The sequence below is a fragment of the Kitasatospora sp. NPDC090091 genome (assembly GCF_044747365.1).
GTDB lineage: Bacteria > Actinomycetota > Actinomycetes > Streptomycetales > Streptomycetaceae > Kitasatospora.
Genome location: NZ_JBIVDY010000010.1, coordinates 282727 through 330210 on the forward strand (window position 1 = coordinate 282727; position 47484 = coordinate 330210).

The following is a 47484-nucleotide window of genomic DNA, read 5'->3' on the forward strand; positions in this document are numbered from 1 at the left end:
TGGCGCCGGCGGGCTGGTCGTAGCTGTCCATGCCGATGATGTCGACCACGTCGTCCCCGGGGTAGCACTTGGTCCACGGGATCGCGTCCAGCCCCCGGTTCGGGGCGAAGTCGAAGCGGAACCGCTGCCCGGGCACCGAGCGCATCACCGAGACGATCCGCCGCCAGTACGCCTTCCACGCCGTGGGATCGGGCTTGCAGCGGTGGGTGTAGGTGACGCCGTTCATCTCCCAGCCGAGGGTGAGCACGGTGTCCGCCCCGCCGAGCGCGACCAGCCGCCGGGCGAGTCTGAGGAAGTGCTGGTCGAAGTCGCCCCGCGCCCCCTGTCCGAGCAGCCGGGCCACCTCGCCGTCCGGGACGCCGGCCTCGTTGGGCACCAGCATCGGCACGCCGAGGACGAGCGTCCGGGACGGGTCGGCCAGCCGCCACTGCGACCAGAGGCCGAGCACCACGGGCTCGCCCTCGATGTCCGCCCAGCTGTTGCCGGCCAGGTAGGTGTGGCCGACCTGCAGGTTGGCGTTGCCCAGCCACTGCGCGTACCGGCCGATCTGCGGGATGTACCTGTCCCAGGAGCCGACGAAGGCGCCGAACGGCGGCTCGTGGCTCGGCCGCTGGACGACCGGCCGGGGCGCGGCGCCGCGCGGCTGGAAGGCGTCGGAGGAGAGGCTGTGCCGTTCCGTCTGGCTGAGCGGGGTCCCGGCGGGGACGCTGGCCGTGGTCAGCAGCAACAGGGCGGCGGCGGCCAGCGCCAGGCGGCCGATTCGCATGGTCTCTCCTCCGGGCTCCACGGGGGCGCGGGGCCGGGTGGACGGACCGTGGTGCCCCGTGCGCCGACAGTAGGCCCGGCGGGGGAGGATTAAGCAGAATGTCACCCTAAAGTGGGCGATATTCGAACGCCGTCCGCCGCAACCGCGTCGTGTATCACCTCTGTAACAGTCCTCCCGGCCGCGGGGGCGCTACCCGGCCCGCCCGCCGGAGGGCCGGTCGGCGCAGCGGCGGCCCCGACGGCGCAGGTCGGCGGGCGGGTCGGGACGAAGGTCGCGAATCGGCTGCGTACGGTCCCGCCGTCCGGACGGACGGCCGAGTCCGGCTGACTCGCGCGGGTGGTGAAAGGTACGCTCCGCCCGTGTCCTGGAAGCCGCTGCGTGTACTCACCCCCCGATCGATCCTCCCTGCCCTGGCGGTGCTGCTGGTCCTTGTGGCGGGCGCGGCCGCGCACGCCAACAAGCCGGTTCCGTTCGGGGACCGGGTCGCCGGGCCGGGCGGCGCGGAGGCGAGCCCGGTCAACGCGCAGTCGGTCAGCGCGGCCGATCTGGAGCTGAAGGTCGGCCCCGGCCTGGAGGCGTACGACCGCGCCACCGGTGAGCACACCTGGTCCTACCGGCGCGAGGGCGCCACCGCGCTGTACCTGTCGATGGCGGGCGAGAGCGCCGTGGTGGTCTGGGACGACGGTCTGGTGACCTCGGCCCGGCCGGGCGACCGGGAGGTCCGCTGGCACCGTGCGGTGCCCGGCCTGGCGGACTGGCTGCGCGGCGAGGGCGAGCCGGGCGCCGACAAGCGCACCGAGGAGCAGCGCCGGCAGCTGGCCACCGAGCGCGCCGCCGCGGCCCTGCACACCGTCCAGCAGTCCTCGCCCTGGGTGGCGGTGGTCACGCCGAACCTGACCATGGGCTTCCGCGACGCCGACGGCGACCTGCGCTACAACTCCAAGCCGGCCGGCAACTGCCTCTACGACCCGACCCGCACGGTGGGCACCGACTACGCCGTGCTGGTCCCGCGCAGCTGCACCAACAGCAGCGGCCAGCAGGTCTCCGGCGGCATCTCCGGCTACCGGCTGGACAGCACCGGCTGGCAGCTCAACGCCGGTCCGGCGGTGGCGCTGAAGCCGCTGGACGGCCGCCGGGTGCTGATCTCGGACGGCCCGATCGTCGGCCCCAAGGTGTTCGACACCAAGGCCGCCGCTCCGGAGTCGGCCTGCGGCAGCGCGGCCGAGCCGTTCGCGGCCGTCCGCCCGCAGGGCTCCTGCGCGGCCCCGGAGGCCGCCGGCGCCGAGCAGTAGCCGGTGCCGGGCCCGGTGGCACCGGGCCCGGGCAAGTACCCCCGACGGTGGTTCGCCGGGCCCTTCCGCGGGCCCGGTAGACTTGCCGCCATGGCTGTTCTCTCCGGGCACTAGCGGGCGAGCGCCGCCGCCTCGTGCGGTGAGCCGACCGCCGCGACGACGCCCCCATCCGCTGCCCAGGCCCTGTGACCCGTCCAGGGCCCGCCCACGTCCCAGGAGAAGTACCCAGCCATGATTTCCGCCAACGCCCTAGAGCTGCGCGCCGGTGCCCGGATCCTGATCGAGTCCGCGAGCTTCAAGGTCGCCCCCGGCGACCGGATCGGCCTGGTCGGGCGCAACGGCGCCGGCAAGACCACGCTGACCAAGGTGCTGGCCGGCGAGGGCCTGCCGGCGGCCGGTACGGTGACCCGCTCGGGCGAGGTCGGCTACCTCCCGCAGGACCCGCGCACCGGCGACCTCGACGTCCTCGCGAAGGACCGCATCCTCTCCGCGCGCGGCCTCGACACCGTGCTGAAGAAGATGCGCGAGAACGAGGACCGGATGGCCAACGGCAAGGGCGCCACCCGGGACAACGCGATGAAGAAGTACGCCCGGCTGGAGACCGAGTTCCTCACCAAGGGCGGGTACGCCGCCGAGGCCGAGGCCGCCACCATCGCCGCCGCGCTGGGCCTGCCGGACCGCATCCTGGGCCAGCAGCTGCACACCCTCTCCGGTGGTCAGCGCCGCCGCGTCGAGCTGGCCCGGATCCTCTTCTCCGACTCCGACGTGCTGCTGCTCGACGAGCCCACCAACCACCTCGACGCCGACTCGATCGCCTGGCTGCGGGACTTCCTGAAGACCTACAAGGGCGGCTTCATCGTCATCTCGCACGACGTCGACCTGGTCGAGACGGTCGTCAACAAGGTCTTCTACCTGGACGCCAACCGCTCCGCCATCGACGTCTACAACATGGGCTGGAAGCAGTACCAGCAGCAGCGCGAGGACGACGAGAAGCGCCGCAAGCGCGAGCGGGCCAACGCGGAGAAGAAGGCCGCGACCCTGAACGCGCAGGCCGACAAGATGCGCGCCAAGGCGACCAAGACGGTGGCCGCGCAGAACATGGCCCGCCGCGCCGAGAAGCTGCTCTCCGGCCTGGACCAGGTCCGGCAGAGCGACAAGGTCGCCAAGCTGCGTTTCCCGGACCCGGCCCCCTGCGGCAAGACCCCGCTGACCGCCAGCGACCTCTCCAAGTCCTACGGTTCGCTGGAGATCTTCGCCGGCGTGGACCTGGCGATCGACCGCGGCTCGCGCGTCGTCGTACTGGGCCTCAACGGCGCCGGCAAGACCACCCTGCTGCGGATGCTGGCCGGGGTGGAGCAGCCGGACACCGGTGAGGTGATCCCGGGCCACGGCCTGAAGATCGGTTACTACGCCCAGGAGCACGAGACCCTGGACCCGGACCGCACGGTGCTGGAGAACATGCGCTCCTCGGCGCCCGACACCGACCTGGTGCAGATCCGGAAGATCCTCGGCTCCTTCCTGTTCTCCGGCGACGACGTCGACAAGCCGGCCGGGGTGCTCTCCGGCGGTGAGAAGACCCGGCTCGCGCTGGCCTCGCTGGTGGTCTCCAGTGCCAACGTGCTGCTGCTCGACGAGCCCACCAACAACCTCGACCCGGCCAGCCGCGAGGAGATCCTCGGGGCGCTGCGCGAGTTCTCCGGCGCCGTCGTGCTGGTCACCCACGACGAGGGCGCGGTCGACGCGCTCCAGCCGGAGCGGATCATCCTGCTGCCGGACGGCGTGGAGGACCTGTGGAGCCCGGCGTACGCCGACCTGGTCTCGCTCGCCTGACCTGACCGGTAGACGCGTGGTCCCCTCTTTGGACCAGAAAATCTAGTCCTTACGGCGTGTCCGGGAATGAAGAGGTCCTGGATTCCGTTTAAGGAGCTTCCGTCGGCCCGCCACTCGATCGTGGTCGGGCCGACGCTGCTGATCAGCTCTTTCGCGGCGAACGGCGGAAGCCGCCCGGGGGCGTGCACTCTGCGTGAGCGCCCTTGTGCGCTCGGATCACCACCGAATGACCACGCATTCCCGACATCGACCTTGCCGAATGGGTGGCCAGGACGCTGTGGATGGGTGATCATGGGAATCTGACCGAGCAACGCTACGAGGAGGCACGGGTGGCCGAGACTCTGAAAAAGGGCAGCCGGGTGACCGGTGCCGCGCGTGAGAAGCTCGCGGCCGATCTCAAGAAGAAGTACGACTCCGGGGCGAGCATTCGCGCTCTCGCGGAGGAGACCGGTCGCTCGTACGGCTTCGTGCACCGGATGCTGAGCGAGTCCGGAGTGATCCTCCGGGGCCGCGGTGGTGCCACGCGGGGCAAGAACAAAGCTACTGCTGGAGCGAGCTCCTGACGATCCGTCAGTCCGTTGACGGATGACTCGGCGGCAGGGCGCCGACCGGGGATGCGGCGGTTGTTCGTCCGTCCTCGGCCCGTGCGAACCGGCCGCCGATCGTCATGTCCGCCGACGCCCCGGGCGGACGCCCTTTCCTTTCCTCCATCGGTGTGCGCCACCGCCCTGCCGTCGCGCGCCCGGTTTTGTTACTCTCCGGTAGCCAAGTCCCTCGCCATCGGAGGTCCCCGCATGACCGCCCCCGCCACCGACCCGCAGGCCTCCCCCTGGGAGCAGGACGGCGTCCGTCTGGAGATCGACGGCGAGCTCGCCGTCGTCACCCTCTGTCAGCCCAAGCGGCGCAACGCCCAGTCGCCCGCGATGTGGCGCGCCCTGAGCTCCGTCGGCCGCGAACTGCCCGGCAGCGTCCGGGTGGTGCTGCTGCGCGGTGAGGGCGTCTCCTTCTCGGCCGGCCTGGACCGGGCGATGTTCACCGCCGAGGGCATCCCCGGCGAGCGCAACTTCCTCCAGCTGGCCGCCGCCGAGGACAAGGACCTCGACGAGACCATCGCCTCCTACCAGGAGGCCTTCACCTGGTGGCGCCGCCCCGACCTGGTGTCGATCGCGGCCGTCCAGGGCCACGCCGTCGGCGCGGGCTTCCAGCTCGCCCTCGGCTGCGACCTGCGGGTGGTCGCCGACGACGTCCAGTTCTCCATGAAGGAGACCTCGCTCGGCCTCGTCCCCGACCTGGCCGGCACCAAGCCGCTCACCGAACTCGTCGGCTACGCGCGGGCGCTGGAGATCTGCGCCACCGGCCGCTGGGTCGGCGCCGAGGAGGCCGCGGCCATCGGGCTGGCCAACCTGGCCGTCCCCGCCGCGGAGCTGGACGCCGCCGCCCGCGACCTCGCCGCCGCACTGCTGGCCGCCCCGCGCAGCGCCGTCATCGAGACCAAGGCGCTGCTCCAGGGCGCCGGCGGCCGCTCCTACGACGAGCAGCGTTCCGCCGAACGGGTGGCGCAGGCCCGTCGGCTGCGCGACCTGGCCGGCATCGGCGACTGACCGCCGCCGCCCGCCGAAGGCCCGGCTCCGGGGAACTGCCCCCGGAGCCGGGCCTTCCGCCGTCCGGGCCCGCGTCCGGCGGTCCTCCGGGGGCGCGGATCGTGGCGAAATGCCAGAGTTGGAGTGATTTGCGATATAGCTGGAGCCGTACGACGGGAGAAGCGCCCATGCCTGACACTCCGACGCCTGCCACCCTTCACAAGGCCGCCCCGACAGCCACCCCCGCCGCGATGCCTTCCAGCAGCGGGAGCAGCAGGCCGCACGCCGAGCGCGGCCGCACCGCGATGGCCGTCGGCGTGGTCGAGAAGATCGCCGGCATGGCCGCCCGCGAGGTCACCGGCATCCACGCCCTCGGCTCGGGCCTCGCCCGGACCTTCGGCGCGATGCGCGACAAGGTGCCCGGCGGCAGGTCCAGCATCGGGCGCGGCATCAAGGCCGAGGTGGGCGAGAAGCAGACCGCCATCGACATCGCGCTGGTCGTCGAGTACGGCGCGGTCATCCCCGAAGTGGCCCACCAGGTGCGGGAGAACATCATCGACGCGGTCGAGCGGTTGACCGGTCTCGAAGTCGTCGAGGTCAACATCGCGGTCAACGACGTCCACCTCCCCGACGAGCCGGAGGTCGAGGAGGAGGAAGAGGCGAGCATTCCGTCCGGACAGCGGCCCAAGTTGAAGTAGCCCGCCGGTGGGGCGGGGCACAGCGGAAGACGAGGTGGAGTGGATGAACCTGGCCGTTCTCGGCCTCGCGGTGGGAATGGCCCTCGGCTTCGCCGGCTATTTCGGCGGGTTCGCGGCGTTCCTGCTGGTGGCCGCGCTGGGCGCGGTCGGCTTCGTGGCCGGGCGGCTGCTGGAGGGTGACATCGACCTCGGCGACCTCGGTGACCTGTTGCGCGGCCGCGACCGGCGCCGCTGATGGCGGCGCTCGCCACCCCCTCCGCCGGTCCCGCCCGCCGGGAACCCGGAGCACGCGGCCGGCTGCGGATCGCCGACCGGGTCTACGCCCGGATCGCCGCCCGGGCCGCTCGTGACGCGCTCGCCGACGCGTGGCGCGGGCGGGCGCAGCGCGGCGGGCCGCCGAAGGTCTCGGTCTCGGCGCCGGGCTCCACCGTCAGCGTCCGGGTCTCCGTCGACCTGCCCTTCCCCGCCGACCTCGCGGCGCTCGCCCGCACCGTGCGGGAGCGGATCACCGCGCAGGTGGGCGCGCTGACCGGGACCCGGGTCACCGAGGTGGTGGTGGTCGTCGAGCGGCTGGTGGCCGGGGGAGGGGCATGACCGGGCAGCCGCCCGGGGACCGGCCGGACGGCACTCCGCCCGCCGCAGGCGGGGTCCCGTCCGCTCCGGGCGAGCCGGAGCACGTCGAGCCCGGGGAGTCCGGTGAGTCCGGTGGGCCGGGCGAGGGCGGTGGGCCCGCCGGGGCGGAGCCCGCGCCGGAGCCGGAACCCGAGCCGGTCAGGGTGCCCAGGCTGCGGGCGCCGCGGACGGCCGCGGCCGCGGTGGTCGCCACCGCGGTCCTGGTGCTCGGCGTCGCACTGCTCTACGACGCGATCGCCGTGCGGACCGGGCACCCCGCGCGTCGCTGGCGCGCCGAAACGGCCGACGAACTGGCCACCCGGCACCTCGACGACACCTGGGTGCTGCTCGGCGCCGGGGTCGCCGTGCTGCTCGGCGGCTGGCTGCTCTGGCTCGCCTTCGCCCCCGGGCTGCGCCGCTGGCTCCCGCTGCGTCCGCGGGGTGACACCACCGCCGCCATCGACAAGGCCGGGGTCCGCATCCTGCTGTTGGACCGGGGTGCCGGGCTGCCGGGGGTGGACCACCTGACCGTCCAGGTCGGCCGCCGCCGGGCGAAGGCCACCCTCGTGGGCCCCGCCGATCCGGCGAGCGTGCAGCGGCAGCTGCGCGAGGAGCTGGCGAGGGTCACGCTGGCCAACCCCCTGCGACTGGACGTCCGGACCGGGGGACACCGGGGGCACGGCGGAGCGCAGGACATCGAGCCCGGCGGCGGGCCCGGTGGCGGGTCTGCTGCCGGTGGTGAGCCCGGCGCGGGCGCCGGTCCCGCCGCCCCCGGTCCTGCCGCGCCCGGGCCGGGGGCATCCCCGTCGGGGGCGTCGGCGTCCGGGACCTTCGGGACGTCCGGGGAGTCCGGGACGGGAGGGGCCGAGTGAACCGCGCGACCGTCAACCGGGTGCTGCTGGGCGTGGCCGGAATCGTGCTGCTCGCCGTCGGGCTGCTGGTGCTGGCTGGCGGCCTCGACCTGTACGGGCATCTGGGGGCCGACCCGCCGAGCTGGTGGCCGCTGGCCTCACCGGACCAGCCGGTGGTGAGCGCCCGGTCGCGGACCCGCTGGGTCGACGAGGAGTGGTGGTGGCCGGTGGTGATCGGCGGCCTCGCCCTGGCGGTGGCCGGATCGGCCTGGTGGCTCCTCGCCCAGCTGCACCGCAGCGGCCCGGCGACCATCCTCGTGCCGACCCCCGGCTCGCGGGGCCTGCGGCTGCGGCTGCGCACCCGGGCGCTGGAGGACGTGCTGGAGACCGGCACGGTCGCGCTCCCGGAGGTCGGCCGCACGAAGGTGTGGCTGATCCGCGGACCGGGCCGGCCGCGGCTGCGGGTGGTGGTCCGGCTGACCCCGGGCGGTGATCCGGCGGCGCTGGTCGAGCACTTCGAGACCGGTCCGCGCACCGACGCGCGGACCAGCCTCGGCCTCCCCGAGCTCCACGCCGAGCTGCGGGTCACGGTGGCGCGGGCGAAGCCGCCGGCCGCCCGGACACGCGGCGGCCGGCGGAAGCACCCGAGGGTGACCTAGCCCGCGAGCCGGTGTCAGAGGCCGCGCAGCGCGCCGCCGTCGACCGGGACCATCACACCGGTCAGGTAGGAGGCGGCGGGGGAGAGCAGGAAGGCGGCGACCTTGCCGAACTCCTCCGGGGTGCCGTAGCGGCCGAGCGGGATCAGGGCGCTGTTCCGCTCGCGGGCGGCGTCGGCGTCCCCGCCGAGGGCGTCCAGCTCGCGCACCCGGTCGGTGTCGATCCGGGCCGGCAGCAGGCCGACCACGCGGATCCCGCGCGGGCCCAGCTCGTCGGCGAGCGACTTGGCGGCCATCGCCAGGCCGGGGCGCAGGCCGTTGGAGATGCCGAGGCCGGCGATGGGCTGGCGGACCGAGCCGGAGAGCACGAAGCCGATCACCCCGCCCTCGCCGAGTGCGTCGGCCGCGGCGCGGGCGATCCGCAGGGCGCCGAGGAAGACCGACTCGAAGGCGTCGCGCCAGGCGTCCTCGGCGGTCGCCACCACCGGGCCGGCCTGCGGGCCGCCGACGCTGATCAGCACGCCGTCCAGGCGGCCGAACCGTTCGGCGGCCGCGGCCAGGAGGCGGCCGGCGGCCTCGGGGTCGGCGTTGTCGGCCACCGTGCCGTGCGCGGTGCCGGGGCCGCCGAGGGCGTCGAGCTCGGCGACGGCGGCGTCGACGGTCTCCTTGTTCCGGCCGCTGACCAGCACCTTGGCGCCGTCGGCGGCCAGTTCGCGGGCGGCGGCGAAACCGAGGCCGCGGCTGGCGCCGGTGACCACGTACACCTTGTCCTTCAGTCCGAGATCCATGGGCCCATCCTGCCGGTAGGCGGGCGGACGGGGTAGGGGCGGAAGGTGGACGCGCCGGCGCGTGGCGGCGGTGGCGCGAGGCGGTGCCGGTCGTCAGTGGCCGAAGTTGTTCGGTGAGTGGCTGAAAGTTGACGACAGAACAAAGTTAGGGAAACCTACCCTTGCTTAGCCCACCCTTACCCCCCCGAACGCGGAGCACCGTCATGCCCAAGTACCACGCCACCGTCCCGGCTCAGGGGGGAGCCGCGGACATCTCGGAGGATGCGCAGCGCAGACTCCGGCTCGCCGGAGCCGTCGCCGCCGTCCTGCTGGTCTGGGGGGCCAGCGCCTGGACCGCCGCGCACCTGCACACCGACCCGGCGCTGCACACGGTGGCCCTGTTCCTGCACCTCGCCGCCCTGGTGGTGGGCTTCGGCGCGGTGCTGGCGATCGACTACTACGGCCTGCTCTGGATGCTCGGCCGCCGCACGCTGCGTCAGGTGGTGGACTTCACCGCCCCGCTGCACGTCCCGGTCTGGGGCGGGCTGACCGGGCTGGTGCTCAGCGGCGTGCTGCTGGAGCCGCAGCTCTCCTCCGGGCTGACCCAGGTGAAGCTGGGGCTGGTCCTGCTGATCGCGCTCAACGGGGTGTACGCGAGCACCCTGCACCGCCGGCTGGAGGAGTACGAGGGGATCCGCCCGCCGGCCCGGCTGCTGGCCCGCGGCGCCGTCTCGGCGACGGTCTCGCAGGCCGGCTGGTGGGGCGCCGTCCTGATCGGCTTCTACAACACCCAGCACTGACGCGCGGCACCGCGACTCCCGGCACCGACGCTCGGCCCCGACATCCGACGCTCGGCCCCGACATCCGACGCCCGACGCCCGGCCCCGGCATCCGGCCCCGCCACCCGGCACCCGGCGGGGCCGGGCGTCGGACGTGCTGGCCTTGACGTCCGCGTGAAGGTCTACCGTCGTTCCCGAAGGCGTTCGGACGGCGGCGGCCGGAAGGCAGGGTGCGGTCATGCGGATCGGTGAGCTGGCGCAGCGGGCGGGGACGACCACCCGCGCGCTGCGGTACTACGAGCAGCTCGGGCTGCTGCCCGCGCGGCGGGCCGGCAACGGCTACCGCGCCTACGGCGAGGACGACCTGCGGCTGCTGGAGCAGATCCGCACCCTGCAGGACTTCGGCTTCGGACTGGAGGAGACCCGCCCGTTCGTGGAGTGCCTGCAGGCGGGTCACCCGGCGGGCGACTCCTGCCCGGCCTCGCTGGAGGTCTACCGGCGCAAGCTGGCCGAGCTGGACGGGTGCATCGCCCGGCTGCAGGAGGTCCGCGCCCAGGTGGCCGAGCAGTTCGAGCGGGCCGAGCAGGCCCGCGACGAGCTGGCCGCCGGGGCCGCCGCCGAGCCGCCGCGGTGCGAGTTGGCGATCGAGTGGGAGGGACGGTAGACGATGCAGATCGCAGGGGTGGCGGAGGTCACGGACGCGACGTTCGCGAGCGAGGTGCTGGCCGCGGACGGACCGGTGCTGGTGGACTTCACCGCGGACTGGTGCCCGCCGTGCCGGCAGATGGTGCCGGTGCTGGCGGACCTCGCGCGGGAGGAGGCGCACCGGCTGACCGTGGTCAGCCTGGACGTCGACCGCAATCCGGAGACGCAGGCCAGGTACGGCGTGCTGTCGATGCCGACGCTCATGGTGTTCCGCGGCGGTGAGCCGGTGCGGTCCGTGGTCGGCGCCCGGGCGAAGGCCCGGCTGCTGCGCGAGCTGGACGACGTCCTGTAGCGCGGGCGGGCGGTGGCCCGGACGGCGTGCGCCGTCCAGGTGCCGGGGCGCTACGCGGGCACGGCCACCGGCGGGAGTTCGGCCTCGGCGGCCGCCTTGGCGCGGTCCTTCGCCTCGCGGCGGACCAGCACCAGGACCCCGACCGGGATCATCGCGGTGAACAGCCACCACTGGATCGCGTACGCCATGTGCGGGCCGATGTCGGAGTGGTTGGGCTCGGGGAGCAGCTCCGGCTGGTCGGCCGGGGCCGGGGCGGTGGCGGTGAGCTCCAGGTAACCGCCGAGCAGGGCGGCGCCGGTCTCCTTGGCCTGCTGCGGGGTGCTGATCAGGTTGAACTGCCGGTCGGGGAGGCCGGCCCGGTCGCGGATGCCGCTGCCGGCCGACGTCTCGTCGGCGCGCAGCCGGCCGGTGAGGGTGACCTCGCCGGCCGGGGCGGCCGGCACCGGAGGGTAGGCGGCGGCGGAGTCGCCGGACGGCACCCAGCCGCGGTTCACCAGGACGGTGCCCTTGCCGTCCGCGAGCCGCAGCGGGGTGACGACGAAGTAGCCGATCTTGTCCCCGCCGGAGTCGGTCCGCTTGCGGACCACGAACTCGTGCTCCGGGTCGTACTGCCCGGTGGCCGTCACGGCCCGCCACGTCAGGCCCTTGGGAACCGTGAAGCCGGGTGCGGTCGACAGCGAGTCGAACGCCACCGGCTGCGCGGTGAGGGACTGGGCGATCAGGTCGTTGCGGGCCACCCGTGCCTCGTGGCGGTGGTACTGCCAGAACCCCAGCTTGATCGTCGTGGGGATCAGCAGCAGGGCGATCAGCAGGGTGATCAGCCAGCGCCGGGAGAGCAGAAAACGGTACACATGGGCACCGTACGCCCACCTCACAACTCCCTCACGCACCGGGGTGCGGGGCGACCTCGCGCAGCAACTGGAGGAAGGCGTCCTCGCCGATCACCGGGGTGCCGACCTCGCGGGCCTTGCGGGCCTTGCCGCTCCAGGTGCCGGGCTCGTTGGTGACCAGCAGGCTGGTGAGCCGGCTCACCGAGGTGGCGATGTGCAGGCCGGCCTCCACCGCTCGGTCCTCCAGCAGCTCGCGGTCGGTGGCGGTGTCGCCGGTGAACGCCACCCGCATGCCCTGCACCAGCGGCTTGCCGTCCTCCCAGCGCCCCGGGTTGGGGTACGGGCACGGCGGGCGCTTCTTGGCCTGCCGGTAGGAGGAGCCGGTCCACGAGCTGCGGGCGGCGGAGACGGGCTCGTCCTCGCCGAGGTCGGTGACCGCGACGCAGTTCTGCAGCGGCAGCGGCACGCCGCCGGAGCGGGCCAGGTGCAGGCTCGGGCGGAAGGCCTCGGCGAGCACCCGGGCGTCGTCGAGCGCGTTGTGCGCCTGGCGCTGCTGGACGCCGAAGTGGGCGGCGAGCGAGGCCAGCTTCCCGTTGGGCAGCGGCAGCCGCAGGTCGCGGGAGAGCACCATGGTGCAGATCCGCTGGTCCACGGGGGCGCGCAGGCCGGCCCGGGAGAACTCGCGGGAGATCATGTTCCAGTCGAAGAGCGCGTTGTGGGCGACCAGCACGCGGTCGCGCAGCCGCTCGGCGAACTCGTCGGCGATCTCCGGGAAGGTCGGCGCGCCGGCCAGCATTCCGCGAGTCAGGCCGTGGATCCAGACCGGTCCCGGATCCCGCTCGGGGTTGACCAGGGTGTACCAGTGGTCGGTGACGTCGCCCTCGGCGTCCAGCTGGTAGACGCCGGCCGAGATGACGCGGTCCGAGCGGCCGAGTCCGGTGGTCTCGACGTCCACCACCGCGAAGCCCTCGACGGGGGCGGCGGCGCGCTGGGCGGGGAGGGGGACGGCCCGCGGCGCGCCGGACGTCTCGGGCTGGATCGCATGCATGGTCCAACAGAATAAGCGCCGGACGGGGCCGGTCCGGCTCGGAAGGTTGCGCAGGCCGGGCCGGAATAGAGTGGACAGGGCATTCGTCGTACATCCAGTCGAATTCCCCCGGCCGCCCAGCACCCCCGTGCGGCCGTCTCCCGAAGGACGAACCACCATGCGCGCCACCGTGATCCACGGCCCCAACGACATCCGGATCGAGGACGTGCCGGACCCGGTCGTCCAGCACCCGACGGACGCCGTGGTGCGTGTGGTCAACGCCTGCATCTGCGGCAGCGACCTGTGGGCGTACCGGGGCGTGGCGGCCCGGGTGGCCGGCCAGCGGATCGGGCACGAGTTCCTCGGCGTGGTGGAGGAGGTCGGCTCCGAGGTGACCGGCTTCACACCGGGCGACCTGGTGGTGGCGCCGTTCGTCTGGTCGGACGGCACCTGTGACTTCTGTCGCGAGGGACTGCACACCTCCTGCCCGCACGGCGGGTTCTGGGGCCAGGTCGGTTCGGACGGCGGCCAGGGCGAGGCGGTCCGCGTCCCGTTCGCCGACGGCACGCTGGTGGCGCTGCCCAAGGAGGCGGCGGGCGAGGAGAAGCTGCTGCCCAGCCTGCTCGCGCTCTCCGACGTGATGGCCACCGGGCACCACGCCGCCGTCTCCGCGCGGGTGCGCCCGGGCGCGACGGTCGCGGTGGTCGGCGACGGCGCGGTGGGCCTGTGCGGCGTGCTGGCGGCCCACCGGCTCGGCGCGGGCCGGATCATCGCGCTCGGCCGGCACACCGCCCGCACCGACCTGGCCCGCCGGTTCGGGGCGACCGACGTGGTCGCCGAGCGCGGCGAGGCCGCGATCGAGGCGGTCAAGGAGCTGACCGGCGGCCAGGGCGCGCACGCGGTGCTGGAGGCGGTGGGCACCGAGGAGTCGATGCGCACGGCGGTCTCGATCACCCGCGACGGCGGCGCGGTCGGCTACGTGGGCGTGCCGCACGGCGGCAGCGCCGGTGTCGACATCGGTCAGATGTTCGGCCGGAACGTGTCGCTGAACGGCGGCGTCGCGCCGGCCCGGGCCTACATCCCCGAGCTGCTGCCGGACGTGCTCAACGGCGTCATCGAGCCCGGTCTGGTCTTCGACCGCACGGTCGGTCTGGAGGAGGTCCCGGACGGCTACCGTGCGATGGACGACCGCTCGGCGCTGAAGGTCCGGATCGCGTTCTGACGCTTCGTCACCAGGGGCGGCACCGTTGGTCGGTGCCGCCCCTCCGGCATGGTTCGTGCGGTGATTTTCGGCCAATTGAATAGTGCGAGGGGGTGAACGGCTGGCTGATCGCGGTCAACCCCTTTCGGGTCGGGCATGACGCTCCTAGCATTGCGCGGCGCGTATCCGGACTGTGACGCCGCTCACGTCGGATCGTTCCACTGGTGTGACCACGATGCCGAAGGAGTGAGGAGACAGAGTGGAATCGCCGCCGATCACCACTACCCCTACGGAAGTCCAACTCATCGAGGAGAGCGAGGAGTTCCGTGCCCTGCGGAGCTCGTTCCGGAGCTTCGCCTTCCCCGTCACCATCGGATTCGTCCTCTGGTACCTGCTCTACGTCCTGCTCTCCAGCTACGCGCCCGGTCTGATGGGCGCCAAGGTCGTCGGGCACATCAACGTCGCGCTGGTGCTGGGTCTGCTGCAGTTCGTCACCACCTTCGCCATCGCGGCCTGGTACGCCCGCTACGCGGACCGGCGGATCGACCCGCGTGCGGCCGCGATCCGCGCGGCGCGCGGCGCGGTCGTCCACGCCCCCCGGGAGGCCGCCGAATGACACAGTCCGTCGACTCCCCCCTCGCCGCCGCCGGCCTCGCTCCGTCCAGCCTCGCCGCCTCCGCCTCGGAGCACCGCGTCCTCACGCTGACCCTCTTCGGGCTCTTCGTGGGAGCCACCCTGGCCATCACCATCTGGGCCGGCCGGCAGACCAAGAGCGCCTCCGACTTCTACGCCGGGGGCCGCGGCTTCACCGGCTTCCAGAACGGCCTGGCCATCTCCGGCGACTACATGTCCGCCGCCTCGTTCCTCGGCATCGCCGGGGCCATCGCGCTCTCCGGCTACGACGGCTTCCTCTACTCGATCGGCTTCCTGGTGGCCTGGCTGGTGGCGCTGCTGCTGGTCGCCGAGCCGCTGCGCAACTCGGGCCGCTACACCATGGCGGACGTGCTCGCGTTCCGGATGCGCCAGCGGCCGGTGCGGACCGCGGCGGGCATCTCCACCATCGTGGTGTCGATCTTCTACCTGCTCGCCCAGATGGTCGGCGCCGGTTCGCTGGTGGCGCTGCTGCTCGGCGTCAGCGGGGAGAGCGCCAAGCAGGGCACCATCGTGGCGGTCGGCGCGCTGATGGTGATCTACGTGGTGATCGGGGGGATGAAGGGCACCACCTGGGTACAGATCGTCAAGGCGGTGCTGCTGATCGCCGGCACCGGGCTGATGACCGTCCTGGTGCTGGCCAAGTACCACTTCAACCCCTCCGAGCTGCTCGGCGCCGCGGCCGACGCCAGCGGCAAGGGGGCCGCGTTCCTGGAGCCGGGGCTGAAGTACGGGGCCAGCGGGACGAGCAAGCTCGACTTCCTCAGCCTCGGGATCGCGCTGGTGCTCGGCACGGCCGGCCTGCCGCACATCCTGGTCCGCTTCTACACCGTGCCCACCGCCAAGGCGGCCCGGAAGTCGGTGCTCTGGGCGATCGGCATCATCGGCGGCTTCTACCTGATGACCCTGGCGCTCGGCTTCGGCGCGGCGGCACTGGTCGGCCCCAAGACGATCAAGGACGTCAGCCCGTCCGGCAACACGGCGGCGCCGCAGCTGGCCGAGGTGCTCGGCGGCGGCGCGGGGTCGACCGGCGGCGCGATCCTGCTCGCGGTGATCTCCGCGGTCGCCTTCGCCACCATCCTGGCCGTGGTGGCCGGTCTCACCCTGGCCTCCTCGGCCTCCTTCGCCCACGACCTCTATGCCAACGTCATCCGGCGCGGGCGGGCCACGGAGAAGGAGGAGGTGCTGTCGGCGAAGTGGGCGGCGGTGGCGATCGGAGCGGTCGCGATCGTGCTCAGCCTCTTCGCGGGCAAGCTCAACACCGCGGCGCTGGTCGCGCTGGCCTTCGCGGTGGCGGCCTCGGCCAACCTGCCCACCCTGCTCTACTCGCTGTTCTGGAAGCGCTTCACCACCACCGGCGCGGTCAGCTCGGTCTACGCGGGCCTGATCACCTCGGTGACGCTGGTGCTCTTCTCCCCGGTGGTCTCCGGCGGGAAGAACGCGCTCTTCCCGCACTCCGACTTCCACTGGTTCCCGCTGGAGAACCCCGGCCTGGTCTCCATCCCGGTCGGCTTCCTGGCCGGCTGGATCGGAACCCTGCTCTCCAAGGAGCCGGCCGTCGGGGAGAAGTACGCTGAACTGGAGGTCCGCTCACTGACCGGACTGGGCGCCCACTGACGGGCACGCGATGACTAAGCTGGCCCGGCCCGCCGTTGCGGCGGCCGGGCCGGCCGCGTCATCGGCCACCACACTCGGGAAAGGACTGCCGTGCTCCTCGACACCTTCGGCCGGCAGGCCGTCGACCTGCGGGTCTCCCTCACCGACCGGTGCAATCTGCGCTGCACCTACTGCATGCCCGAGGAGGGCCTGCAGTGGCTGGCCAAGCCGGAGCTGCTCACCGACGAGGAGATCGTCCGGCTGGTGGAGATCGCCGTGCGCGACCTCGGGGTCCGGGAGGTCCGGTTCACCGGCGGCGAGCCGCTGTTGCGGCCGGGGCTGGTCGGCATCGTCGCCGCCTGCGCCGACCTCGAACCCCGCCCCGAACTCTCCCTCACCACCAACGCCGTCGGTCTCGCGCGGACGGCCGAGGCGCTGCGGGCCGCCGGGCTGGACCGGGTGAACGTCTCGCTCGACACCCTCGACCCGGAGACCTTCCGGACCCTCACCCGGCGCCGCCGGCACCAGGACGTGCTGGACGGCCTGGCCGCCGCTGAGGCCGCCGGGCTGCTGCCGGTCAAGCTGAACGCCGTGCTGATGCGCGGGATCAACGACCACGAGGCGCCCGACCTGCTCGCCTGGTGCCTGGAGCGCGGCTACGAGCTGCGGTTCATCGAGCAGATGCCGCTGGACGCCCAGCACGGCTGGGACCGCTCGTCGATGATCACCGCGGAGGAGATCCTGGAGCGGCTCTCGGCCCGGTTCGCGCTCACCCCCGAGCCCTCCGCCCGGCGCGGGGCGGCGCCGGCCGAGCGCTGGCTGGTGGACGGCGGCCCCGGCCGGGTCGGGGTCATCGCCTCGGTGACCCGCCCGTTCTGCCGCGCCTGCGACCGGACCCGGCTGACCGCCGACGGCCAGGTGCGCAACTGCCTCTTCGCGACCGGGGAGACGGACCTGCGGACCGCCCTGCGCTCGGGCGCCGGCGACGCCGAGATCGGCGAGCTCTGGCGTGCGGCGATGTGGGGCAAGAAGGCCGGCGCCGGGATCGACGCGCCGGAGTTCCACCAGCCCGACCGGCCGATGTCGGCGATCGGCGGCTAGGTCCTGTCCGGCCGATCTTGTCGGATCAGCGCGCGGCGTTGGGCGCCCGGCTGGGCGTGCGACCGGATCGTCCTCGTACTGGACGTACTTGGGCGATTCGGGCGTACGTCCAGCCGGGATGCCCGGCGTCGTGCGCCCGGCAAGATCGGCCGGACAGGACCTAGGCCCGGCGTGCGGTCAGGACGCGTCGCGCGCGTCCTCGGGGGTCCAGTCCGCGACGGCGACGACCTCCTTGAGGAAGCCGCGCACGCCAAGGAACTGGGAGAGGTGCTCGCGGTGTTCGTCGCAGGCCGCCCAGGTCTTGCGGCGGTCCGGGGTGTGCAGCTTCGGGTTGTTCCAGACCAGCACCCAGAGGGCGTCCGCCCGGCAGCCCTTGGCGGAGCAGATCGCGGTCTGCGGGGTGTCCATCGGAGCCGTCCTCGAACGTGTGGCGGGTGGGTCTGCACCGCCAGTCTTTCACGCGTGCGGCCGCGCCCTGCCCGGACGAGGGCATGGCGACGCCGGGCAGCCACGGGGGGAGCCGCCCGGCGTCGGTCCGTCGCTCCGACGGGGGATGCGGAGCGCGTACGCAGTATGTCACGACCGGGCCCCGGTATGGGGAGGTCTTGCATGATTAATCTGAGCTTCTTCTGAGGTTTCTGCTCGACAACTCGCCGCAAGGCGCCGCAAACCGGGCGGTCAGCTTGAGCTCTGTGAAGAATCGGTGGCAGTACCCTCCGTCGCGGCCGCCCCGTGCGTCGCGCCCGCCCCACCCGTTCCGCCGGGGCCGAGCATCAGCGGGACGTCCGGGGGCATGTCGAAGGTGCTCGGCAGCCCCGGGGCCCTCTCCCGGCCGGCATTGGCTATCAGCACGGCGAAGTACGGCATCAGCACCCCGCCCGCGAGCGCGGCGAAGGCCAGCCACCGCTGGATGTCCCACAGGACCACCGCCGCCAGGACGCACAGGGTGCGCAGGAGCATCGAGGCCACGTAGCGGCGCTGCCGCCCGCGGACGTCCTCGGTGAGGCTGCTGCGCGCCCCGGTGATCCGGTAGACCGGTTTGCCGCCGGAGCTTCTGTCCATGTCCAACCGCCCTCGTCCAAGCACCCGCGCTCGTCGCACGGCCTCCTCACGGTACGCCGCGAGGAGGCCGGCGACGAGACCGGGTCGGACGGACACGCGCTACTGCGGCTGGGAGAGGTACTCCGGTGGGACGGCGTCGGTCAGCCAGACGCCGTTCGCGCTGACCCGGAACGCGTGGCCGGCCGCCGCCATCGCGGCCGCGTCCACCGTCAGCACCACCGGGCGGCCGTGCCGCGAGCCGACCCGCACGGCCGTCTCGGTGTCGGCGGAGAGGTGGACGTCCTGCCGGGCCATCGGCAGCAGGCCGTCCCGGAAGATCGGGCCCAGGTTGCGGGTGGCGGTGCCGTGGAACAGCACCGCCGGCGGCTCGGTGGCGGCCAGACCGAGGTCGACCGCCACCGTGTGGCCCTGGCTGGCCCGGATCGAGAGGCCGTCCTCGGAGTAGGCGAAGCGGCGCTTGTTGTTGGTCTCGACCACGTGGTCCAGCTCGGCCCGGGTCAGCCTGGTGCCGCGGGCCGCCAGACCGGCCAGCAGCACGTCCACCCGGACCCAGCCGGCCGCGTCCAGGGTGATCCCGGCCCGGCCCGGATCGTGCCGCAGGATGCGCGACAGCATCTTGCTGGTCCTGACCGTGCGCTTCTCGTCCACTCTCTCGATCCTTCTCCCGGGCCGGGCCCGCCGCGACCTCCTACGAGGCCTGGCTGACCGAACTCATGTTGAAGTCGGGCACCCGCACCGGCGGCATCGCCGTCCGGGTGAACCAGTCGCTCCACTCGCGCGGCAGGCAGCGCTCGGTGCGGCCCACCTCGGTGATCCGGCCGAGCAGCTCGACCGGCGACTCGTTGAACCGGAAGTTGTTGACCGCGCCGACCACCTCGCCGTTCTCCACCAGGTACACGCCGTCCCGGGTGAGGCCGGTCAGCAGCAGCGTCGCCGGGTCCACCTCGCGGATGTACCAGAGACAGGTGAGCAGCAGGCCGCGCTCGGTGCGGGCGATCATCTCCTCCAGGGTCGGCGCGGCCGTCTGGTCGGCCGTCTCCAGGACGAGGCTGTCGATGGCCGGGCGCACCGGCAGGCCGGTCAGCCCGGCGGAGAACCGGTTGGTGACCAGGCCGGCCAGCTCGCCGTCGCGGATCCAGTCGGTCGCGTTCAGCCCGGCGCCGTTGTCGAACACCGAGGCGTCCCCGCCGGTGGAGTGCACCAGCACGAACGGCGAGGTCTCCAGGCCCGGCTCGGCCGGGTCGGAGCGCAGGGTCAGCGGCAGCTTGCTGAGCTTGTCGCCGATCCGGGTGCCGCCGCCGGGCTTGGAGAACACCGTCCGGCCCTCGAAGGCGTCGCGGCCGCCCGCGGACCAGCTCAGGTAGACCATCAGGTCGGCCACCGCGGAGGGCGGCAGCAGCGTCTCGTACCGGCCGGCCGGCAGCTCGACCTTGCGGGCGCCCCAGGCGAGCCGCCGGGTGAGCTGGGCGTGCAGGTCGGCGATGTCCACGTCGGTGAAGTCGCGGGTGGCGGCGCCGGCCCAGGCCGAGCCGGAGAGGTCGGCGGTCTTGGCGTTCACCTCGACCATGCCGGTGGGCTGGTCGTGGCGCAGCCGCAGGCCGGTGGACGTGCCCAGGTAGCTGGAGACCAGCTCGTGCCGGGCGAAGCCGTAGAGCAGCTCGCCCTGCGCGGCGGCGCGGGCGAAGGCCTCGCCGAGGGCGGGGGCGAAGGCCGCGAACACCTCGATCGAGGTCTCGGCGGGCGGGGCGGTGAAGTCCGGCGAGGACGGCCGGTCGGCGATCAGCGGCTGGGCGTCCTCGGCCGGTCCGGCGGCCCGGGCGGCCTCCTCGGCGGCCCGGACCAGGCCCTCCACCTCGTCCGGGACGACGGCCTCGCGGGAGACCACCCCGGAGGCGGTGCCCTCGGCGCCGGCCACCGTGGCGATCACGGTGAGCCGGCGGCCCCGGGTGACGCCGTTGGTGGTCAGCGCATTGCCGGCCCAGCGGAGGTTGGCGGTGGACTCCTCGTCGGCGATCACCACACAGCCGTCGGCGCGGGAGAGGCCGAGCGCCAGTTCGACGAGTTCGTGGGGCTGCGTCGCGGCCATCAGTGACCCGCCTCCTGCTGGGTGTTGAGCACGTTGACGTTGCGGAACAGCGCCGAGGGGCAGCCGTGGCTGACCGCCGCGACCTGGCCGGGCTGCGCCTTGCCGCAGTTGAAGGCCCCGCCGAGGACGTAGGTCTGCGGGCCGCCGACGGCCGCCATCGAGCCCCAGAAGTCGGTGGTGGTGGCCTGGTAGGCGAAGTCCTTGACCTGGCCGGCGAGTTCGCCGTTCTTGATGGCGTACGCGCGCTGGCCGGTGAACTGGAAGTTGTACCGCTGCATGTCGATCGACCAGGAGCGGTCGCCGACGATGTAGAGGCCGTTCTCCACGCCCGCGAACAGGCCCTCGGTGGACGGGCCGCCGGCGGCCGGCCGGAGCGAGACGTTGGCCATCCGCTGGACCGGGACGTGCGCGGGGGAGTCGGCGAAGGCACAGCCGTTGGAGCGCTCGAAGCCCTTGAGCCGGGCCATCGCGCGGTCCAGCTGGTAGCCGACCAGCACACCGTCCTTGACGAGGTCCCAGGACTGGGTGGCGACGCCCTCGTCGTCGTAGCCGACGGTGGCGAGCCCGTGCTCGGCGGTGCGGTCGCCGGTGACGTGCATCAGCTCGGAGCCGTACTTCAGCGAGCCGAGCTTGTCGAAGGTGGCGAAGGAGGTGCCGGCGTAGGCGGCCTCGTAGCCGAGCGCGCGGTCCAGCTCGGTCGCGTGGCCGATCGACTCGTGGATGGTCAGCCAGAGGTTGGACGGGTCGATCACCAGGTCGTAGCGCCCGGCCTCGACGCTCGGCGCCTTCATCTTCTCGGCCAGCAGGACGGGCAGTTCGGTCAGTTCGGCGTCCCAGTCCCAGCTGCCGCCCTGCTGCCCCGGCCCGTCGGGGGACGCCCCCCGGGTGCCCGCGAGGTACTCCCAGCCGCGCCCGACCGGCGGGGCCAGGGTGCGCATCGAGTCGAAGGCCCCGGTCCGCTCGTCCACCGAGGTGGCCTCCAGCTCCGGGTGCAGCCGGATCCGCTGCTGGGTGGTGACGGTGCCGGCGGTGTCGGCGTAGAACTTGTTCTCCTGCACCGTCAGCAGCGTGGCCTGGACGTGCGAGACGCCCTCGGCGGCCAGCAGCCGGGAGCTCCAGTCGGCGAGCAGCGCCGTCTTCTCCGCGTCCGGCACCTCGAAGGGGTTCACCTCGTACGCGGAGACCCAGGTGACGTCCCGGTGGACCGGCTCGGCCGCCAGCTCGACCCGCTCCGCCGAGCCGGCCGCGCGGCTGATCCCGCCGGAGAGGCGGGCCACGGCGACGGCCTGCTCCGCCACCCGGGCCGCCGCGGCCGTGGTGAGGTCCACCCCGGCCGCGAAGCCCCAGGCGCCGTCCAGCAGCACCCGGACGGCGAAGCCGAGCTGGACGCTGTCGGAGGTCCCGGCCGGCCGGGCGTCGCGCAGCCGCCAGGAGGCGCTGCGGACCCGCTCCAGCCGGAAGTCGGCGTGCGCGGCGCCGAGTTCGCGAGCCCGGGTGAGGGCGGCGTCGGCCAGGGCGTGCAGCGGGTAGGCGAGGAACAGCGGGTCGACGGCGCGTCCGTGCGGGACGCCGGGGCTGCTCGTCGGGGGCATCGCGGGCAATCGGGCTCCCTGATCGGCGGGATGGCGGTGCGGGCGGCCCCTGCACAGGGGTGCCCGCACCGCATCATGTCCGGTCCAGGGGGTTTGGGCCAGCGCATTTCCGCGCGCCCCGCCGGGCTTTCCCGCGGCGGTGCGGCGCCGGCCGGCGCGGCGTCAGACGACGCCCTCCCACCAGCCGTCCAGCTCCGGCGGGCTGTCGACGTCGACCCGCTCGCCGGGGCGCGGCACGGCGACCGGGACGGCCTGCTGCTTGGCCTCCACGAGCAGTCGCTCGATCGGCTCGGACCACGGGTGCGGGGCCAGGTTGAAGGTGCACCAGTGGACCGGGACCAGCAGGCCGGCGCCGAGCTCGCGGTGGGCGCGGACGGCGTCCTCCGGCGTCATGTGGATGTCGGCCCAGGCCGTGTCGTAGGCGCCGATCTGGACCAGCGCGGCGTCGAACGGGCCGTGCTCGGCGCCGATCCTGGCGTAGCCCTCGAAGTAGCCGGAGTCCCCGGTGTAGAAGACCCGGCGGGTCGGTCCGGCGATCACCCAGGAGCCCCAGAGGGTGGTGTTGCGGGTCAGGCCGCGGCCGGAGAAGTGGTGGGCGGCGGTCAGGGTGACCGCCAGCTCGCCGAGGGTGCAGGTCTCGTTCCAGTCCAGCTCGATGATCCGGTGCTCCGGGACGCCCCAGCGGCGCAGGTGGGAGCCGATGCCGAGCGGGACGGCGAACGGCGCGGACTGGCTGCGGACCAGCCGCTTGACCGTCGCCATGTCCAGGTGGTCGTAGTGGTCGTGCGAGATCAGCACCGCGTCGACCTGCGGCAGCTCCTCCAGCTCCACCGGCACCGGGTGCAGCCGCTTCGGGCCGACGTGCGCGGCGGGGGAGCAGCGGTCGCTCCAGACCGGGTCGAGCAGCACCCGGGCGCCCTCGACCTCGACCAGCGCGGACGCGTGCCCGTACCAGGTGACCTCGACGCCCTCGGCGGCCGGCTGCGGCCCGCCGGCCGGGCGGACGGTCGGCACCGGGCGGGTGGGCACCCGGCCCTCGCGCTGGAACAGCATCCGGCGCATGCCGTCCCGGTCGACGCCGGGGGCGGCCTCGGTCCCGGCGACGGTGGAGGGCGCGTTGTGGAAGACGCCGTCCCGGTACTGCGGCGAGTTGCGCACCCGCTCGTCCTGCTCGCCGTCCGGCCGGCGTCCGAACGCCGCCGGCAGGTCGCGCAGCGACCAGGCGGCCGCCCCCGCGCCGGCCACCAGGGCGGCCAGGGCCAGCAGTCGTCCGCGCCGGTGGGTGGTTCCGGGCCGTGCGTCGTTCATCCGCGGTCTGCCTTCGCTCGTCTGCCGTGCTCGCCGCGGGCCACGGGGCCGCGCGTGCGCCGGGGCCGGTCCAGGGGAGGCGGTACGGCCGACCCCGGTGGTGCCGCACCACCGGGGGCAACGGGTGCGTCCCTCCGGGTGTTCCCGCGACACCTGGGCGACCGGGCCCGGCGGGCTCCGTCGCCGGGGCCCGGACGGCCCGCCCGCCCCGGGCGGAGCCCGCCGCGGAGGGCGCGGACGGCGACGGACCGGCGCCGTCGCGGATTGTCGGATTGCGACAGTTCCGCCGGTGAGGCGCTGTGGGAGCCCGATGCGTCCGAGGCCGGTACCGACCGATAGCGTCACACTGCGTGCGCATTCCGCCGTACGCACACTCACGGAGAGAGGTGGATCGTTGAGCCGCTCGGTTCTCGTCACCGGAGGAAACCGGGGCATCGGCCTCGCGATCGCCCTGGCCTTCGCCGAGGCGGGCGACAAGGTCGCCATCACCAGCCGCTCGGGCGAGGTGCCCGAGGAGCTGGCCAAGTACGACGTGCTCGCGGTGCGCTGCGACATCACCGACAGCGCCCAGGTCGACGCCGCGTTCACCGAGATCGAGGCCAAGCACGGCGGCGTCGAGGTGCTGGTCGCCAACGCCGGCATCACCAACGACACGCTGCTGCTGCGCATGTCGGAGGACGACTTCACCTCCGTCGTGGACACCAACCTCACCGGCGCGTTCCGGGTGGTCAAGCGCGCGTCCAAGCTGATGATGCGCGCCCGCAAGGGCCGGGTCGTGCTGATCTCCTCGGTGGTCGGCCTCTCCGGCTCCCCGGGCCAGGCGAACTACGCCGCCTCCAAGGCCGGCCTGGTCGGCTTCGCGCGCTCGCTGGCGCGCGAGCTCGGCCCGCGCAACATCACCGTCAACGTGGTCGCCCCCGGCTTCGTCGACACCGACATGACCGCAGTGCTCAGCGACGAGCGCCGTGCGGAGATCGTCGCGGGCGTGCCGCTGGGCCGCTACGCGGCGCCCGCCGAGGTCGCCAACACCGTGCGGTTCCTCGGTTCGGACGAGGCCGCGTACATCACCGGAGCCGTCATTCCCGTCGACGGCGGATTGGGCATGGGTCACTGAACATGAGTGGAATCCTTGAGGGCAAGCGGATCCTGATCACCGGAGTGCTGATGGAGTCCTCCATCGCCTTCCACACCGCGAAGCTCGCCCAGGAGCAGGGCGCCGAGGTCATCCTCACCGCCTTCCCGCGCCCGACGCTGACCGAGCGGATCGCCAAGAAGCTGCCGAAGCCGGTCAAGGTGCTGGAGCTGGACGTCTCCAGCGAGGAGCAGCTGGCCGGCATCGCCGACCAGGTCCGCGAGCACCTGCCGAGCCTGGACGGCATCGTCCACTCGATCGGCTTCGCCCCGCAGGACGCCCTCGGCGGCAACTTCCTGGACACCCCGTGGGAGTCCGTGGCCACCGCGATGAACGTCTCGGCGTTCTCGCTGAAGTCGCTCACCATGGCGCTGCTGCCGCTGATGCAGGACGGCGGCTCGGTCGTCGGCCTGACCTTCGACGCGCAGTACGCCTGGCCGCAGTACGACTGGATGGGCCCGGCCAAGGCCGCGCTGGAGTCCACCAACCGCTACCTGGCCCGCTACCTGGGCGAGCGGAACATCCGCTGCAACCTGATCTCGGCCGGCCCGATCGGCTCGATGGCCGCCAAGTCCATCCCGGGCTTCCCCGACCTGGCCGCCACCTGGGACGCGCGCTCCCCGCTGAAGTGGGACCTGAGCGACCCGGAGCCGGCCGGCCGCGGCGTCGTCGCCCTGCTGTCGGACTGGTTCCCGAAGACCACCGGTGAGATCGTCCACGTGGACGGCGGCCTGCACGCCATCGGCGCCTGACGGCCCGGTTCCGCTCCCGCGGTGCCCGGTACCCCTCGCGGGGTGCCGGGCACCGCGCGTTTGCGGGCCAGCCGGTGTCACGGGCAGGGGCCCGGGCTCACTTCTGGCCGTTGCGGCCCAGGGCGACGGCCGCGTCGTGGTAGCCGGTGCCGTGCCCGGTGTCCATGGCGGCGGAGATCCGGTCGACCACCGGGGCGTCCGCGCCGTACCCGTGCACCCGGCCCCACTCCAGCACCATCTGCCGGCTCTGGGTCAGGCCGGCCGTGTGGTTGTCGGAGGTGTCCAGGTTGCCCCGGTGCTGCGCCTCCTCCTTGACGTGCTCGGCCCAGGCGCCGGCGCCGTGCTCGGCGAGGGCGCCCGCGAGCTCGCCGCCCTCGGGGACGAACCCGGCCGCGGTGGCGCCGAGGGTGGAGACCAGGGCGCCGGTCCGGTCCGCCCACGCCATCCGGTCCTCCTTCCCGTCCAGCAGGACGGAGGCGCGCACGGCGTCGTAGGCGCCGAGCGCGGTGCCGACGCGCTGGCCGGGCAGGGTGCGGTCGGCGTCGTCCGCCCCCGGGTCGGACGGCAGTGCGGCGACGGTCCGCGCCGCCTCGGCGCGCTCGGCGCGGTAGAGCGCCGCGTAGGCCTCGGGCTCCTCGGCGACGCCGCGCAGGACCCGCACCAGGTGGTCGCTGCTGCCGCCGAGCCGGCCGGCGCCGCCCTCCTCCCAGGCCCCGGCGTGCGCGGCGGTGCCGACGTGCCCGCTCAGGATCCGGTGGGTGTCCTGCGCGTAGTCGGCGAGTGCGCCGGCCAGCGGCCCCCGGAGGTCCTGGTGGACCTCGGCGCCCCGGCCGTCCGCGTCCAGAGCGTCGATCGTGCCCTGGAGGACGCGGGCCTGCGCCGGGGTGTGCGGGCCGCCGTGGCGGGCGGTCCCGCCCGCCACGGCGCCGGTGGCCGCCGCCTCCAGGGCGGCGGCGAGGCCGGCCCGGTGGGTGTGCGGATCGGCGACCGGCGGCCCGTACAGGGTGGTGGCGGACAGCGACGGCCAGCTGCGGCCGCGCAGCAGGTAGGCCAGGCGGTCCCCGGCGCCGGGGGACTGCGGGTCCAGGAACAGGACGGCGGCCTGCGGGTTGCGGCCCATCAGGCCGAGCACGCCGTCGAGGGGGTCGTGCACCAGGTCCGGGCGCGGGCCGTTGAACTGGTGCGCCGGGCGGCTGCGGCCGCTGCGCTCGGCGTCGAGGAGGTCGGTGCCGAGGTCGTTCAGGAAGTCCTTGCCGTAGCCCGCGCCGCCGTGCCTGAGCAGGGTGGCGAGGGCCTGGAAGCCGGAGACGGGCTCCGCGCCGCCGCCGGGCCGGTGCCCGTTCACGCTCCGGACGCCGGCCTCCCGCAGGCCCGCACGGAAGTCCCGGTAGAACCCGCCGGCCGGGTCGCGGGTGGCGCCGGCGACGGTGTCGGCGAGGCTCGTCCGCAGCGCCTCGTACTCGGCGGTGAGCTTCCCGCCGCGGGCGTTGATCCGCAGGTCCAGTTCGTCGGCGAGCCGCAGCAGGCCGGTGGGGCCGAGCGCGGTGAGCAGGGGCCGGCCGAACTCCGGGCTGCCGGAGTCGGCCTTCATGAGGTCGGCGAGCTCGGCCAGCTCCTCCCGGCCGAGCCGGCCGCCGTCGGCGAGCCGCCGGGCGAGCTCGGCCGCCCGCGCGGCGTCGGCCGCGTCGCCGCCGCCGACCGCGCGGCCGTTGAAGGTGTTCACCGGGTCGCCGACCTTCGCGGCCCGGCGGAGCCGGAGCGCGGCGCGCCGGTCGGCGGCGGTGGCCTCCTCCAGGCAGACCGCGATCTGCCGGGCCCACCGGCCGGCCGCCGCGGCGCGCTCGCGCTGCTGGTCGGCGTCGTGGCGGTAGTCGGCCCGGAGCGCCGGGTCGAGGCCGCCGAGGTCGAACACCACGGCGCCGCCGCCGGTCACCCGCATGCCGTCGGCCTCCGCGGCCCGGACGGTCCGCCGCAGCCGCTCCTGCGCGGCCGCGAAGTCGCCGTGCGCGTCCGCGATGATCGAGGCGACGGCCCTGGCCTCGGTCTGCGCGTCGACGGTCTGCTGCCGGGTGGGCCGCAGGTGCAGGTCGGCGGCGGCCGCGGTGGGGCCGACCCAGAGGCTGCCCCCGGTGACCGGGAGCACCTCCCGTTCCAGCCGGTGTTGGACGGCCTCGTACGCCGCGGCCATCGCGGTCCAGTCGGCGGCGGCCCGGGCCAGGCCGGAGAGGTCGGCCTTCAGGACGTCCTCGAAGCCCGGCACGCTCACGCACCCCCGGGGAACGACGCGGCGATGCCGTGCTCGACGCTCAGGTAGTTGGTGTGGGTCTGCCGCATCATCCCGGCCTCCTGGTTGAGCCGGCCGTTGAGCTGGGCCACCTGCTCGTGCCACTCCCGCAGCGCGCCGCGCAGGGCCTCCGCGGTGTCCCACCCGCCCAGCTTCGACGCCGCGCTCCCGGTGGAGTCGTCGGCGGCCCGGCCGGCGGCCGTGCTGTCGTCGGCGATGGCGCCGAGCGAGACGGCGGCCCGGTCGAGCGCGGCGGTGGAGACCCTGGTCGACACTCCGCCGGGCGGGGCGTCCGGAACAGCCATCGGAATCTCCCCGCTTTGCGCACGCTTGGCAGATGCTTGACCGATGCCGGATCCTACGGGACGTCAGCCGCCGTCGGCCCGCGTGTCGGCCGCAGTTCGCTCGTTCGTGGTCGGCCGTGGAATCCGCGGCGAATCCGCCGTGGATTCCGGGCCGGAATCCGCCCCCCCTCGGGAGCCCCCCGGGCATGCCGAACGGGCCGCCGGGGAGGGGCGGCCCACGGCGCGGGCGGGCGTCAGGCCTCGGTGTCGGTGGCGCAGGCGCCGATCGCGCGCCCCGCCTCCAGCGAGGCCCGGGCGGCGTCGCCGGCCCGGATGGCGTCCAGGATCGTGTCGTGGCCGAGGTAGCGCTCGGCGATCAGCTCGGGGCCGACGTCGTGGCGCAGGTGGGCCCGGGTGACCTCGCCCAGGTCGGCGTAGACGGCGGCGAGGACGTCGTTGTGGGCGGCGGAGACCACGGCCTGGTGGAAGGCGGCGTCGGCCTGGACGAAGTCCTCGGCGTCGCCGGAGCGCCAGGCGTCCTCGCGACGGGCCAGGGCGGCCTCCAGGAGGACGAGGTCGCGGTCGGTGCGCCGGGTGGCGGCCAGGCCGGCGGCCGAGGTCTCCAGCGCGACCCGCAGCTCGGCCACCTGCGACTGGTCGGCGTCGGCGAAGCGGCGGTGCATGACCCCGGCCAGCTCGCTGGTGGCGAGGACGTAGGTGCCGGAACCCTGCCGGATGTCCAGCAGGCCGTTGTGGGCGAGGGCGCGGACGGCCTCGCGGACGGTGTTGCGGGCGACGCCGAGCTGCTCGACCAGGGCGGCCTCGGTCGGGATGCGCGAGCCGACGGGCCACTCGCCCGAGGTGATCTGGGCGCGCAGCTGCGCGATCACCTGGTCGGACAGCGGGGTGCGCCTCGGAGAGGACAGCGCCACGGGGGACTCCTTGCGGCTTCGGGGGGTCGGCAGTGCCTGCGGGCCCACAGGGGTGGGCCGCCGGGCGGGTGGACTGGCCGGGGTGGTCGGCCACGGACGGGTCGGCACATCATGCCAAGTCCAGGGTGCGCTAATTCATCCCATCATTCTATGATGGCTCGCATGCCACCCGCAGCAGACACCACCACCTCTCCCCGAACGGGGGCCCGACCGCAGACCGAGCGGCCCGCCTCCGCCCGCAGCAGCCACCTCGGCTGGCTGTTCGCCGTCGCGATCGCCGTCGCCGCCTTCAACCTCCGGCCCGTCGTCACCAGCCTCGGGCCGCTGCTCGACCAGGTCCGCACCGACCTCGGGATGAACCCGACGCTGGCCGGGCTGCTCACCGCCGTGCCCTCGCTCTGCTTCGCGCTCTTCGGCTTCGCGGCCCCCGGCATGGCACGGCGGATCGGCCCGATCGCGGTGATCACCGCCGGCATGGCCGCGATCACCGCGGGCGTGCTGGCCCGCTCGTTCGCCGGCGGTACGGCGGTCTTCCTGCTGCTCACGGCGCTGGCGCTGGCCGGCGTGGCGGTCTCCAACGTGCTGATCCCGGTGGTGATCAAGCGGTACTTCCCGGAGAAGGTCGGTCCGATGATCGGCCTGTACTCGATGTCGCTGTCGGCCGGCACCTCGCTCGCCGCGGCCGTCACCGTGCCGCTGACCGGCGCGCTCGGCGGCGACTGGCGGGTGGGCCTGGGCGTCTGGGCCGGGCTGGGCGCGCTCGCCCTGCTGCTCTGGGTGCCCGTCATGGTGGCCCGGCGCGAGCGCGGCGAGCGCTCCGGCGGGGCGGCGGCGGACCGGCTGCCGATCACCCGCAGCCGCACCGCCTGGGCGATGGCCTGCTTCTTCGGCCTCCAGGCGACCGGCGCCTACGTCGTGATGGGCTGGCTGCCGAAGATCTTCCAGGACGCCGGTGTCTCGGAGGGCGCCTCCGGCGTGCTGCTGGCGCTGACCATGGTGATCGGCGTCCCGGTCTCCTTCGTGCTGCCCAACCTCGCCGCCCGCCGCGGCGACCAGCGGCTCTTCGTGGTGGTGCTCGCCTCCTGCGGCATCGTCGGGTACGCCGGGCTGGCGCTGGCCCCGTCCGCCGCGCCCTGGCTCTGGGCGACCCTGGTGGGCCTGTCCAACTGCGCCTTCCCGCTGGTGCTCACCATGATCGGCCTGCGCGCCCGCACCGCCGGCGGCGTGGCGCAGCTCTCCGCCTTCGCGCAGGGCGTCGGCTACCTGATCTCCATCCCCGGCCCGATCCTGATCGGCCGGCTCTACCAGGCCACCGGCACCTGGTACCTGCCGCTGGGCTTCCTGGCCCTGCTGCTGGTGCCGCAGATGCTGTTCGGCCTGCGGGCGGCGATGGCCCGGCACATCGAGGACGAGGCGGTGCGCCCGGTCGCCGCCGGCGTCCGGTCCTGACGCCGGAGGAGGCCGGATCCCGCCCCTGCGGGGTCCGGCCGGGCCGGGGGCGGTGGCGGGCGGTCGCGTCCGGGATGGGAGAATCCGGTCATGCCCGTACTCGAACCGAACCCCACCGACGGCCACAAGAAGCTGGGCCGGCTCGCCGCGACGATCGGCGGCATCGTGCTGGCGCTCGTCATCGTCGCCATCGTGGCCAAGAACCTGGGCTGACCGGAGCACGAGGGCCCGGGCCCGCGGCACCCGCGGTGACCGGCGGCGGTCCACCGGGCCAAGTCCCGGCGAACGGCGCATGATGGCACCCTCCACCCCTGCGAGTGGCGGCAACCGGGAGCATCGCGCCGCGGAGCGGCTTTTCTGCCAAGCTTGCTGGGTATGAGCGCCGACACGCCCCGCAGGATCATCGTTCTCCGCCATGCCAAGGCCGACTGGCCCGACGGCGTCGACGACCACGAGCGGCCGCTGGCCGACCGGGGCCGCCACCAGGCCCCGGAAGCCGGCCGCTGGCTGGCCGATTCCGGCATCAATCCCGACTACGTGCTCTGCTCCGACGCCCTGCGCACGCGCGAGACCTGGAAGCTCGCCGCGCACGAGCTGCCCAAGCGCTCCCGCAAGACCGTGTACGAGAAGCGGATCTACGAGGCCAGCCCCGGCGAGATCATCACCGTCCTCCAGGAGACCTCGGACGACTACGCCGACCTGGTGCTGGTCGGCCACAACCCCGGGGTGCTCGGGCTGACCCAGGTGCTGGCCGGCGACGAGGGCGACCGGGACGCGCTGGAGCGCCTGCGGCTGGGCGGCTTCCCGACCGCGGCCATCGCGGTGCTCAGCTTCAGCGGCTCGTGGAAGGGCGTCGAACCGGGCGTGGCCGCGCTGGTCTCGTACTACACGCCGCAGGACTGAGCGCGGCGGGACTGAGCGCGGCGGGCCCGGCGCCTGCGACGGGCCGACCGGAACCGGGGGGCGACCGGAACGGGGGAGGGGCGCGCGGATCATCCGCGCGCCCCTCCCGCCCGTTCGGCCGCGGCTACTCGGTCGGCGTGCCGTCCAGCGCGTCGGCCGCCTCGACCTCCTCGCGGGTGATGCCCAGCAGGTAGAGCACGGTGTCCAGGAACGGCACGTTCACCGCGGTGTCGGCGGCCTCCCGGACGACCGGCTTGGCGTTGAACGCCACGCCCAGCCCGGCCGCGTTCAGCATGTCCAGGTCGTTGGCGCCGTCGCCGATCGCCACCGTCTGCTCCAGCGGAACCTTGGCCTGCTCGGCGAACCGGGCCAGCCAGCGCGCCTTGCCCGCCCGGTCCACGATCTCGCCGACCACCCGGCCGGTGAACCTGCCGTCCACCACCTCCAGGGTGTTGGCCGCCGCGAAGTCCAGGCCCAGCTGCTCGACCAGGTGGTCGGTGACCTGGGTGAACCCGCCGGAGACCACCGCGACCTGGAAGCCCAGCCGCTGCAGGGTCCGGATCAGGGTGCGCGCCCCCGGGGTGAACCGGACCTCGGTGCGCACCTTCTCCGTCACCGAGGCGTCCAGGCCGGCCAGCAACGCCACCCGGGCGCGCAGCGACTCGGCGAAGTCCAGCTCGCCGCGCATCGCCGCGGCCGTCACCTCGGCGACCTCCTGCTCGCAGCCCGCGTGGGCGGCGAAGAGCTCGATCACCTCGTCCTGGATCAGCGTCGAGTCGACGTCCATCACCACCAGCCGCTTGGCCCGGCGCTCCAGCCCGGCCGCCACCACGGCGATGTCCACCCGCTGGGTGGCCGCCTCCTGGGCCAGCTCGGCGCGCAGCTGCTCGGTGGCGACACCGGAGACGGCCAGCTCGACCGCCGTCACCGGGTACTTGGCCAGCCGGAAGACGCGGTCGATGTTGCCGCCGGCCCCGGTGATCCGCGAGGTCAGCGCCGAGACCGCCGAGGCGGTCAGCGGGTGGCCCAGCACGGTGACGTGCGAGCGGCCCTCGCGGCGCGGCCGGTTGTCGCCGATGCCGGAGATGATCTCGGCCTGGAGCTTCTGCTCCTCGGCCCAGCGGTGCACGGTCGAGCGCAGCTCGCCCTCGGCACCGGGGGCGCCGGCGGCCGGCGGGGTGACCAGGGCGCACAGCGTTATCCGGCCACGGGTGACGACCTGCTCGATGTCGATCACGTCGACGTCGAACCCGGCCAGCGTGGCGAAGAGACCGGCAGTGATGCCGGGTCGGTCCTTGCCGAACACCTTGACGAGCAGGGTGCGCTCGTCCTCGGTCCGGGGCTGCGGGGCGGGGAACGGCTCGGCGGCCAAGGGCGATGCGTTCATGATGCCTCCCACGCTACCGGGCATCCGGCGAGGCCACGGCACCCGTCCGCGTCGTGGACCGGTCGGGTCGGAGGTGGTGGAAAGTGTGCGCACGATCGTGGTGACCGCGTGGTTGCGCAGAGGTGACATCGGGGAGCGGTGGCGGGGGCGTCTGCGAATCGTTGCCGCCTGGTCACAGTCGCCGGGGGTGACTTTCACCAACGGGCGGCGGGCTGGAATGATTCCCCCGTCAGATTGCAGGACATCGCCCCGGTCGGGGGCCGAAATCGGGGGACCGAGAGAGCGGGGCAGGCGCGCAGTGCCGCAACTCGTCATTGAGATCAACGGACAGCAGCGGACTCTGGAGCCGGGGCGGTCCTACACCATCGGGCGCAACCCGCAGTCGGACTTCCCGTTCGACGACGCGCGGGTTTCCTGGCACCACGCCACCATCTCCTTCAACGGGGCCGGTTGGCAGCTGGACGACCACGGGAGCACCAACGGCACCTACACCGGCGGGGCCCGCACGCAGCAGGCCCAGCTCTTCCCCGGCGCGGTGGTCAACCTCGGCAACGCCGAGAACGGCCCGCGTCTGAGCTTCTCCGCGCCGGCCCAGGCCGCCGCCCCGGCCCCCGCCTGGCACGAGGCCGCGACCAGCCGCAGCCACGTGCCGGGGCCGCAGCAGCAGGCGCCCGCGCAGCAGCCGTGGGCCCAGCAGCAGCCGCCCGCGCAGCAGCAGCCGTTCCCGCCGCAGGCCCAGCAGCAGTGGGGCGGCCAGCAGCAGCCCTTCCCGCAGCAGCAGGGCTTCCCCGAACAGGCCCCGCAGCACGGCGCCTTCCCGCAGCAGGCCCCGCGGCACGACGGCGGCCCGCAGCCCACGATGATCCGCAGCCTGACCGCCGGGATGAACACCGTCCGGATCGGTCGCGCGCTCGACAACGACATCGTGGTCTCCGACCTCCAGGTCTCCCGCCACCACGCCGAGCTGCGCCAGCTGCCCGACGGCCGCTACGAGATCGTCGACCTCGGCAGCCACAACGGCATCTTCCTCAACGGCCAGCGCGTCCAGCGTCAGCTGATGGGTCCGCAGGACCGCCTGACCGTCGGTCACTCCAGCTTCGTCCTGGTCGGCGACCAGCTGCAGGAGTTCGTCGACACCGGCGCCGTCTCCTTCTCGGCCCGCCACCTGACCGTCGAGGTCGACTTCAAGAGCGGCAAGAAGGTCCTGCTCAACGACGTCAGCTTCGGCGTCCCGGAGAAGTCCCTGGTCGCGGTCATCGGCCCGTCCGGCTCCGGCAAGTCGACCCTGCTGCGCGCCCTCACCGGCTACCGCCCGGCCGACCGCGGCGACGTCCTCTACGACGGCCGCAACCTCTACAAGCAGTTCGCCGAGCTGCGCTCGCGCATCGGCCTGGTGCCGCAGTCGGAGATCCTGCACAAGGAGCTGACCGTCCGCACCGGCCTCAAGTACGCGGCCCGGCTGCGCTTCCCCGGCGACACCGAGGCCCGCGAGCGCGAGGCCCGGATCGACGAGGTGCTGTACGAGCTGCGCCTGGACAAGCGCGCCGACAACAAGATCACCGCACTCTCCGGCGGCCAGCAGAAGCGCGTCTCGGTCGCCCTGGAGCTGCTCACCAAGCCGTCGCTGATCTTCCTGGACGAGCCCACCTCGGGCCTCGACCCGGGCATGGACCGCGAGGTCATGCAGATGCTGCGCGGCCTCGCCGACGACGGCCGCACCATCCTGGTCGTCACCCACTCGGTGGCCGAACTCGCGCTCTGCGACCGGCTGCTGGTGATGGCGCCGGGCGGCTCGGTGGCCTACTTCGGCCCGCCGGACGAGGCGCTGCACTTCTTCGGGTACGAGACCTGGGCCGACGTCTTCCAGGCCTTCGAGAACTACCCGGACCACGACTGGGCCGGCCGCTACCGCGGTTCGGTGCACTACCAGCAGTACTCCGCCCCCACCGTCGAGGCGGGCGAGGTGCAGCACGTGCAGGTGGCCCAGGAGGCCGTCCGGCCGCCGAAGCCGCAGAGCTGGGGCTCCCAGCTGTGGACGCTGATGCGGCGCTACATGTCCGTGCTCGCCTCGGACCGCGGCTTCCTCGCGCTGTCGGTGCTGCTGCCCGCGGTCATCGGCGCGGTCAGCGTGCTGATCCCCAATGCGGCGGGCCTGGCACCGAACCCGAAGAACCAGCTCGGGATCAACAGCGGGGCCGCGACGATCATGCTGATCCTGGCGATCGGCGCCTGCTTCTCCGGCGCGGCCAACTCGGTCCGCGAGTTGATCAAGGAGCGGGCGATCTACGAGCGAGAACGAGCCACCGGGCTCTCCCGCTCGGCGTACATGATGTCCAAGATCATCGTGCTGGGTGTCTTCAGCGTGATCCAGGGCGCGATCATCTCCGCCGTCGGTTTCCTGCCGCGCAAGCTCCCCGCGCACGGTCTGATCGTCAAGGACCTGCCGATCATCGAGATGACCATCGGCATGATCCTGCTGAGCTTCGCCGCGATGATGTTCGGCCTGATGATCTCCGCGCTGGTCAAGACCGCCGAGAAGACCATGCCGCTGCTGGTCATGTTCGCCATCGTCCAGGTCGTCTTCACCGGCTGCCTCTTCCAGATCTTCAGCAAGCCCGGTCTGGAGCAGGTCGCCTGGCTGATGCCGGCCCGCTGGGGCACCGGCATGGTCGCCACCACGCTGGACCTCTCGCACCTGCTCGGTCCGTGGAACAAGGACTTCAACCACCCCGACTACGACCCGCTGTGGGACCACAGCATCGCCCAGCTGCTGATCGACGCCGGCGCACTGGTGGTGATCTCGATCGTCCTCGGCGTCATCATCACGCGCCTGCAGCGCCGCCACGAGCCCGAGGTCATGCAGAAGGGCTGAGCCCTTCACCGCTCGCACACCAGGGGCGGCCCTTCCCGGCGACGGGGAGGGCCGCCCCTCGGCGTTCCCGTCCCCGGAGGCCCGCAGCTCCTCGGAGGGCCCACGGCCTAGGTCTGCGGTCCTGCGCCCCGCACGTCCCCCGACCGAAGCGGGCGGCGGGCGGGCGGCGGTACGTTGGCGGTATGCCCACCCCGCCCACCGCCCACCTCCGGGTCGGCCCGCCCTCCGGCGGTCCGATGCCCGCCTGCGACCCCTGCCTGGCCGGCATCGAGGCGGTCAGCCGGGCCCTGCTCGCGATGAGCCGCCACCTGGAGGTGCGCGAGGTCCTGCGCCGGATCACCGCCTCTGCCCGCGGCCTGCTCGGCGCCGAGTACGCCGCCCTCGGCGTGCCCGACGACCACGGCGGCTTCGCCCAGTTCGTCGTCGACGGCATCACCGACGAGCAGTGGAAGGCCATCGGCCCGCTGCCCCGTCAGCACGGCGTCCTCGCCACGATGCTGCACGAGACCGGCCCCACCCGGCTCACCGACGTCCGCCGCGCCCCCTCCTTCGGCGGCTGGCCCGCCGCCCACCCGGAGATGGACGCCTTCCTCGGCATGCCGATCCTGGACACCGACGCCGCCGAGGACGAGCCGCAGGTCATGGGCGTCATCTTCCTCGCCAACAAGCGCGGCGGCGGGCTCTTCACCGACCACGACGAGGAGCTGCTGCGGATACTCGCCGCCCACGCGGCCCTCGCCCTCTCCAACGCCCGCCTCTACGAGCGCAGCCGCGAACTCACCCTGGCCGGCGAGCGCGCCCGGATCGCCCACGACCTGCACGACGCCGTCTCGCAGAAGCTCTTCTCGCTGCGCCTCACCGCCCAGGCCGCCGCCAAGCTGGTCGACCGCGACCCGGCCCGCGCCCGCGCCGAACTCGCCGAGGTCGCCCGGCTCGCCGCCGAGGCCGCCGACGAACTGCGCGCCGTCGTCGTCGAACTGCGCCCCGCCGCGCTGGAGGAGGACGGCCTCAGCGCCACCCTCGCCTCCCAGGTGCAGGTCCTCGACCGCGCCCACACCGCCGACGTCGCCTTCGCCGCGGACGGCGTCCGCGCCCTGCCCCCGGCCCAGGAGGCGGCGCTGCTGCGGGTCGCCCAGGAGGCCCTGCACAACGCGCTGCGCCACGCCGACGCCCGGCGCGTCACCGTCACCCTGGCCGGCACCCCCGCGCGCGGCGCCGTCCTGCGGGTGCGCGACGACGGCCGCGGCTTCGACCCCGAGTCGGTCCGCCGGGCCGGCCGCCACCTCGGCCTGGCCTCGATGCGCGACCGCGCCGCCGCCGTCGGCGGCACACTCACCCTGGACTCGGCCCCCGGCCGGGGGACGCTCGTCGAGATGGAGGTCCCCGGTGCCTGACACCACGCCGTCGATCCGCGTCCTGCTGGTCGACGACCACCAGGTGGTCCGCCGCGGCCTGCGCACCTTCCTGGAGGTGCAGGACGACATCGAGGTGGTCGGTGAGGCCGCCGACGGCGCCGAGGGCGTCGAGCGGGCCCGAGAGCTCGACCCGGACGTCGTCCTGATGGACCTCAAGATGCCCGGCGTCGACGGCATCGAGGCGCTGCGCACGCTCAAGGGCGAGGGCAGCCGGGCCCGGATCCTGATCGTCACCAGCTTCACCGAGCACCGCACGATGGTCCCCGCCCTGCGGGCCGGCGCCGCCGGCTACGTGTACAAGGACGTCGACCCGGAGGCGCTGGCCGGCGCCATCCGCTCGGTCCACGCCGGCCACGTGCTGCTCCAGCCCGAGCTGGCCGAGGCCCTGCTCGCCGACGACGGTCCCCGCCCGCCGCAGGGGCGCGGCGGCAGCCTGACCGAGCGCGAGCGCGAAGTCCTCGGCCACCTCGCCGACGGCCGCTCCAACCGGGAGATCGCCCGGAGCCTGCACCTGTCGGAGAAGACGGTGAAGACGCACGTCTCCAACATCCTGATGAAGCTGGACCTCGCGGACCGGACCCAGGCGGCGCTGTGGGCCGTGCGCAACGGCGCCGTGCGGGAGACATAGCACCACCCGCACGGCGACTCTGCTGTCAGCGGTCCTCGCGCTCGTCGACGAGGGCGTTGTAGGCGGCCACCTGGGCCCGCCGGGCGGTGCGCCACAGCGGCGCCAGGACGGACTGCCGAGCCGCCATCTCGGACGCGCTGACGGCTGCGCCGTGGCCGCCCGAGGCGATCGACAGCAGCGCCGACACCTGCCGGGCCGACTCCAGCACGCGCACGGCCCGCGGCGGGTAGCCGGGGGCCAGCAGCTCGGCGTGGCCGCGCCGCCGGTACGCGTCCAGCGCGCGCAGCGCCTCCGGCCCGGCACCGGCCACGTCGAGCCGGGCGAGCAGGACGGTCGCCTCGCGCAGCCCGTCCGCCAGCTCGCGCTCGGCCTCGTGCAGCGACGGCACGTCGGCCGGCGGCGCGTCGTTCACCTCGGAGCACCGCCACAGCACCGTCGCCGAGCGGTCCCCGGCCGGGCCGAAGACCTCGATCTCCGGCACCAGCCCGAGCGGCACCCCGACCGCCAGCACCGCCTCGCCCGCGCCCATCGCGCGCTCGTTGAACGGCGCCGGGCCGGTCAGCCCCAGCGGGTGCCCGGCCGTCGGCAGGGCCAGCCGCAGGCCCTTCACACCCAGCACCCGAAGCCGCCCCAGCGCCCAGGTCAGCCCGTGCTGCTCGCCCGGCGCGTCCCCGGGCAGCCCGGTCACCCGGTGGCTCTCGTCCGCCCCGAGGACGGCCGCGGCGGCATTGTCGGGCGCCGCCAGCCCGGCCAGCAGGGCGTTGCCCCAGGCGGTGAGCCGCCCCGAACGGGGCTCTTCGTACGGATTGTCGGCAGGAGTCGAGAGCATCCGGCCAGCCTACGGAATCGGCGGTCATCCGCGTGGCGTAGGTTTGCCCATGCGTGTGCGGCGCACCCACTCCGTGCCACCCGGCCGCCGGGGTAGGCTGCCCGCCCGCACCGACGGCCGTGATTTCTGTTTTGGGGAAGGCGTAGGCATGAGCGACGTGCTGGAGCTGGTGGACGTATCCGTGGTCCGGGAGGAGCGCGCGCTGGTCGACCAGGTCTCGTGGTCCATCTCCGAGGGCGAGCGCTGGGTGATCCTCGGCCCCAACGGCGCCGGCAAGACCACCCTGCTGCAGATCGCCTCCTCGTACCTGTTCCCGACCGCCGGCAAGGTGACCATCCTGGGCGAGAAGCTCGGCGAGATCGACGTCTTCGAGCTGCGCTCCCGGATCGGCCTGGCCGGCGCGGCCATGTTCGACAAGCTGCCGGCCGAGCAGACCGTCCTGCAGACGGTGCTCACCGCCGCGTACGGCATGACGGTCAGCTGGCAGGAGAAGTACGAGCAGTCCGACGAGTCCCGCGCGCTGGCCCTGCTGGACCGCCTCGGCATGGCCGGCATGACCGCCCGCAAGTTCGGCACCCTCTCCGAGGGCGAGCGCAAGCGCACCCTGATCGCCCGCGCCCTGATGACCGACCCCGAGCTGCTGCTGCTGGACGAGCCCGCCGCCGGCCTCGACCTCGGCGGCCGCGAGGACCTGGTGCGCCGCCTCGGCGCGCTGGCCCAGGACGAGTTCGCGCCGGCCATGGCGATGGTCACCCACCACGTCGAGGAGATCGCCCCCGGCTTCACCCACGTCCTGATGATCCGCCAGGGCAAGGTGCTCACCGCCGGCCCGATCGACACCGAGCTGACCGCGCGCAACCTGTCGAAGTGCTTCGGCCTGCCGCTCACCCTGGAGCGCCACGGCGACCGCTGGTCGGCCCAGGGCCTGCCGCTCGGCTGAGCCACCGCCGGGCCCCGCCGGGGCCGCTGACCGGCCGTCGGCGCGCCCCGCCCGCACTCCCGAGCGACCTCGCGGCGCCCCCGCGGGCCCCCTCCCCGGCCCGCGTCGGGGCGCCGAACGCCGCCGATCCGGAACCGGTCGCACGCGCGACCGGTTTCCGCCCCTCCACCTGCGGGAACTGTCCGCCTCGAAGGCCCGCCCTCCCTAGGATGGACATGTGGACAGCTGGATCTGGTGGCTCCTGGCCGCCGTCGGCCTCGGCATACCGCTGGTGCTCACCGCGATGCCGGAGTTCGCCATGTTCGCGGTCGGTGCGCTCGCCGCCGCCGGCCTGGCCGGACTGGGGGCCGACGTGGTGTGGCAGGTGCTGGCCTTCGTTGCGGTCTCGACCGGGCTGCTGGTGGTGGTGAGGCCGATCGCCTACCGGCAGTTGCAGAAGGGCCCGCAGATCAAGATGGGCATCGAGGCGCTCCAGGGCGCCACCGCGGTCGTCGCGGAAACCGTCGACGGGGAGGGCGGACGGATCAAGCTCAACGGCGAGATCTGGTCGGCCCGCGCGCTCCACCCCGGCAGTGTGTACCAGCCGGGGCAGCAGGTCGACGTCGTCGAAATCCAGGGCGCGACCGCCCTGGTCGTCTAGGGGAGAGTCCGTGGAACCCGTCCTTATCGTCCTGGTCGTCCTGGTCGTGGTGGCATTCATCGCGCTGATCAAGACGATTCAGGTCATCCCTCAGGCCAGCGCCGCGATCGTGGAGCGCTTCGGCCGCTACACCCGGACGCTCAACGCGGGGCTGAACATCGTCGTCCCGTTCATCGACCGCGTGCGCAACCGGATCGACCTGCGCGAGCAGGTCGTGCCGTTCCCGCCGCAGCCGGTGATCACCCAGGACAACCTGGTCGTCAACATCGACACGGTCATCTACTACCAGGTCACCGACGCGCGCGCCGCCACCTACGAGGTCGCCAGCTACATCCAGGCGATCGAGCAGCTGACCGTCACCACGCTGCGCAACATCATCGGCTCGATGGACCTGGAGTCCACCCTGACCTCCCGCGAGGTCATCAACGCCGGCCTGCGCGGCGTGCTGGACGAGGCCACCGGCAAGTGGGGCATCCGCGTCAACCGCGTCGAGCTGAAGGCGATCGAGCCGCCGACCTCCATCCAGGACTCGATGGAGAAGCAGATGCGCGCCGACCGCGACAAGCGCGCCGCGATCCTCACCGCCGAGGGCCAGCGGCAGGCGCAAATCCTCAAGGCCGAGGGTGAGAAGCAGGCCGAGGTGCTCAAGGCCGAGGGTGAGGCCCAGGCCGCGGTGCTCCGCGCCGACGGTGAGGCCGCCGCGATCCGGACCGTCTTCGAGGCCATCCACGACGGCGACGCCGACCAGAAGCTGCTCGCCTACCAGTACCTGCAGACCCTGCCCGAGCTGGCCAAGGGCGACTCGAACAAGCTCTGGATCATCCCGAGCGAGGTCGGCGACGCGCTCAAGGGCCTCGGCGGCGCCTTCACCGGCCTGACCGGCAACGGCGGCGTGAACGGCGGGGCGGTCGCGGCCCCCAGCGCCGCCGCACCGGCCGCCACCCAGGTGCCGCTGGACCCGGCGGCCGGTCCGCGTCCGCTGGACACCGACACCAAGGGTGCCGCCCGGCCCCGGGTCGACCCGGCCCGCGAGTACCGCAAGATCGACCCGGAGTGACCGGTCCGACCGGCCGGTTCACTGCCTGACCCGCCGGCTGCCCGACCGGCCGACCGCCCGTGCGGCGCGGGCCCGCTCCCATTCGGGGGCGGGCCCGTCGCCGTTCCTGCGGACGCCCGCCTTCCCGGCCGGGCGTGTGGGCCCGGTGTGCGGGCGCGGTGTGCGGACCCGGTGTGCGGCGGGCATGTGGCGTGCGTCCCGAATGATGGGCGGGTCTGGTGGGCCCCGCCCGCGGTCCGGCATGATCGCCTCGGACAGGACCGAGACGAGAGGTGGCCCATGACGCTCTGGGAGGCGATCGCCGTCCTGGCGGCGGGCGTCGGAGCCGGGATGATCAACGTGATCGTCGGCTCCGGAACCCTGATCACGTTCCCCGTCCTGCTCGCCGTCGGCATCCCGCCGGTCACCGCCAACGTCTCCAACTCCTTCGGCCTGGTGCCCGGTTCACTCAGCGGCGTGATCGGCTACCGGCGCGAGCTGGCCGACCAGGGCCGCCGGCTGCTGCGCCTCGGCACCGCCTCGCTGCTCGGCGGGCTGGTCGGCGCGGTGCTGCTGATCGAACTGCCGAGCGCCGCCTTCGACGCGATCGTCCCGGTGCTGATCCTGCTGGCCCTCGTGCTGGTCGTGATCCAGCCACGGGTGGCCAAGGCGGTGGCCGCCCGCCGCCGCCCCGGCGGCGACCCGGACGGCGGTGCCGCACTGCTCGCCGGCGTGTTCCTCACCGGCATCTACGGCGGCTACTTCGGCGCCGCCCAGGGCGTCCTGCTGCTGGCCCTGATGGGCATGCTGCTCCAGGAGGAGCTGCAGCGGATCAACGCGGTGAAGAACGCCCTGGCGATGATCGTCAATGCCGTCGCCGCCCTCTTCTTCCTCTTCACCGCGACGGTCGACTGGGCCGCCGCCGGCCTGATCGCGGCGGGCTCGCTGGTCGGCGGCCTGGTCGGGGCCAAGGTGGGCCGCAAACTGTCGGCGCCGGTGCTGCGGGGCGTCATCGTGGTGGTCGGCCTGGTCGCCGTCACCAAGCTGCTGATCAACTGATCGACCGCCACGCCCCGACCGTCACGCCCCGATCGGTGCACCTGACCGATGCACCGTCGCACCGTTGTACCGACCGACCCCGGAGGACGTCATGGCACTGGAGATGCGTGAGATCTGCGAGCGCTGCGAGGTGTCGCTGACCGCGGACGGCCCCGCCTCCATATGCTCCTACGAGTGCACCTTCTGTCCGGACTGCACCGGCGCCATGGCCGGCCGCTGCCCCAACTGCGGCGGTGAACTGGTGCCACGTCCACGCCGGAAGGCCTGACGCTCCGCCGCGGGCGGGGCCACCCAACACTCCGACCCACGGGAGCGGTCCGATGAGCAGCAGAGCACGCCTGACCGAGGACGAGATCGCGGCCGCCATGGCCGGCCTGCCGGAGTGGACCCGGGACGGCGACACCATCACCCGCACCGCCGACGCACGGGACTTCCCGGCGGCGATCCGGGTGGTCGTCGCCGTCGCCGAGGAGGCCGAGACGATGGACCACCACCCCGACATCGACATCCGCTGGCGCACCCTGCGGTTCGCCCTCTCCACGCACAGCGCCGGCGGCCTGACCGCCCTCGACTTCACCCTCGCCGCACGCATCGACACGGCCCTGCGCGCCGAATCCGCCTGACCGCGGGGCGGTCCGGCCCCGGTTCCGTCCCGTCCGCGCGCCCGTCCTCCCCCGTGCGGTGTCCCGCTCCCCTTCTCCCAGGGCGGAACGGGACGCTCCGGGTGGCGTGAGATGCTGGCCCCTCCACGGCGGGCGGCGGGAGGGACGGAACGGATGGCTCAGGATCCCCTCGGCGGCGCCCAGCAGCAGCCCTGGTACCCGCAGCAGACCGACCACCGGCAGGACTGGCCCGCGGCCGACCCGGAGCAGCAGCCCTGGCAGGGGAGCGGGCCGCACGAGGCCGGCACCGGGTACGGGGAGAGCGCCGGGCACGGAAGCGGTGCCGGGTACGGGAACGGACAGGACGCCTACGGGAACGGGTCCTCGTACGGGAACGGGTCCGCCTACGGGAACGCGGCGTACGGGCAGGGCGGCTACGGCGAGCAGGGCTACGGAACGGCCGGCCACGGCTCGGCCGACTACGCGGCCGCGGACGGGCAGACCGGGTACGGGCAGACGGTCTACGGACAGGGTGTCTACGGCGGCCAGCAGCCGTACTACCAGTACACCGACTACGAGCAGCAGCAACAGCAGCAGTACGCGGACTACGCCGCCCCGCAGCAGCCGGCCGGGGCCGGCCTGTACGCCCCGGCGGGCGCCGAGTACTCCGCCGACGGCTACCTGTGCTCCGACCCCGAGCAGGAGTCCGAGCCGCCGGCGGACGTCGACGAGGACGCCGACCGGGACGCCGACGAGAGCCTGGCCCGGGGCGCCGACGCCGGCGGTGAGCGCGGTTCCGGCGGCTCGACCGAGCCGGTCGCCGGGCCGGACCGCACCGAGAACGGCCGGACCGGCCTCGCGGCCAGGGCCCGGGCCGCCGCCGACTCGGTGGTCTCCGCCGAGCACGCGCCGAGCCGGCGGTCCCTGGCGATCCGCGCGGGAGCGGGCGTCGCCGCGCTCGGCGTGCTGCTCGCCGCGGCCCTGCTGGTGGCCACCGAGGACGGTGGCACCGACTCCGCCGACGCCACCGGCAGCGAGCCGGGCTTCGCCGTCGCCCACACCAGGGCCTGGTCGGCCCAGCCGGCCGCCGCTCTCCAGCCCGGCACCGACGACACCCTGGTCGGCAGCTGGCTGCTGTCCGACGCGGTGGTGCGCGCCGACGCCACCGGCGTCCGCGCCTACGACCGGGCGGACGGCAAGCCCACCTGGTCGGTCGAACCGCCGGCCGCCGGGGCCGTCCCGTGCGGGCTGTCCCCGAGCGTCAACGCGGCCGGCGTCGGCGCGGCACTGTTCCGGACCCAGGCCGACCCGAAGAGCCCGTGCACCTCGGTGGTCGCCGTCGACACCAAGACCGGCAAGACCGCCTGGACCAAGTCCGTCACCGACGCCAAGGGCACCTACACCGCCCACGTCGGCGTCACCGAGGACAAGGTGATCGCCGTCGGCGACGACCGCGCCGTGGCCTGGGAGTCCGCCGACGGCAAAGACGTCTGGCAGTACACCGGCCAGGGCAAGTTCTGCAGCCTCTCCGGCGGCGTCGCCGGCAAGACCGTGGTGATCGCCAGCAGCTGCGCCGACTCCACCCCCGTCGACCAGGCCGTCTCGCTCAACACCGCCGACGGCAAGGTGAGTTGGTGGCGCGGCCTGAACAACCAGCCGAAGACCGTGAGCGTGCTCTCCGCCGAACCGGCCGTCGTCCTCACCACCGGCGAGAAGCCCACCGACGACAAGGTGTTCGCCTGGGGCGCCTCCGGCGACCCGGCCGCCGAGATCCCGGTCGCCGCGGGGGAGGGCCGGCTGGACGTCGGCCACGGAACGTTCTCGGCCACGCCCGGGGTGTTCTTCCAGGACCGGACGATGGTGACCATGCTGGTCCCGGCGAACGCCGGCGGCCCGGTCGCGGTGGTCGGCTACGACCTGGACACCGGGCAGCAGCGCTGGAAGACCGCCGCGAGCGAGAAGGGCGAGGTCCGCGCGGTCGGCGTCGACGGCAGCGCGCTGCTGCTCGCCGTCGACGAGCGCCGCGACCAGCCCGCCCACCTCAGCCGCTTCGCCCTGGCCGGCGGCCAGGAGAGCGTGGGCGGCAACTTCCCGCAGGGCACCGGCTCACTGCTGGTCTCCGGCCGGGTGCTGATCGGCGGCGGCCAGGTCGTCGCGGTGCCCGAGCACGCGGCCAACTTCGGCACCGCGTCCGGGTACCAGGCCAAGGGCTGAGGCCCGGTACCCGGCGGCACGGTTCGCACCGCGGCCTCGCGGCGTTCCGGTGTCGCGGCGTTCCGGTGTCGCGGCGTTCCGGCGTCCGCGCGTCCGCTAGGCGGCGGAGGGCGCGGGCGCCATCGGGGCCGCCGGGAGCCAGTCGGCCAGCTCCCGGACCTCCGAGCCGCGCAGGCCCAGCGCCATCATCAGGGTGGCCTGCGGCGTCGGCACGAACGGCTTGCGCAGCAGCCGCATCCCCGCCTGCTCCGGCGTCCGGTCGGCCTTGCGCTGGTTGTCCTCGGCGCACGCGGCGACGGTGTTCATCCAGCTGTCCGCCCCACCGCGCGACTTCGGCTGCAGGTGGTCCACCGTGGTGGCCCGGCGCCCGCAGTAGGCGCAGAGGTGCTGGTCACGGACCAGAACACCGCGACGCGACCACGGAGCCTGTTGTCGGAAAGGAACCCGTACGTACCGTTGCAGTCTGATCACCCGGGGCACCGGTACGGTCACCCCCGTACCGCGGACCGTGCGCAACGGATGCGCCTGCTCCACCACTGCCTTGTCCTGGAGTACCAGGACGACGGCACGCTGGAGCGACACCGTCGTCAGGGGCTCGTAGCTTGCATTCAGAACCAGCGTGCTGCGCACCTCGGCCAACCCTTTCCGCGGGCGTGCCACGGCGGCACGACCGTCTCCACACACGTCACTGCCGCCGCGCGGCGGTGGGACCACTCTGAAGGGGCTCCGGGCCGACGAACAACGGAATTTCCGGTGTCGGACAAGGGCGGTGGCCGCGCGGTGGCGGAGCGGCGGCGGACCTGTGGCGATGCGGGGGCGGTGCGGCGGAGGGCCGGTGGCCGTGCCGTCGGCGCGGGGGACACCCGCGGTGCGCGCGGGTCGGCGGGCGGTGCGCGGGCCGGTCGAGCGGGGCCGGCGGACTCCGACCGGCCGCCTCCGCGGAAACTCGCTGGCCGGGACCGCGTAGGCTCTACACGCTGGAGTCGTTCCGTACCGGGGCCCGACCGAACCGGGCCCGCAGCGGGCGGACGCCCGATCGAAGGAGAAGCGTGACCGTGACGGACATCGTCGACGAGCTGCGGTGGCGTGGGCTGATCGCCCTGTCCACCGACGAGGACGCACTGCGCAAGGCGTTCGCGGACGGCCCGGTCACGTTCTATTGCGGCTTCGACCCGACGGCCCCCAGCCTGCACCTCGGCAACCTGGTGCAGATCCTCACCATGCGCCGCATCCAGCAGGCCGGCAACCTCCCGCTCGGCCTGGTCGGCGGCGCCACCGGTCTGATCGGCGACCCGAAGCCCACCGCCGAGCGCGTCCTCAACGACCCCGAGACGGTGGCCGCCTGGGTCGACCGCCTGCGTGGCCAGATCTCGCGCTTCCTCGACTTCGAGGGTCCGTACGCGGCGCGCATGGTCAACAACCTGGACTGGACCTCCGGGATGTCCGCGATCAGCCTGCTGCGCGACGTGGGCAAGTACTTCCGCGTCAACAACATGATCGCCAAGGAGGCCGTCGCCCGACGGCTCAACTCCGACGCGGGCATCAGCTACACCGAGTTCAGTTACCAGATCCTCCAGGGCATGGACTACCTGGAGCTGAACCGCCGCTACGGCTGCACCCTGCAGACCGGCGGCAGCGACCAGTGGGGCAACCTCACCGCCGGCACGGACCTGATCCGCAAGGCGGACGGCAAGTCCGTGCACGCGCTGGCCACGCCGCTGATCGTCAAGGCGGACGGCACCAAGTTCGGCAAGACGGAGTCCGGCACGGTCTGGCTCGACCCCGAGCTGACCACCCCGTACGCCTTCTACCAGTTCTGGCTGAACGCGGACGACCGCGACGTCTCCAACTTCCTGCGGATCTTCAGCTTCCGCTCGAAGGAGGAGATCGAGGAGCTGGAGCGCGAGACGGCCGAGCGCCCGGCCGCCCGCCTCGCCCAGCGTGCGCTGGCCGAGGAGCTGACCACCCTGGTGCACGGCGCCGACCAGTACGAGCGCGCGGTCGCCGCGTCCAAGGCGCTGTTCGGCCAGGGCGAGCTGACCGATCTGGAGGCCCCGACCCTGGCCGCCGCCCTGGCGGAGGTCCCGAAGGCCGAGGTCACCGAGCTCCAGTCGATCGTCGACCTGCTGGTCGCCGTCGGCCTGGCGCCGAGCCGCTCGGCCGCCCGCCGGACGGTCAAGGAGGGCGGCGCCTACCTCAACAACGTCAAGGTGACGGACGAGGAGGCGGTCCCGACCGAGGCCGATCTGCTGCACGGCCGGTGGCTGGTGCTGCGTCGCGGCAAGCGCAACCTGGCCGCGGCCGAGCTGGTCGCCGCCGGCTGAACACGGCACGGCTGGACACGGCGCCGCACGGCTGAGCCCGGCTCGGTGAACGCGACCGGCCGTGGCCGAAACTGAATAGCCCCTGACCTGGGGCTTACGACACGGGGGACCGGATCTGGACAGATCCGGTCCCCCGTGTTTGACGCCGCCGTCCGACTGGCCTAGTGTTGGACGAGTCGCTGGAAGCGGGCAGGTACTTGGACGGCCGAAAGGTCGGCGCGGACCAGCCGAAGCGATCATCACAGTCAGCAAGTCCAACTCTCACTCGATGCCCATTCATTTGGGTTGGTCGGCGTTCCCGTCGACCGGTGAAAGTCGGGAATTTCGGGTAACTCTCGGAATGCGCTAATGTGGAGGTCGCCGCGGAAAGCGGACCTGGCCAGCAAGGGTCGGATGAATGAAACTCCGGAAAACGGAGCGGAAAACGTCTGATAAGCTGGAAACACGAAAGAACGAAGCGCCCGGAGGGCCGGTGTGAAAGCCGCCTGAAGGAAGTGTCCGTTCCTTGAGAACTCAACAG

General features: G+C 73.6%; 48 protein-coding genes (1 of these 48 only partly in view). 32 read left to right on the top strand and 16 right to left on the bottom strand.

All coding sequences use genetic code 11. From position 1 onward, the window contains the following. Nucleotides 1–766, bottom strand: the 5' portion of a protein-coding gene (locus ACIPSC_RS19785; protein WP_400827128.1) for a glycoside hydrolase family 26 protein. 509 nt of this gene lie to the left of the window's left edge; only the first 766 of its 1275 coding nucleotides appear in the window; its start codon is at nucleotides 764–766; the stop codon falls past the left edge of the window. A gap of 359 nt (nucleotides 767–1125) precedes the next feature. On the opposite strand from ACIPSC_RS19785, the gene ACIPSC_RS19790 reads away from it, so the two are divergent. From ACIPSC_RS19790 to ACIPSC_RS19830, 9 genes are all read left to right on the top strand, one after another. Beyond that, the gene (locus ACIPSC_RS19790) at nucleotides 1126–2058 is read left to right on the top strand and encodes a hypothetical protein (protein WP_400827130.1); all 933 of its coding nucleotides are present in this window, start codon (nucleotides 1126–1128) and stop codon (nucleotides 2056–2058) included. 231 nt (nucleotides 2059–2289) lie between these two features. Beyond that, nucleotides 2290–3888 carry a ribosomal protection-like ABC-F family protein gene (abc-f, locus tag ACIPSC_RS19795; RefSeq protein ID WP_400827131.1) on the top strand — a complete coding sequence of 533 codons (1599 nt, stop codon included), beginning with the start codon at nucleotides 2290–2292 and terminating at the stop codon, nucleotides 3886–3888. A gap of 329 nt (nucleotides 3889–4217) precedes the next feature. Then, the gene (locus ACIPSC_RS19800; protein WP_049658450.1) at nucleotides 4218–4451 is read left to right on the top strand and encodes a helix-turn-helix domain-containing protein; all 234 of its coding nucleotides are present in this window, start codon (nucleotides 4218–4220) and stop codon (nucleotides 4449–4451) included. Between the two features lie 231 nt (nucleotides 4452–4682). Next, nucleotides 4683–5489: an enoyl-CoA hydratase/isomerase family protein gene (locus ACIPSC_RS19805; protein ID WP_400827133.1), complete on the top strand. Its 807-nt coding sequence runs from the start codon at nucleotides 4683–4685 to the stop codon at nucleotides 5487–5489. 167 nt (nucleotides 5490–5656) lie between these two features. Continuing rightward, nucleotides 5657–6166: an Asp23/Gls24 family envelope stress response protein gene (locus ACIPSC_RS19810; protein WP_400827134.1), complete on the top strand. Its 510-nt coding sequence runs from the start codon at nucleotides 5657–5659 to the stop codon at nucleotides 6164–6166. Nucleotides 6167–6209: 43 nt separating this feature from the next. After that, nucleotides 6210–6401 (top strand): hypothetical protein, encoded by a 192-nt coding sequence (locus ACIPSC_RS19815; RefSeq protein WP_313766028.1) that lies wholly within the window; start codon nucleotides 6210–6212, stop codon nucleotides 6399–6401. Then, complete coding sequence (locus ACIPSC_RS19820; protein WP_400827135.1) at nucleotides 6401–6760, top strand: hypothetical protein; 360 nt, start codon at nucleotides 6401–6403, stop codon at nucleotides 6758–6760. Before ACIPSC_RS19815 ends, ACIPSC_RS19820 begins: the two co-directional genes overlap by 1 nt. Next, a complete protein-coding gene (locus tag ACIPSC_RS19825) occupies nucleotides 6757–7650 on the top strand; it encodes a DUF6286 domain-containing protein (protein ID WP_400827136.1) in 894 nt (297 codons plus the stop codon). The genes ACIPSC_RS19820 and ACIPSC_RS19825 overlap by 4 nt, the downstream gene beginning before the upstream one ends. Beyond that, entirely contained in the window at nucleotides 7647–8288 is a 642-nt protein-coding gene (locus tag ACIPSC_RS19830; RefSeq protein WP_400827137.1) for an alkaline shock response membrane anchor protein AmaP, read from the top strand. The genes ACIPSC_RS19825 and ACIPSC_RS19830 overlap by 4 nt, the downstream gene beginning before the upstream one ends. Before the next feature lie 14 nt (nucleotides 8289–8302). Here ACIPSC_RS19830 and ACIPSC_RS19835 read toward each other — a convergent pair whose 3' ends face one another. After that, complete coding sequence (locus ACIPSC_RS19835) at nucleotides 8303–9073, bottom strand: SDR family oxidoreductase (RefSeq protein WP_400827138.1); 771 nt, start codon at nucleotides 9071–9073, stop codon at nucleotides 8303–8305. A gap of 203 nt (nucleotides 9074–9276) precedes the next feature. Between ACIPSC_RS19835 and ACIPSC_RS19840 the strand changes: the two genes are divergently transcribed. The 3 genes from ACIPSC_RS19840 (at nucleotide 9277) to trxA (ending at nucleotide 10828) form a co-directional block, all read left to right on the top strand. Continuing rightward, a complete protein-coding gene (locus ACIPSC_RS19840; protein ID WP_400827139.1) occupies nucleotides 9277–9852 on the top strand; it encodes a hypothetical protein in 576 nt (191 codons plus the stop codon). A 217-nt stretch (nucleotides 9853–10069) separates the two neighbouring features. Next, nucleotides 10070–10495 carry a MerR family transcriptional regulator gene (locus ACIPSC_RS19845; protein WP_400827140.1) on the top strand — a complete coding sequence of 142 codons (426 nt, stop codon included), beginning with the start codon at nucleotides 10070–10072 and terminating at the stop codon, nucleotides 10493–10495. A 3-nt stretch (nucleotides 10496–10498) separates the two neighbouring features. After that, complete coding sequence (trxA, locus tag ACIPSC_RS19850) at nucleotides 10499–10828, top strand: thioredoxin (RefSeq protein WP_400827141.1); 330 nt, start codon at nucleotides 10499–10501, stop codon at nucleotides 10826–10828. A gap of 50 nt (nucleotides 10829–10878) precedes the next feature. Here trxA and ACIPSC_RS19855 read toward each other — a convergent pair whose 3' ends face one another. After that, nucleotides 10879–11679, bottom strand: coding sequence for an SURF1 family protein (locus tag ACIPSC_RS19855; RefSeq protein ID WP_400827143.1), 801 nt, complete (start codon nucleotides 11677–11679; stop codon nucleotides 10879–10881). Between the two features lie 31 nt (nucleotides 11680–11710). Beyond that, a complete protein-coding gene (locus ACIPSC_RS19860) occupies nucleotides 11711–12706 on the bottom strand; it encodes a DEDDh family exonuclease (RefSeq protein ID WP_400827144.1) in 996 nt (331 codons plus the stop codon). A gap of 157 nt (nucleotides 12707–12863) precedes the next feature. Here ACIPSC_RS19860 and ACIPSC_RS19865 point away from each other — a divergent pair, with 157 nt between their 5' ends. The 4 genes from ACIPSC_RS19865 (at nucleotide 12864) to moaA (ending at nucleotide 17234) form a co-directional block, all read left to right on the top strand. After that, nucleotides 12864–13907: a zinc-dependent alcohol dehydrogenase family protein gene (locus tag ACIPSC_RS19865; RefSeq protein ID WP_400827145.1), complete on the top strand. Its 1044-nt coding sequence runs from the start codon at nucleotides 12864–12866 to the stop codon at nucleotides 13905–13907. Between the two features lie 238 nt (nucleotides 13908–14145). Further along, the gene (locus tag ACIPSC_RS19870) at nucleotides 14146–14502 is read left to right on the top strand and encodes a DUF485 domain-containing protein (RefSeq protein WP_400827146.1); all 357 of its coding nucleotides are present in this window, start codon (nucleotides 14146–14148) and stop codon (nucleotides 14500–14502) included. Next, on the top strand, nucleotides 14499–16154 hold the full coding sequence (locus ACIPSC_RS19875) for a cation acetate symporter (protein WP_400827147.1): 1656 nt from the start codon (nucleotides 14499–14501) through the stop codon (nucleotides 16152–16154). Before ACIPSC_RS19870 ends, ACIPSC_RS19875 begins: the two co-directional genes overlap by 4 nt. Before the next feature lie 90 nt (nucleotides 16155–16244). Beyond that, nucleotides 16245–17234, top strand: a complete 990-nt coding sequence (gene moaA, locus ACIPSC_RS19880) for a GTP 3',8-cyclase MoaA (protein ID WP_400827148.1) — start codon at nucleotides 16245–16247, stop codon at nucleotides 17232–17234. 177 nt (nucleotides 17235–17411) lie between these two features. Here the strand turns inward: moaA and ACIPSC_RS19885 are convergent, their stop codons facing one another. From ACIPSC_RS19885 to ACIPSC_RS19910, 6 genes are all read right to left on the bottom strand, one after another. After that, nucleotides 17412–17642, bottom strand: coding sequence for a hypothetical protein (locus ACIPSC_RS19885; protein ID WP_400827149.1), 231 nt, complete (start codon nucleotides 17640–17642; stop codon nucleotides 17412–17414). Between the two features lie 270 nt (nucleotides 17643–17912). Beyond that, nucleotides 17913–18296 carry a DUF3099 domain-containing protein gene (locus ACIPSC_RS19890; RefSeq protein ID WP_400827150.1) on the bottom strand — a complete coding sequence of 128 codons (384 nt, stop codon included), beginning with the start codon at nucleotides 18294–18296 and terminating at the stop codon, nucleotides 17913–17915. 99 nt (nucleotides 18297–18395) lie between these two features. Then, nucleotides 18396–18944, bottom strand: coding sequence for an RNA 2'-phosphotransferase (locus ACIPSC_RS19895; RefSeq protein WP_400827151.1), 549 nt, complete (start codon nucleotides 18942–18944; stop codon nucleotides 18396–18398). 40 nt (nucleotides 18945–18984) lie between these two features. Next, the gene (locus ACIPSC_RS19900) at nucleotides 18985–20382 is read right to left on the bottom strand and encodes a metallopeptidase TldD-related protein (RefSeq protein ID WP_400827152.1); all 1398 of its coding nucleotides are present in this window, start codon (nucleotides 20380–20382) and stop codon (nucleotides 18985–18987) included. Then, entirely contained in the window at nucleotides 20382–21974 is a 1593-nt protein-coding gene (locus tag ACIPSC_RS19905; RefSeq protein ID WP_400827190.1) for a TldD/PmbA family protein, read from the bottom strand. Before ACIPSC_RS19905 ends, ACIPSC_RS19900 begins: the two co-directional genes overlap by 1 nt. Nucleotides 21975–22136: 162 nt before the next feature. Then, nucleotides 22137–23282 carry an MBL fold metallo-hydrolase gene (locus ACIPSC_RS19910; protein WP_400827153.1) on the bottom strand — a complete coding sequence of 382 codons (1146 nt, stop codon included), beginning with the start codon at nucleotides 23280–23282 and terminating at the stop codon, nucleotides 22137–22139. Nucleotides 23283–23676: 394 nt separating this feature from the next. On the opposite strand from ACIPSC_RS19910, the gene fabG reads away from it, so the two are divergent. Both fabG and fabI read left to right on the top strand, forming a co-directional pair. Then, nucleotides 23677–24396, top strand: a complete 720-nt coding sequence (gene fabG, locus ACIPSC_RS19915) for a 3-oxoacyl-[acyl-carrier-protein] reductase (protein WP_395293861.1) — start codon at nucleotides 23677–23679, stop codon at nucleotides 24394–24396. 2 nt (nucleotides 24397–24398) lie between these two features. After that, the gene (fabI, locus tag ACIPSC_RS19920) at nucleotides 24399–25166 is read left to right on the top strand and encodes an enoyl-ACP reductase FabI (RefSeq protein ID WP_400827154.1); all 768 of its coding nucleotides are present in this window, start codon (nucleotides 24399–24401) and stop codon (nucleotides 25164–25166) included. Between the two features lie 97 nt (nucleotides 25167–25263). On the opposite strand, the gene ACIPSC_RS19925 is transcribed toward fabI, so the two are convergent. From ACIPSC_RS19925 to ACIPSC_RS19935, 3 genes are all read right to left on the bottom strand, one after another. Then, entirely contained in the window at nucleotides 25264–27426 is a 2163-nt protein-coding gene (locus ACIPSC_RS19925) for a hypothetical protein (RefSeq protein ID WP_400827155.1), read from the bottom strand. Between the two features lie 2 nt (nucleotides 27427–27428). Then, entirely contained in the window at nucleotides 27429–27755 is a 327-nt protein-coding gene (locus tag ACIPSC_RS19930; RefSeq protein WP_400827156.1) for a WXG100 family type VII secretion target, read from the bottom strand. 233 nt (nucleotides 27756–27988) lie between these two features. Continuing rightward, complete coding sequence (locus ACIPSC_RS19935; protein WP_400827157.1) at nucleotides 27989–28666, bottom strand: FadR/GntR family transcriptional regulator; 678 nt, start codon at nucleotides 28664–28666, stop codon at nucleotides 27989–27991. A 162-nt stretch (nucleotides 28667–28828) separates the two neighbouring features. On the opposite strand from ACIPSC_RS19935, the gene ACIPSC_RS19940 reads away from it, so the two are divergent. The 3 genes from ACIPSC_RS19940 to ACIPSC_RS19950 all read left to right on the top strand — a co-directional run bounded on the left by ACIPSC_RS19940 (nucleotide 28829) and on the right by ACIPSC_RS19950 (nucleotide 31018). Then, on the top strand, nucleotides 28829–30115 hold the full coding sequence (locus ACIPSC_RS19940) for a CynX/NimT family MFS transporter (protein WP_400827158.1): 1287 nt from the start codon (nucleotides 28829–28831) through the stop codon (nucleotides 30113–30115). Between the two features lie 90 nt (nucleotides 30116–30205). Next, nucleotides 30206–30328, top strand: coding sequence for an SGM_5486 family transporter-associated protein (locus tag ACIPSC_RS19945; protein ID WP_255752595.1), 123 nt, complete (start codon nucleotides 30206–30208; stop codon nucleotides 30326–30328). Between the two features lie 162 nt (nucleotides 30329–30490). Beyond that, a complete protein-coding gene (locus ACIPSC_RS19950; RefSeq protein WP_400827159.1) occupies nucleotides 30491–31018 on the top strand; it encodes a SixA phosphatase family protein in 528 nt (175 codons plus the stop codon). A 124-nt stretch (nucleotides 31019–31142) separates the two neighbouring features. Here the strand turns inward: ACIPSC_RS19950 and serB are convergent, their stop codons facing one another. Further along, nucleotides 31143–32405: a phosphoserine phosphatase SerB gene (gene serB / locus ACIPSC_RS19955; protein ID WP_400827160.1), complete on the bottom strand. Its 1263-nt coding sequence runs from the start codon at nucleotides 32403–32405 to the stop codon at nucleotides 31143–31145. A gap of 298 nt (nucleotides 32406–32703) precedes the next feature. Here serB and ACIPSC_RS19960 point away from each other — a divergent pair, with 298 nt between their 5' ends. The 3 genes from ACIPSC_RS19960 (at nucleotide 32704) to ACIPSC_RS19970 (ending at nucleotide 37320) form a co-directional block, all read left to right on the top strand. Continuing rightward, nucleotides 32704–35277 (top strand): FHA domain-containing protein, encoded by a 2574-nt coding sequence (locus ACIPSC_RS19960; RefSeq protein ID WP_400827162.1) that lies wholly within the window; start codon nucleotides 32704–32706, stop codon nucleotides 35275–35277. A 236-nt stretch (nucleotides 35278–35513) separates the two neighbouring features. Next, nucleotides 35514–36671 (top strand): GAF domain-containing sensor histidine kinase, encoded by a 1158-nt coding sequence (locus ACIPSC_RS19965; protein ID WP_400827191.1) that lies wholly within the window; start codon nucleotides 35514–35516, stop codon nucleotides 36669–36671. Then, a complete protein-coding gene (locus ACIPSC_RS19970; protein WP_400827163.1) occupies nucleotides 36664–37320 on the top strand; it encodes a response regulator in 657 nt (218 codons plus the stop codon). The genes ACIPSC_RS19965 and ACIPSC_RS19970 overlap by 8 nt, the downstream gene beginning before the upstream one ends. Nucleotides 37321–37345: 25 nt before the next feature. On the opposite strand, the gene ACIPSC_RS19975 is transcribed toward ACIPSC_RS19970, so the two are convergent. After that, complete coding sequence (locus ACIPSC_RS19975) at nucleotides 37346–38149, bottom strand: hypothetical protein (protein WP_400827165.1); 804 nt, start codon at nucleotides 38147–38149, stop codon at nucleotides 37346–37348. A 148-nt stretch (nucleotides 38150–38297) separates the two neighbouring features. Between ACIPSC_RS19975 and ACIPSC_RS19980 the strand changes: the two genes are divergently transcribed. The 7 genes from ACIPSC_RS19980 (at nucleotide 38298) to ACIPSC_RS20010 (ending at nucleotide 44640) form a co-directional block, all read left to right on the top strand. Next, nucleotides 38298–39089: an ABC transporter ATP-binding protein gene (locus tag ACIPSC_RS19980; protein WP_238863235.1), complete on the top strand. Its 792-nt coding sequence runs from the start codon at nucleotides 38298–38300 to the stop codon at nucleotides 39087–39089. 217 nt (nucleotides 39090–39306) lie between these two features. Next, nucleotides 39307–39729 (top strand): NfeD family protein, encoded by a 423-nt coding sequence (locus tag ACIPSC_RS19985; RefSeq protein ID WP_400827166.1) that lies wholly within the window; start codon nucleotides 39307–39309, stop codon nucleotides 39727–39729. A gap of 10 nt (nucleotides 39730–39739) precedes the next feature. Further along, nucleotides 39740–40786, top strand: a complete 1047-nt coding sequence (locus tag ACIPSC_RS19990) for an SPFH domain-containing protein (protein ID WP_400827168.1) — start codon at nucleotides 39740–39742, stop codon at nucleotides 40784–40786. 279 nt (nucleotides 40787–41065) lie between these two features. Beyond that, on the top strand, nucleotides 41066–41824 hold the full coding sequence (locus tag ACIPSC_RS19995) for a sulfite exporter TauE/SafE family protein (RefSeq protein WP_400827170.1): 759 nt from the start codon (nucleotides 41066–41068) through the stop codon (nucleotides 41822–41824). Nucleotides 41825–41927: 103 nt separating this feature from the next. After that, complete coding sequence (locus ACIPSC_RS20000) at nucleotides 41928–42092, top strand: DUF1272 domain-containing protein (RefSeq protein WP_400827192.1); 165 nt, start codon at nucleotides 41928–41930, stop codon at nucleotides 42090–42092. Between the two features lie 52 nt (nucleotides 42093–42144). Beyond that, a complete protein-coding gene (locus ACIPSC_RS20005) occupies nucleotides 42145–42447 on the top strand; it encodes a 4a-hydroxytetrahydrobiopterin dehydratase (RefSeq protein WP_400827171.1) in 303 nt (100 codons plus the stop codon). Between the two features lie 153 nt (nucleotides 42448–42600). Then, nucleotides 42601–44640 carry a PQQ-binding-like beta-propeller repeat protein gene (locus ACIPSC_RS20010; protein WP_400827172.1) on the top strand — a complete coding sequence of 680 codons (2040 nt, stop codon included), beginning with the start codon at nucleotides 42601–42603 and terminating at the stop codon, nucleotides 44638–44640. A 96-nt stretch (nucleotides 44641–44736) separates the two neighbouring features. Here ACIPSC_RS20010 and ACIPSC_RS20015 read toward each other — a convergent pair whose 3' ends face one another. Next, nucleotides 44737–45270 carry an HNH endonuclease gene (locus ACIPSC_RS20015; protein WP_395293841.1) on the bottom strand — a complete coding sequence of 178 codons (534 nt, stop codon included), beginning with the start codon at nucleotides 45268–45270 and terminating at the stop codon, nucleotides 44737–44739. 425 nt (nucleotides 45271–45695) lie between these two features. Between ACIPSC_RS20015 and tyrS the strand changes: the two genes are divergently transcribed. Next, entirely contained in the window at nucleotides 45696–46964 is a 1269-nt protein-coding gene (tyrS, locus tag ACIPSC_RS20020; RefSeq protein WP_400827193.1) for a tyrosine--tRNA ligase, read from the top strand. Nucleotides 46965–47484: the final 520 nt, after the last annotated feature.

Bases quoted from the DNA above. Each gene is read 5' to 3' on its own strand.
- ACIPSC_RS19940 (WP_400827158.1), top strand. From the start codon at position 28,829: ATGCCACCCGCAGCAGACACCACCACCTCTCCCCGAACGGGGGCCCGA.
- ACIPSC_RS19815 (WP_313766028.1), top strand. From the start codon at position 6,210: ATGAACCTGGCCGTTCTCGGCCTCGCGGTGGGAATGGCCCTCGGCTTC.
- ACIPSC_RS19975 (WP_400827165.1), bottom strand. From the start codon at position 38,149: ATGCTCTCGACTCCTGCCGACAATCCGTACGAAGAGCCCCGTTCGGGG.
- ACIPSC_RS19910 (WP_400827153.1), bottom strand. From the start codon at position 23,282: ATGAACGACGCACGGCCCGGAACCACCCACCGGCGCGGACGACTGCTG.
- trxA (WP_400827141.1), top strand. From the start codon at position 10,499: ATGCAGATCGCAGGGGTGGCGGAGGTCACGGACGCGACGTTCGCGAGC.
- serB (WP_400827160.1), bottom strand. From the start codon at position 32,405: ATGAACGCATCGCCCTTGGCCGCCGAGCCGTTCCCCGCCCCGCAGCCC.
- ACIPSC_RS19885 (WP_400827149.1), bottom strand. From the start codon at position 17,642: ATGGACACCCCGCAGACCGCGATCTGCTCCGCCAAGGGCTGCCGGGCG.
- ACIPSC_RS20005 (WP_400827171.1), top strand. From the start codon at position 42,145: ATGAGCAGCAGAGCACGCCTGACCGAGGACGAGATCGCGGCCGCCATG.
- ACIPSC_RS19900 (WP_400827152.1), bottom strand. From the start codon at position 20,382: ATGGCCGCGACGCAGCCCCACGAACTCGTCGAACTGGCGCTCGGCCTC.
- ACIPSC_RS19810 (WP_400827134.1), top strand. From the start codon at position 5,657: ATGCCTGACACTCCGACGCCTGCCACCCTTCACAAGGCCGCCCCGACA.
- ACIPSC_RS19860 (WP_400827144.1), bottom strand. From the start codon at position 12,706: ATGCATGCGATCCAGCCCGAGACGTCCGGCGCGCCGCGGGCCGTCCCC.
- ACIPSC_RS19865 (WP_400827145.1), top strand. From the start codon at position 12,864: ATGCGCGCCACCGTGATCCACGGCCCCAACGACATCCGGATCGAGGAC.
- ACIPSC_RS19835 (WP_400827138.1), bottom strand. From the start codon at position 9,073: ATGGATCTCGGACTGAAGGACAAGGTGTACGTGGTCACCGGCGCCAGC.
- ACIPSC_RS19840 (WP_400827139.1), top strand. From the start codon at position 9,277: ATGCCCAAGTACCACGCCACCGTCCCGGCTCAGGGGGGAGCCGCGGAC.
- ACIPSC_RS19875 (WP_400827147.1), top strand. From the start codon at position 14,499: ATGACACAGTCCGTCGACTCCCCCCTCGCCGCCGCCGGCCTCGCTCCG.
- ACIPSC_RS19930 (WP_400827156.1), bottom strand. From the start codon at position 27,755: ATGGCTGTTCCGGACGCCCCGCCCGGCGGAGTGTCGACCAGGGTCTCC.
- ACIPSC_RS19905 (WP_400827190.1), bottom strand. From the start codon at position 21,974: ATGCCCCCGACGAGCAGCCCCGGCGTCCCGCACGGACGCGCCGTCGAC.
- ACIPSC_RS19945 (WP_255752595.1), top strand. From the start codon at position 30,206: ATGCCCGTACTCGAACCGAACCCCACCGACGGCCACAAGAAGCTGGGC.
- ACIPSC_RS19995 (WP_400827170.1), top strand. From the start codon at position 41,066: ATGACGCTCTGGGAGGCGATCGCCGTCCTGGCGGCGGGCGTCGGAGCC.
- ACIPSC_RS19805 (WP_400827133.1), top strand. From the start codon at position 4,683: ATGACCGCCCCCGCCACCGACCCGCAGGCCTCCCCCTGGGAGCAGGAC.
- ACIPSC_RS19820 (WP_400827135.1), top strand. From the start codon at position 6,401: ATGGCGGCGCTCGCCACCCCCTCCGCCGGTCCCGCCCGCCGGGAACCC.
- ACIPSC_RS19890 (WP_400827150.1), bottom strand. From the start codon at position 18,296: ATGGACAGAAGCTCCGGCGGCAAACCGGTCTACCGGATCACCGGGGCG.
- ACIPSC_RS19950 (WP_400827159.1), top strand. From the start codon at position 30,491: ATGAGCGCCGACACGCCCCGCAGGATCATCGTTCTCCGCCATGCCAAG.
- fabI (WP_400827154.1), top strand. From the start codon at position 24,399: ATGAGTGGAATCCTTGAGGGCAAGCGGATCCTGATCACCGGAGTGCTG.
- ACIPSC_RS19980 (WP_238863235.1), top strand. From the start codon at position 38,298: ATGAGCGACGTGCTGGAGCTGGTGGACGTATCCGTGGTCCGGGAGGAG.
- ACIPSC_RS19965 (WP_400827191.1), top strand. From the start codon at position 35,514: ATGCCCGCCTGCGACCCCTGCCTGGCCGGCATCGAGGCGGTCAGCCGG.
- ACIPSC_RS19825 (WP_400827136.1), top strand. From the start codon at position 6,757: ATGACCGGGCAGCCGCCCGGGGACCGGCCGGACGGCACTCCGCCCGCC.
- abc-f (WP_400827131.1), top strand. From the start codon at position 2,290: ATGATTTCCGCCAACGCCCTAGAGCTGCGCGCCGGTGCCCGGATCCTG.
- ACIPSC_RS20000 (WP_400827192.1), top strand. From the start codon at position 41,928: ATGCGTGAGATCTGCGAGCGCTGCGAGGTGTCGCTGACCGCGGACGGC.
- ACIPSC_RS20010 (WP_400827172.1), top strand. From the start codon at position 42,601: ATGGCTCAGGATCCCCTCGGCGGCGCCCAGCAGCAGCCCTGGTACCCG.
- ACIPSC_RS19845 (WP_400827140.1), top strand. From the start codon at position 10,070: ATGCGGATCGGTGAGCTGGCGCAGCGGGCGGGGACGACCACCCGCGCG.